Origin of the sequence: Streptomyces sp. NPDC058773 (assembly GCF_042746015.1) — a bacterium.
Taxonomy (GTDB): domain Bacteria; phylum Actinomycetota; class Actinomycetes; order Streptomycetales; family Streptomycetaceae; genus Streptomyces.
In genome coordinates this window covers 169687-225880 of record NZ_JBHYPE010000009.1, presented here as the reverse complement: position 1 = coordinate 225880, position 56194 = coordinate 169687, and the positions used below count along the sequence as shown (strand labels likewise).

The window sequence follows — 56194 nt, the reverse complement described above, 5'->3', positions numbered from 1 at the left end:
GGGCCGGCCAGGGACGGGAGATCCGGCCCAACGACTTCCTGCCGCGCCGGCTGCTGAGCGAATACCTCACCTGGGCCGCGGGAGAGATCGCCGACGCGGCACCCGACAGCGTCACACTGCGCCAGCACCCCACGACGGCCGTCGACATCCGCCCCGGTGAGTCGGGCACCGAGACGGTCGTCCTCGCCGACGGCACCCGGATCGACGCCGACGCGGTGTTCGTCACCGTCGGCCACCACTCCCTCTACCGTCCGGCCGAACCCGCTCCCGACCCCCGGCTCGTCACCCGCCCCTATCCGCTGCCCGAGGCGCTCGACGGCATCGGAGCGGGCGAGCGGGTGGCCGTCCTCGGCATGGGGCTGACGGCCATGGACGTCATCGCCACACTGACCCTCGGACGCGGCGGCCGGCACACCACCGGCGTGCAGGGCATGAGCTATCGGCCCAGCGGGCGGGAGCCGTTGATCGTGCTCACCAACCGCTCCGGTATGCCCTCCCGCAGCCGCCCGCGTCTCCACCCGGGACGGATGCGCTGCGCCCCGCTGGCGCTGACCACGGAGCGCCTCGACGCACTCCGCGCACAACGGCCGGACCGGCGGCTCGACTTCGCCTCCGATGTGCTGCCGCTCATCGAGGCCGAGATGGAACTCGCCTACTACCGCGTCCTGCTGGGCCGGGAGTTGGACGACGCCACGGACGCGGGGCCGGAGATGGCCGGGCGCTGCGCCCGGACCGGCCACGCGGCCCTGCTCGACGAGCTGCGCGCCCGGTTCGGCCCCAGCCCGGTGCCCGGCATCCTCGCCGCGAGCCTCTCCGACCGGAAGTGGGCGGAGTACGCGGCCTACGAGGACTGGTTCACCACCGAGGTCGCCGACGACCTGACCGAGGCGCGCGCGGGCCTCGGGGCCAGCCCGCTCAAGGAAGCCCTGGAGGTGCTGCGCGACCACCGTGACGTACTGCGCGCGGTCATCGATCCGCCCGGCGTCGACGACGTGTCGCTGGCCGCCTTCTTCGGGGAGTTCACCTCGGCGGTGAACCGCCTGGTGATCGGCCCGCAGCTGGACCGGTCGGCGGAGCTGCTCTCCCTGATCGACGCGGGGGTCGTCCGGCTCGGCCCCGGGCCGCAGCCGAAGATCGTCGCCCCCGCCGGACAGGGACCCTGGCGGCTGGAATCCACCTGCCTGGCCGAGCCGTTGCGGATGGAGGTCGACCACGTCGTACAGGCGCATGTGGCCGAGCCCGCGGCGGACCGGGCGCCCGGGACGCTGCTCGGCACCCTCGTCGCCGCCGGCCGCGTCCGCACCCTCGCGCACCGCGGCGTAGCGGTGCACGGGCTGGACGTCACCCGGCAGGGCCAGGGGATCGACCGTACGGGCACCCCGCAGCCCCGGCTGTTCTTCCTCGGACCGCACACCGAGGGGTCCAGCTACTACAACCACTATGTGCCCTCACCCGGCGCGCCCTCCCGTGCGCTGCTGGACGCGGAACTTGCCCTGAGCACCGCTCTGCCGTCACTGATTACGAGGAAGCGATGAACAACAGCGAGACCTTCACCCCCTGGACGCAGGAGTACCGGCCCGAGACGCGCGCCGCGCAGGGCGACGGCTGGCGCTGCCCGACCACCGGCGCCGTACCGCCCCCGGTCAGCCTGGGCGCGACCTTCGCACGCGACGACCAGTACCGCGCGCCGGCCGGCCTGGCGTATCTGCGCGACCAGGGCACCCCGGGGTACGAGCAGGTCGAGCAGGTGGTGGCGGGCCTCGAAGGCGGCTCGGACGCCCTGGTCTTCTCGTCCGGCATGGCCGCCGCCACCGCCGTCTTCCAGGTGCTGCCGGCCGGTGCCCGGGTGGTGGTCCCGCAGACCATGTACTTCGGACTCACCAAGTGGCTGCTGGAGTTCGGCCCGCAGCGCGGCCTGGAGGTCGTCCAGGCGCCCATGAACGACCTGGACGCGGTGGCGGCCGCGGTGAGCGCCGCGCCGACCGCGCTGGTGTGGGCGGAGTCCCCGGCCAACCCCACCTGGACGGTGACCGATATCGCCGCCGTCGGCGAGATCGCGCACCGGGCCGGTGCCCTGTTCGGCGTCGACAACACCGTCCCCACTCCGGTGCACTCCCGGCCGTTCGCCCTCGGTGCGGACCTGATCATGCATTCGGGCACCAAGTACCTCAACGGCCACACCGATGTCGTGGCCGGACTCCTCGTCAAGGCGTCCGGGACCAGCGAGGGCCGGGACGCGATCTGGGAGCGGCTGCGGCTGCACCGACGGCTCACCGGCCCGATACTCGGCCCCATGGAGACCTACCTCCTGATGCGGGGCATACGGACGCTCTTCCCCCGTATGCGGCAGATCTCGGAGACCGCGATGGCGGTGGCCGAGCACTTCGCCGAGCACCCCCGCATCCGGCGGGTGGCCTACCCGGGGCTCGCCTCCGACCCCGGGCACGCCGTCGCCGCGCGGCAGATGACGGGGGGCTTCAGCGGCATGCTCTCCCTGCACGTCGACGGCGAGTGGCAGCAGTCCCTGCGGACCGCGAACCACTGCGAACTCTTCATCCGTGCCACGTCGTTGGGCGGTGTGGAGAGTCTGATCGAACACCGCTACACCTTCGAAGGGCCGGGTAGTACTTCGCCGAAGGACATGCTGCGGCTGTCCATAGGTCTGGAGAGCCCCGCAGACCTTGTCGCCGACCTCGAACAGGCCCTGGAAAAGGCCGTGAAGGAAGACCGTTGAGTTCCAAGACACCCACCCCCCACCCCGATGCCGCACCGCCGGACTCCGCCTCACCGGAGCCGGCGGGCGCGGCGGACGGGTCCCCGCCGGCGCAGCCCGGCACCCGGCCCGGCCTGTTCCGCGACGCCTCGCTGTCCGCGGTGCTGGCGGGCTTCGTCGCCGTCGTCGTGTCCTACTCGGGACCGCTCGTCATCGTGCTCGCGGCGGCGTCCGCCGGGCATCTGAACACCGCCCAGACCAGTTCCTGGGTCTGGGCCATCTCCATCGGCAGCGGGCTCACCTGTATCGGGCTGAGCCTGCGCACCAAGATGCCGGTGATCACCGCATGGTCGACACCGGGCGCGGCCCTGCTGGTCACCAGCCTGGGGGCGTACTCCTACCCGGAGGCCATCGGCGCGTTCATCGTCACCGGTCTGGTGATCACCTTGGTCGGGCTGACCGGAGTGTTCGGCTGGCTGATGCGGCAGGTGCCCACCGCCGTGGTCTCCGCGATGCTCGCCGGCATCCTCTTCTCCTTCGGCACCGGGGTGTTCACCTCACTCAAGACCGCCCCGCTCATCGCCGGTTCCGTGCTGCTCGCCTACCTCCTGGCGAAGCGGTGGCTGCCCCGGTACGCGGTCCTGGTCGCCCTGGCGGCGGGCGTCGCGGCCAGTGCGGTCAGCTCGAAGCTGGACATCCATCTGGACCGGATCGAGCTGGCCAAGCCGGTGCTGACGACCCCGGAGTTCTCGGTCGCCTCCCTCATCGGCATCGCGGTGCCGATGATCCTGGCGACGCTCGCCTCGCAGAACGCACCGGGCATGGCCGTGCTCACCGCCTCCGGCTACCAGCCCAAGGACCGCCTCCTCATCGGCTCCACGGGCCTGGTGTCCACGGCCCTGGCCCCGTTCGGCTCGCACGCCATCAACCTCGCCGCGATCACCGCCGCCATCTGCACCGGCCCCGAGGCGCACCGCGACCCGCGGCGGCGCTATGTCGCCGGTGTCTCCTGCGGCGCGTTCTACCTCCTCATCGGGGCCTTCGGCTCCACTCTGGTGGTGCTCTTCGCGGGCCTGCCCAAGGAGCTGGTGGCGGCGGTCGCCGGCGTCGCCCTGCTCGGAGCGCTGGCCGGGGGGCTGACCGGCGCGGTGAAGGAGGAGAAGGACCGCGAGGCGGCCCTGATCACCTTCCTCGCCACCGCCTCCGGGCTCACCCTCTTCGGCATCGGCTCGGCCTTCTGGGGTCTGCTCTTCGGCGTCATCGCCCACCTCGTTCTGACCCGCCGGCGCGCCGCGTCCGCGGAACCCGCCAAGTGACCGCCGCCGGCCCCGGGCCGGCGGCCACCCCCTGACCGAGGCCCGCAGGGGCCGCCGGGCATCTTCGTGTGTCCGGGGGCCGGTGCGGGCCGGCCGGGCGTTCGCCTGTGGACGCGTCCTACCCCCCGGCCCCCGCCCCGTCCTGCTTCAGCTGCGTCACCTTCCGGGGCAGCGGCCCGGTGCCGTCGGCCGGCGGGGCAGCGGCGCCCGGCGAGGTGGTCGTTCCCTTCTTCAGGCTGTCGAGAATGGCCAGCCCCTGGCCGACGATGCCGGAGACGATCTCGTTCACGCCGTCGGCGCCGTTGAGGACGGTCAGCCGGGTGCCGGAGAGGCCCTCCGCCGCGGACTCGGCGAGGGCGGGGAGGTTCTCCACGGTGCGGTTGGCGGCGATCAGTTCCTGGTTGCCGTCCCGCAGGGAGCCCGCGAGGGCCGTGTTGGCATCGGCGCGCGCCTGGGCGACGGTCCGTTCGGTGTACGCGCGGGCGTCCGCCTCGTACCGGACCTGGTCCCGCCGCGCCTCCGCGAGGGTGCGCACCCGGTAGGCCTCGGCGTCCGCGGGGCGGCGTACCTCGGCCTCCAGCCGCTGGGCGGCGAGCGAGGCCTGCCGCTGGGCCAGCGCGGTCTGCTCCTCGATGACCTCCTGTGAGGCCCTGGCCTGGGAGAGCGGGCCGGCCTGCGCAGCGCGGGCGTTGTACTGCTCGGTCTCGGCGAGGAACCCGGCCCGTTTGATGGCGGTGTCCCGCTCGTACTCGGCCTTCAACGCCGCCGCCTGCTGCTCGCGTTCGGTCGCCTCCTGGTCGGCCTTGGCCTGCGCGATCCGGGCCGTGCTGGCCACCGCGGCGGCGTGCGGTGCGGCGAGATTGGTGATGTAGCCGGAGGTGTCGGCGATCTCCTGGATCTGCAGGGCGTCGACGACGATGCCGAGCTTCTCCATCTCGGAGTGGCTGCCGTCCTTGACCTCCTGGGCGACCCGGTCCCGCTCCCGGATGATCTGCTCGACGGTCAGTCCGCCGACGATCGAGCGCAGATGACCGGCGAAGATCCGGCCCACCAGCTCCTCCATGGTGGCCTGCTCGGACAGGAACCGGCGGGCGGCGTTGGCGATGGACGTCTGGTCGTCCCCGACCTTGAAGACGGCGACCGCCCGGACGCCGAGCCGGATGCCCTGCTGGGTGACGCAGTCCTCGGAGATCTCGGCCTCCCGCAGCGACAGCGACAGCACGCTCGCCTTCTGCTTGACGGGCATGACCCAGCAGCCATGGCCGGTGACGATACGGAATTGGGCGTCCTCGGCCCGGCGTTTCGAGCCGGAGATCAACAGCGCCTCGTTCGGCGCGGGAACATGCCAGAACAACATCGGAAGGCTCCTGGTCCGTTCCGACCGGCCTCGGCCGGCTGCGGGGACGGCCGCGGGACAACGGAGTGCGCCCGCGACCGGCCACGGTCTGCGGGTCCGCCGGTCACGCGGGCAGCGGCGCGACGATCACCGACCGCGCCGAGGTGTGGTCCACCACGATGACCTGCGTGTGCCGGGCGATGGGCTCGCGGGACCAGGCGGCGAAGGCCTCGGTGCCGCCGCGAACCGGCAGCAGCACCTCACCCGGGCCGTCGCTCGGGATGGCGACGGTCACCCGCCCGATCACCCCGATCGGGCCGAAGTCCGTGTCATCCCTCGCGCTCACTCGGGCTCCGTCGCTGGTCAAAGCCGCTGTCGGCGCAGCCGCCGGACAGCGGGAAATCCTCGACAACTCAACGGTACTCCGGCCGGGGTGCCGCTCGCGCCGCCGGTGCGGGCGGCCGCCGCGGCCCCCTTCAGGCGTCGAGCCGGGCCGGGCGGGCCGCCGGGACGACGGGCTTCCGCGGCGGCAGCACGTCGGGCGCACGGTGCGGCCGCAGAGCCGTGAGGGCGATTTCGGTCTCCTCCATCAGCGCACGGTAGGAGACCAGCCGCTGCCACTCGGGATCGGCGACGCCGGGCACCGTGGCGGCGCGCTCGGTCCACTGCTTCACCAGACCGGCGAACACCGGTGTCTGCCTGATGACGTCCGCGGTGATCCACCGCGGCATCTGCCCGGGGCGGGGGAGGGACGTCTGTCCGTGACCTGCGACGGTGCCGGAAGAGGGGACGCTCATGGCCGTAGAAACGATTCTTCGACGCTGGGGTCACTGCGTATTTTCGCAGCGGGCCCCACGTCCGCCCGGCAGACAGGGACGGATCTCCCTCGAATATCACCTCATGCAGTGATCTATGGCCGGGAAGCAGTCCAATCCGGACGAAGGAACGTTGTCGCAGTCATGGAACCGAGGGAGTTGTGGGAGCGCCACGCGGTACTCGCACAGGCGTTTTGCAGCAGCGATGACGAGGTGCGCCATACACAGGGACTCCTCGACGAGGCCGAGGCCCGCCGTTCGCGCACCCTGGCCGCCTTCGCCGTGACCGTGGGCAGCGACGCGGTGGTGGCGGACCTGCTCGGCCTGGACGAACGCGAAGTGCGGCTGGCCCGGCGCACGGTGGGCAAGGAGGACGCCCGCGCGGTCGCCAAGAGCCTGCTCGCCCAGCCCAGGGCCGAGCAGCCCCCCGCTCAGCAGCCCCCCGCTCAGCAACAGCCCGCGCAGCAGGCCCCGGAGGAGCAGCCCGCCGTACCGCAGCCCGCCGCGCCGCAGTCCGCGCAGGGGACCGCCGCGCAGTCCGCCGCCGCGCCCCCCTCGCCGACGGCCCCGGCCGCCGCTCCCCAGCCCTCCGAACCGGCCTGGGCCCCGGCCCTGGACGCGGTCCTGATGAGCAGCTGGCACAACGGCGTCGACCTCACCGCCCTGGCCCATGAACTCGGTCTCGACGTCCGGCTCTTGGTCTCCCGCGCCCAACAACTGGCCACCGAGAGCCGCACCGTCCACGCCCGCGCCTCGGACCGCACCGGACGGCATCGCCGACTCGTCAACGTCCCGCCCACGCCACTGTCGGAGACACCCCATCTGGCCTGGCGCGAGCGACCGCAGCAGGCCCCACGGGAGCCGTACGAGCAGGAACCCTGGAGGCAGCAGCCGTACCACAACTACCCCAACCAGCAGGAGTATCAGGAGTATCAGGACTACCGGGGCCACGACGAGCCTCCCCAGTACCAGCCGCCCGCCCAGCCCCTGTGGGACGCCAATGCCATCACCGCCGCCCAGCACGACTGGGACGGCATCCTCAGCCAGTGGCAGGCCGGCACCGCGCCCCAACCACCGCTCTCCGCACCGAACCAGGGCGGGGGCGGCGGGTGACCACCCCTGGGCCGCGCAGTCGCGGTCGATTACAGTGGGCGGCGGGCCGTGACTGGCGCTTGGGTGGAGCACCACCGGGGAGCGGCCCGGCCCTCCACGGTCCGTGCCGCGCGCCTGGGCGATCTCCCACGACGCTCAGGAGCAGCCCATGGCCCAGGACGCCCGCCTCATGGACGGCAGCGCACTCGCCCGCGGCATCGTCGAACAGGCCGCCCGGCGCGCGGCCGACCTCACCGAACGGACCGGCACGGCCCCGTGTCTGGCGACCGTACTCGTGGGCGACGACCCCGCCTCGGTGACGTATGTCCGGATGAAGCGCAACCGCTGCGCGAAGGCCGGCATCGTCTCCCGGCACGTCGCGCTGCCCGCGGCCACGACGACCGCGGAGCTGGTCGACACGCTCACCGCGCTGTCCGATGACGCCGGGGTGCACGGCATCCTGTTGCAGCACCCGGCCGGTCCGCACATCGACGAGCGCGCCGCGTTCGAGGCGATCGCTCCCGAGAAGGACGTCGACGGCGTCACCGGCCACTCCTTCGCCGCGATGAGCTTCGGCCTGGACGGCTTCGCCTCCTGCACGCCCGGCGGCATCCTCCGGCTGCTGGATCACTACGACGTCGACCTGGCGGGCAAGCACGCCGTCGTGGTCGGCCGCAGCGCGATCCTCGGCAAGCCGGTCGGAATGCTGCTGCTCGGCCGCAACGCCACCGTCACCTACTGCCACTCCCGGACCACCGGTCTGGCGTCGGTCACCAGGGAGGCCGATGTCCTGATCGCCGCCGTCGGCCGGCCCCGGTTCCTGGGCGGTGCGCACATCAAACCCGGGGCCGTGGTCGTCGACGCCGGGTCCAACCCGGGCCATGTCGGGGACGTGGACTTCGATGCGGCACGTACCCGCGCCGCGCTGATCACCCCGGTCCCCGGCGGCGTCGGCCCGATGACCATCGCCACCCTGCTCACCCAGACCGTGGACGCCGCGACCGCCCAGCTGAACGCGGGCTGAGCACCGCCCGCCGGGCACCGGACGGTCCGCTCGTACCGGTTCGTCCCGTGGGCCACCGGGGCGCGGCCCTCTCCTGCATGCCGCGCCCCGGTGTCGCGCGTCCGGCAATCCGCTTTCGCCGAGCGTCAGTTCAGCGTCCGCAGCATCGAGGCGTCGAACGGCACAAGTGCGTCGGTACGGCCCTCGAAGATCTTGGCGGCCCACTCCGGGTCACCGAGCAGCGCCCGCCCGATGGCGACGAGGTCGAACTCGTCCCGCTCCAGGCGGTCCAGCAGGCCGTCGATGCCGGTGACACCGGCCTGTCCGCCCTTGAACGTGGCGAGGAACTCGTTGTCGAGGCCGACCGAGCCCACCGTGAGGGTCGGCCGGCCGGTGAGCTTCTTGACCCATCCGGCGAGATTGAGGTCCGAGCCCTCGAATTCGGGCAGCCAGTAACGGCGCGTCGAACAGTGGAACGCGGTGACACCGGCGTCCGTCAGCGGCGCCACGACCGCTTCGAGTTCCTCCGCGCTCTCGGCCAGGCGGGCCCGGTAGTGGTGCATCTTCCACTGGGACATCCGGAAGAGCACCGGGAAGTCCGGAGCGACCGCCTCCCGGCAGGCCGCCACGATCTCGGCGGCGAAGCGCGTACGGGCGGCGGGGCTGCCGCCGTAGCCGTCGGTCCGCCGGTTGGTGCCCGACCACAGGAACTGGTCGATCAAGTAGCCGTGCGCGCCGTGCAGTTCGACCCCGTCGAAGCCCAGCCGCTCGGCGGTGGCCGCCGCCTCGGCGAACGCCGCGATGACGTCGTCGAGGTCCTGCTGGGTCATGGCACGCCCGGACCCGGTGCCGTCGAGCGCGATGCCGGACGGGCCGGACGGCGGGGCGTCGGGGAACGGCGGCGCGCCCGCCTGACGGGCCATGCCGACGTGCCACAGCTGCGGCATGACCGTCCCGCCCGCCGCATGCACGGCCGCCACCACCCGGCTCCAGCCGTCGAGCGCGTCCTCGCCGTGGAAACGGGGGACGGCGTCGCTGGTTCCGGCGGCGGGGTGCCGCACGTAGGTCCCCTCCGTGATGATCAGGCCGACGCCGCCGGCGGCACGGCGCGCGTAGTAGTCCGCGACATCGGCGCCCGGTACACCACCCGGCGAGAACTCGCGGGTCATCGGCGCCATGGCGATCCGGTTCGGCACGGTGAGGCCGCCGAGGGCGAAGGGACGGGAGAGCGTCCGGGCGGCTCGGGTGGCGGAGGCGTGAACAGTCACGTGTGGGTCTCCTAGGGAGGGAACGCGGTCGCGGAACGCCACCGGCAAAGGCGGGCGTCCCGCTGTACCGAACACCCCACGGCGGCGCCGTCATCCACGCAGGGCACTGCTCGCACTGTCTGTTGCGCCACACCTGACGTCTTCCGGGCGGAGGTCAGGCGGTGGCCGGCTGGGCGGCGCGGGTGAGTTCGCGACGCAGGCGCATGAAGGGGCGGGGGCGGTTGAGGGCCAGGACGGCGGTGGTGCGCCCGTCGCGTTCGTAGCAGGCGAGGAAGCTGCGGTCGTCGGGCGAGCCCTCGACGATGCGCGGGGTGTCGGTGGGCAGCCGCCGGCCGGCGAACTGGAGTCGCACCCCGTACTGGTCGGACCAGAAATACGGCAGGCTCCGGTGGGTGGTGACGGTGCGTCCGGCGAGCAGGTTCCGGGCGGCGACCGCGGCCTGCTCGGTGGCGCTGGTCCAGTGCTCGGCGCGGATGCCGTCCCACCTGGCGACATCGCCGGCCGCGACGATGTGCGGCAGGCCGGTGACCCCGCCCGCGTCGCAGCACACCCCGTCGTTCAGCGGCAGTCCGGAGTCCGCGAGCCAGTCGGTGCGGGGGCGTACCCCGATGCCGATGACGACGACATCGGCGGGGAGCTGCCGGCCGTCGGTCAGCTCCACCCCGGTGACGCGGTTCCCGGTGCCGCCGTCGTGCAGGCGGGCCACGCCGGTTCCGGTGCGCAGGGCGACGCCGTGGTCCGCGTGGAGGGCGGCGCAGATCTCGGCCATCGCTTCGCCGAGTTGGGGGACGAGGGGCAGCGGAGCGGCTTCGACCACGGTGACGTCATGGCCGAGGCGGGCGCAGGACGAGGCGACCTCGGCGCCGATGAAGCCGCCGCCGATCACCACGACCCGGACCGGGCCCCGGGTCAGCTCCGCGCGCAGCGCCTGGGCGTCCTCGACGGTGCGCAGGGTGTGTGTGCCGGCGGGGACCGGGCCCGGGAGCCGGCGCGGGGTGGCGCCGGTGGCGATGACCAGGCCGTCGGTGGTCAGCGACCGTCCGCCGTCGAGGAGCACCGTCCGCCCATGGGGGTCGAGAGCGGTGGCTCGGGTGCCGAGCAGCCATTCGGCGTCGAGCTCGGCGCTCTCCTCGGCGTCGGTCAGGGCCAGTTGACCCGGTCCGGCGGTGGCGCCGGTGAGGAAGTCCTTCGACAGCGGCGGCCGGTCGTAGGGGCGGTGGTGTTCCGCCCCGACGATCACCAGCCGGCCGTCGAACCCCTGGGCGCGCAGGGCGCGAGCCGCGTACAGCCCCGCCAGCGAGGCCCCGATGACAGCGACCGACTTCATGCGGCGGTGCCCTCCTCCGCGGCGTGGTGGACGTAGATCATGCCGTCCTCGACGGTCACGGGGTGGGTGCGCACGGCCCGGCGGGCGGGCAGGCAGGTCGCCGCTCCGGTGCGGAGGTCGAACGACGCGGCGTGCAGCGGGCATTCGACCAGGCACCCCTCCAGCCAGCCGTCCGCGAGCGAGGCGTCCTGGTGGGTGCAGGTGTCGTCGATGGCGTACACCTGCCCGTCGGCGTTGAAGACGGCGATCGGCGGTGCGGTGTCGATGCGTACGGACTCACCGGTGGGCAGATCGGCGAGAGGGCAGACAGGAATCATGGGACCCCCTGTTACTGTTCGGTATCATCGAGTTTCACGATGCGCACGATGAGGCGCTATGCGCAACAGAATCCAGCCGGGGAGCGGACGCGTCAAGCGGTCCCCGGAAATGCCGGCCCTTCAATTCCCGCGCCCCGGCCGGGGTGTCAGGTGGGGAGATCCAATGGCGGACATCGTGGCGGGGCGGGCGGCGGACCGGCCGCCGAAGCAGCCGGGCGGCGTGCAGTCGGTGGACCGGGCCGTGACCGTGCTGGAGATCCTGGCCCGGCGCGGTGCGGCCGGGGTGGCCGAGCTCGCCGAGGAGCTGGGCGTCCACAAGTCGACCGCGTTCCGGCTGCTCGGTGTGCTGGAGAATCGCGGGCTGGTCGGGCAGGACCAGGAGCGCGGCACGTACCATCTCGGCGCCGGGGTGCTGCGGCTGGCAGGGGCGGCGGCCGTACGGCTGGACATCTCCCAGGAAGGCGCGGCGGTCTGCCGGCGGCTGGCCGACGAGCTGGGGGAGACGGTCAACATCGCGGTGCTGCAGGGCGATGCCGCCGTCAACATCATGCAGGTGCGCGGCCGGGCGTCGGTCACCGCGCAGAACTGGCTCGGCCGGCGCACGCCGCTGCATGCCACCTCCAGCGGCAAGGCGCTGCTCGCGTTCCAGCCCGCAGCGGTCCAGGAAGCCGTACTGGCCAGGAAGTTGCCGCGGCTCACCGAGCGGACGGTCACCTCGGCGAACGCGCTGCGCCGTGACCTGGCCGAGGTGGTCGAGCGCGGGTTCGCGGTGGCGTCCGAGGAGCTGGAGCTCGGGCTGCGGGCGGTCGCGGCGCCGGTGCGGGGGCCCGACGGTGCGGTGATCGGGGCGATCAGTGTGTCGGTGCCCGCCTACCGGCTGGCCGAGGAGCGGCTGCCGGAGGTCGTCGACGGCACGGTTGCCGCGGCCGGGGAGCTGTCGCGGCGGATGGGGTACGGCTGTTGAGGCGGTGACGGGCGGGTGCGGAGGCGGGGCCGGAGGGGGTGTTCCGGCCCCGCCCCGGTGTCCGGCCGGGTGTCTGTCTCCCCGTCCGGCCGGTGCGTCCGCGGCCATGTCCTGCAGCTTCTTGGGGCCGGCACGAAGAGCCGGCCCGAACCTCTTGACGGTGCCGATCCGGCGTCTCCACGATGTCTCTCATCGCGCAACCAGTCGTGCAGTGCGCAACACTGTGAGGGGTAGGGCATGCCACACGAAGTCCATGCCGTCGTCGCGGCGAAACAGGGCGCACCCGTGGAGCTGCGGACGATTCTGGTGCCGGACCCCGGCCCGGGAGAAGTGCTCGTCGCCGTCCAGGCCTGCGGGGTCTGCCACACCGACCTGCACTATCGGGAAGGGGCGATCAGCGATGACTTCCCTTTCCTCCTCGGCCATGAGGCGGCCGGTGTCATCGAGGCGGTCGGCCCCGGCGTCACCGGACTCGCCCCGGGCGACTACGTCGTACTCGCCTGGCGGGCGCCTTGTGGCCAGTGCCGGTCCTGCCGCCGCGGCCGGCCCTGGTACTGCTTCGACTCCCGCAACGCCGTGCAGCCGATGACCTTGTCGGACAGCACCGAGCTGACGACGGCCCTGGGCATCGGCGCGTTCGCCGAGAAGACGCTGGTCGCAGCAGAGCAGGCGGTCAAGGTCGATCCCAACGCCCGCCCCGAGGCGGCCGGTTTGATCGGCTGTGGCGTGATGGCCGGGTACGGCGCGGCGGTGCACACCGGCGGGGTGGGCAGCGGGGACACCGTCGCGGTCATCGGTTGCGGCGGGGTCGGCAACGCGGCCGTCGCCGGGGCCTCGATCGCCGGTGCGCGCCGGGTCATCGCGGTCGACATCGACGACCGGAAGCTGGACGGCGCGACCCGCTTCGGTGCCACCGACACCGTCAACTCCCGTGGTACGGACCCCGTCGAGGCGGTCCGCGGACTGACCGGCGGTCATGGCGCGGATGTGGTGATCGACGCGGTGGGCCGCCCCGAGACCTACCGGCAGGCCTTCTACATGCGGGACCTGGCGGGGACCCTCGTCCAGGTCGGCGTCCCCGAGCCGGACATGCGCATCGAGCTGCCGCTCCTCGACCTCTTCTCCCGCGGCGGCGCCCTGAAGTCCTCCTGGTACGGCGACTGCCTGCCCAGCCGCGACTTCCCCGTCCTGATCGACCGCTACCTCAGCGGACGGCTCGACCTCGGCGGATTCGTCACCGAGACGATCGCCCTGGACGAGGTGGAGTCCGCGTTCGACAAGATGCGTGACGGCCGGGTGCTGCGCTCCGTCGTGGTCCTGTAACGGCGTCACAGACGCCCCGGTGCACCATCCCGACCAGCAGGAGGAGGGACATGTCCCGTACGCCCGCCCACAGTTCCCGCGTGGTTGTCATCGGTGCCGGCATCGTCGGCTGCTCCCTCGCCGATGAGCTGACCGCCCGCGGCTGGACCGAGGTCACCGTCCTCGAACAGGGCCCGCTGCCGGCTCCCGGCGGCTCCACCTCGCACGCCCCCGGCCTGGTCTTCCAGACCGGACCCTCCAAGACCCTGACCGCATTCGCCGCCTACACCGTCCAGAAGTTCCGCTCCCTCGATGTCGCCGGGCTGCCCTGCTTCCACCAGGTCGGCGGACTGGAGATCGCCACCACCGAGGCCCGCTGGGCCGATCTGCACCGCAAGGCCGGGCTCGCGGCGTCCTGGGGCGTCCGCGGCGAACTGATCGGACCGCAGCAGTGCAAGGAGCTGTGGCCGATGCTGGACGAGACCGTGCTGTACGGCGGCTTCCACACCCCCGACGACGGCCTGGCCCGCGCCGTGCTCGCCTGCCGTGCCCAGATCGCGCGGGCCGAGCGGCGCGGCGCCCGCTTCCTGGAGCGGCACACCGTCACCGGGATCGAGCGGGAGGACGGCCGCGTCACCGGCGTCACCACCGACCGCGGCACCTTCCCCGCCGACCACGTCGTCTCGGCCGCCGGCTTCTGGGGCCCGGTGATCGGCGCGATGGCCGGGGTGGATGTGCCCCTGCTCCCGCTCGCCCACCAGTACGCCAAGACCGCACCGCTCCCCGAACTCGCGGGCGTCAACGACCCGCGGGACGAGGCGAGCAAGCCGATCCTGCGCTTCCAGGACCGTGACCTCTACTTCCGCGAGCACACCGACCGGATCGGCATCGGTTCCTACGCCCACCGTCCGATGCCCGTCGACCCCTTCGCGGTAGCCGCCTTCGACGAGGCTCCCGTCATGCCGTCCTCACTGCCCTTCACCGCCGAGGACTTCGCGCCGAGCTGGCAGGACAGCGTCGGACTGCTGCCCGCACTGGGCTCGTCCCGGGTGGCCGACGGCTTCAACGGCGTCTTCTCCTTCACCCCCGACGGCATGCCGGTGCTCGGCGAATCCCGCGCCCTGCGCGGCTTCTGGCTCGCCGAGGCGGTCTGGGTCACCCACTCCGCGGGCGTCGCCAGGGCCGTCGCCGAGTGGATGACGGACGGACGGCCGGCCGCCGACATCCATGAGTGCGACCTCCACCGCTTCGAGGACGCCCAGCGCTCGCCCGCCTATATCGCCGACCGCGGAGCCCAGAACTTCATCGAGGTCTATGACGTCATCCACCCGCTCCAGCCCATGGAAGCGCCACGGCCGCTGCGCACCAGCCCCTTCTACCCGCGGCAGCAGGAGCTCGGCGCGTACTTCCTGGAGGGCGGCGGCTGGGAGCGCCCACACTGGTACGAGGCCAACGCCCCGCTCGCCGAAGGCCTCGAACTCCCGGCGCGGGACGCCTGGTCGGCCCGTCACTGGTCGCCGGTCGCCGCCGCGGAGGCCAGGGCCACCCGCGAGAAGGTCGCCCTCTACGACATGACCCCGCTGCGCAGACTGGAGGTCACCGGCCCCGGAGCCCTCGCCTTCCTCCAGCGGATGACCAGCAACAACCTGGCGAAGAAGCCGGGCGCCGTCACCTACACCCTGCTCCTCGACGAGACCGGCGGCATCCGCTCCGACCTCACCGTCGCCCGGCTCGCCCCGGACCGCTTCCAGGTCGGAGCCAACAGCGGAGCCGACCTCGACTGGCTGCTGCGGCACGCCCCCGACGAGGGGGTCCAGGTCCGCGACCTCACCTCCGGCACCTGCTGCATCGGCGTCTGGGGCCCGCTCGCCCGCGCCCTGGTCCAGCCGCTGACCCGCGACGACTTCTCGCACCAGGCCTTCGGCTACTTCCGGGCGAAGCAGACCTACCTCGGCCATGTGCCGGTCACGGCGATGCGCCTGTCGTACGTAGGTGAGCTGGGCTGGGAGCTGTACACCACCGCCGACCTGGGGCTGCGGCTGTGGGACACGCTCTGGGAGGCCGGCCGGGAGCACGGGGTGATCGCCGCCGGGCGCAGCGCTTTCAACAGCCTCCGCCTGGAGAAGGGGTACCGCGCCTGGGGCCATGACATGACCACCGAGCACGACCCGTACGAGGCCGGGGTCGGCTTCGCGGTCCGCCCCGCCAAGGGCGACTTCCTCGGCCGGGCGGCGCTGGCGGGCCGCAGCGAGGAGACCGTGTCCCGCCGGCTCACCTGCCTCACCCTCGACGACCCGGCGGCCGTCGTCCTCGGCAAGGAACCGGTCTTCGCCCACACTCCCGACTCCGCCCGAGCGGGAGGTGCCCCCTTCGGCGCCCCGGCCGGTTACGTCACCTCCGCCGCCTACGGCTACACCCTCGGCCGCGGTATCGCCTACGCCTGGCTGCCGGCCGGCGTGGCGGTCCCCGGCACCCCCGTCCACATCGAGTACTTCGGCGAGAAGATCCCCGCCACCGTCGCCACGGAGCCGCTCTTCGACCCGCAGATGGAGCGCATCCGCAGATAGCACCCGGCTCGTCCGCGGGCCCGGCGACCTGCTCGACTCCGTACGCAGAAGGAGCAACCGCATGGCTCCCACCTACGACGTCATCGTCCTCGGCCTCGGCGGCCTGGGCAGCGCCGCCGCCCACCACCTCGCCGCCCGGGGCGCCCGGGCCCTCGGCCTGGAGAAGTCCGGCCCGGTGCACAACCGCGGCTCCAGCCACGGCGGTTCGCGCATCACCCGGCAGTCCTGCTTCGAGGACCCCGCCTACGTGCCGCTGCTGCTGCGCTCCTACGAGATGTTCGGGAAGCTGGAGCGGGACACCGGCCGGGAGACCGCCACCCTCTGCGGCGGGGTGATGCCCGGCCGTCCCGACAGCCGCACCGTCCACGGCATTCTGGAAGCCGCCCGCCAGGGGGACCTCCCGCACCAGATGACCGGTGAAACCACGCACCCCATCGAGCTGTTCGCCCCGTCCCGCCGCTTCGCCGGGGGCAGCCCCGGCCGGCCCACCGCCACGGCCGTGTGAGGAGAGCATCCATGACGACCACGCCCACCGAGTCCTCCCCGACCGCACCCAGCGCGACCGCGACCGCCCCGAGCCTGATCGCCACCCTCGCCGGCCACCACTACACCGACCCGGAGATCTTCGGCCAGGAACAGGAGAAGATCTTCGAGCGGCTGTGGTTCTGCGCGGTCCGCAGCGCCGACCTGGACAAGCCCGGTGCCTTCCGCACGGTCCGGGTCGGCGGGGAGAGCGTATTGATCACCCGCAACCGCTCCGGCGCACTGCGCGCCTTCCTCAACGTCTGCCGGCACCGCGGCGCGCAGCTGTGCACCGAGGAGTCCGGAGAGGTCCGCCGCAACCTCCAGTGCCCCTACCACGCCTGGACCTACGACCTCGACGGCCGCCTGGTGGCCGCCCCCAACCTCCAGAAGATGCCGGACGTCGACCGCACCGAACGCGGTCTGGTCACCGTGCCGCTGCGCGAGTGGCTCGGCTACGCCTGGGTGTGCCTGGCCGACGAGCCGCCGTCCTTCGAGGACACCGTGATCGGCGCGGCCGTCGAACGGCTGGGTGACACCGCCTCCCTCGACCGCTACCGCACCGAGGGCCTCGCCCTCGGCAAGCGGCGCACCTATGACGTGCGCGCCAACTGGAAGCTCATCATCGAGAACTTCATGGAGTGCTACCACTGCGCCACCATCCATCCCGAACTCACCGATGTCCTACCGGAGTTCGCCGACGGCTTCGCCGCCCAGTACTACGTCGGGCACGGTGCGGCCTTCGCCGACGAGGCCACCGGCTTCACCGTGGACGGCACCGAGGGCTTCGGCCGGCTCCCCGGCATCGAGGACACCCAGGACCGCCGCTACTACGCGATCACGGTCCGCCCGCAGGTCTTCGTCAACCTCGTCCCGGACCATGTCATCGTCCACCGGATGTTCCCGACGGCCCCCGACCACACCGTCGTCGAATGCGACTGGCTGTACCTCCCCGAGGTCATCGACTCCGGCGCCGATGTCTCCAAGTCCGTCGAACTCTTCCACCGCGTCAACACCCAGGACTTCGCAGCCTGCGAGCGCACCCAGCCGGCCATGCACTCCCGCGCCTACCGCACCGGCGGCGTACTGGTCCCCAGCGAGCACCACATCGGGGCCTTCCACCGGTGGGTCGCCGAGTGTCTGAGCGGCGGGGAGGGCTGACCGGTGGCGCACCGTCCCGACCGCCGGGCGCCGGCTCGGTGGCCCGGCGAGGCGCCCGCCTCACCCCGCCTCACCGCTCCTCGTGCCGACGCCGCCGGCGCGAGGACGGCTCCAGCCCTCCCGGCGGTGGGGCGAGGCCGGACGGGGGGATGTCGGAGGCCTCGAAGGCGGGTCCGGGGGCGAGGACGTCGTCGCCGTACAGGTCCTGGACCCAGTTGTCGTGGTAGACGGTGTCGAGGTAGCGCTCGCCGAGGTCAGGGGAGATGGCCACCGCCGTCCGGCCCCGGACCTCGTGGCGGGACAGCCAGTCCGTCGCGCCACTGACCACGGTGCCGGTCGAGCCGCCGAACACGAAGCCGCGTTTGGCCAGCCGGTGGCAGGTGCGGATGGTGTCCGCCTCGGCGACCCGGACGACATCGTCCACGTAGGACTCGTCGAGCAGCGGCGGCCGGACGCTCATGCCCAGGCCAGGGATCATCCGGTGCCCCGGCGTACCGCCGAAGGTCACCGAGCCGACGCTGTCCACGGCGACGATCCGCACCGGCCGGTGCCACTCCCGGAAGTAGCGGGCGCAGCCCATCAGGGTGCCGGTGGTGCCGGCGCCGACGAACAGCAGGTCCAGCCGCGGGAAGGCGCGGGCGATGGCCGGTGCCGTCCGGCGGTAGTGCGCCTGCCAGTTGCTCGGATTGGTGTACTGGCTGACCCACAGATACCGGTCGTCGGAGGCGCACAGACTGCGGATGTACGCCAGCCGGGCGCCGAGGAAACCGCCGTTGGACTCCTGGTCGGCGACCACATGCACCTCGCTGCCCAGGGCCTCCATCATCAGCCGGGTCGCCAGGTTGCAGCGGGAGTCCGTCACACACAGAAAGCGGTAGCCCTTGCTCGCCGCGATCATGCTGAGTGCCACGCCGAGGTTGCCGGACGAGGACTCGACCAGGATCGTCTCCGGACGCAGGTCTCCGGCCCGTTCGGCGGACTCCACCATCTCGGTCGCGGCCTTCAGCTTGATCGAGCCGGCGAAGTTGAAGCCCTCGCACTTGAGGAAGAGCGGATACCCGATGATCGCCCGGAGGTCGACATAGAGGTCTTCCTCGTTGAACGCGTAGGGCGCGGTGATGACTGGCACGATGCTCTCCTCATGCGCGGCGGCGAGGCCCTGGGCGGCCGGGGTCCCGGCTGCTCATCCGTATCGCCGCAGTTCGTGGAAGAAGCCGTCGACGACCTCCAGCTCCCCGGACCGGACCACCTCGTCGTAGACGTACTTGCCGACCGCGAGATCGAGCACCCCGAGGCCGAACGGGGAGAACACCGCGGTCCGCCCGGCCGGTACCGTGACCCGCCCGGCCAGCACATCGTCCAGCGTGCCGTGCAGGAACTCCCGGTTGCCGGTGAGCTGTTCGGTCAGATGCGGGGAGGTGGCGGCCCGCAGACAGTGCTCGACGTCGTCGACGATATTGGTCGACGTCAGCAGGATCTGCGGGGCGAGGTCACGCAGCGACACATGCAGCACCACGGGGTGGTGCGCGAACCAGCAGGTCTCGTGGACATGCGGCTCCGGGGCGACGGTGGCGAAGACCACCAGGTCGCTGGCGCGGATCAGCTCCTCCGCGCTGTCGTGCACGGTGACCCGCCCGGTGGTACGGCTCTGCTCCAGGTAGCGGCGGAAGCCGGCCGCGCTCTCGGCGGACAGGTCGTGCACGCCGATCTCGTCGAACGACCAGCCGGTCCCTTCCAGGAAGGTGTGGATGTAGCGGGCGATCAGGCCCGTGCCGAAGAATCCGACCCGGGTCGGGCGGGGGCGCCCGCGGCTGAGCCGGCCGGCCGCCGACGCCGCAGACGCGGCGGTCCTGGTCGCGCTGATGATCGAGCTCTCCAGGCAGGCGAACGGGTAGCCGGTGTCGTAGTCGTTGAGGATCAGCACGGCCGAGGCGCGCGGGAGTCCGGCCTCCACGTTCGGCGGGAAGCTGGAGATCCACTTCAGTCCGTCCACCCGCGCCGTGCCGCCGATGGAGGCGGGCAGCGCGATGATCCGGGAAGTCGGGCGGTCGGGGAAGCGCAGGAAGGACGACGGCGGGTTCACCGACTGGCCTGCGCCGTGCAGCCGGTAGGTGGCCTCCACCACGTCCACGATCTCCTTCTCCCGCCCCCGCAGCGCCTTGTGCACCTGGGCACCGGAGATCACCGCGAACGACGGCGCGGGGGACGGCCCGGGGGAGGCGGGCCGGGACGGGGTGGGGCGGACGGTGGTCATGACAGCGTCACCTCGACGGTCGGCGCGCAGTCGGCCAGGCGCACCGGGTCGCCCAGGGCCACCACGACGTCCCTCGGCCCCTCGAAGGGCTCCCGGCTGTGCGCGGTACGGATGTTGTCGACGAGCAGCAGGTCACCGGCCTCCCACGGCCGGCGTGCGGTGTGCGCCTCGTAGACCTCGTTGAGCAGGTCCACCACGTCCTCGGTGACCGGGTCGCCGTTTCCGTAGCGGGTGTTGAACGGCAGCCCCTCGGGGCCGTACTCGTCGAGCAGGTAGTCCCGCACCTCGGGCGCCATCGTCCAGGCGTTGAGGAACGCGATCTGGTTGAACCAGCAGCGCCGGCCGCTGACCGGGTGGTGGACCACGGCGCTGCGGCGCTGTGCGGTGCGCAGCCCGCCGTCCGGCTGCCAGGCGAACCGGATGGCGTGGGCGCGGCAGTAGCGCTCGACGGCGTCCCGGTCCTCGGTGCCGAACGCCTGGCCCAGCGTGGCCCCGATCTCGGGGTGGTAGCTGCGGGTCAGCAGCCAGCCCTCCCGCTCGAACCGCTCGGTCAGGTCCGGTGGCAGCGCGTCCAGCACGGCCGTCGAATCGGCCACCGCGGTGGCCCCGCCACTGGTGGGCGTGCTCAGACAGGCGAACAGCATCAGCCCGGGGAACTCCAGGGTGTAACTCAGCTCGTGATGCATGCACATCGGCTGGGTCGGCGGCCACTTCGAGGAGGAGTAGACGCCCTCGGAGTAGGCCTGCCGCGCGGCGAAGGCCTCCCGCTCGGTCAGCGGAGCGGCGTCCAGGGCGCGGAGCACCGCGGCGGTCTCCGCCGGGTCGCTGATGCCCAGGCCCCGGACCAGGACCGCACCGTGCTCGGCGACGACGGCGCGCAGCGCGTCCCGCCGTTCGGCCGTCCACCGCGCCGCGCCGGCGGTGGCCTCGGCCCGCAGCATGGGCGGCGTGCCGGGTTCCCGTTCCAGTTCGGGCAGGGAGATCGGGAGTGACGACACCATGGGGGTTCTCCTCTCATCGGCGGCTCGGGCCGCGGCCGGCTGCCGGGGCGGCCCGGACCCGTCGTCGACCTGTCGGGCGAGATCGGCGAGGACCGGATGCCGGGTGAGGTCCCGGACGGAGACCACCCGGTCCAGGGCGATGGCGAGGGCCACGGCCGACAGCGAAGTGCCGCCGCAGTCGAAGAAGTTGTCCTGCCGGCCGATCCGGTCCTGCGGTATCCCGAGCACCTCGGCCCAGGCCGCGGCCAGCCGCCGTTCCGTCGGGGTCCGGGGTGCGCGGAAGTCCTCCTCGATGTTGTCGAGCCCGCCGGCGATCGCCTCCAGCGCCTTCTTGTCGATCTTGCCGTTGGCGGTCAGCGGAAGGCTCTCCCGCCAGAGGAAGACCGACGGGACCATGTATTCCGGCAGCAACTCGCCCAGCCGGCCCCGCAGGACATCGGCCTCCAGCGCATGCCGCCCGGAGTAGACGGCCACCAGACGCTTGCCGTCTCCCGCCCGCTGGGTGACCACCACCGTGCCGTCGCCGACCCCGGGCACCCGGAGCAGCGCGTTCTCGATCTCCCCCGTCTCGATGCGGAAGCCACGGATCTTGACCTGGCTGTCCTTGCGGCCGAGGAACTCCAGCTTCCCGTCCGGAGTCCAGCGGCCGTGGTCGCCGGCCCGGAAGAGCCGCTGCCCGGGACGGTGCGGGTCCGGCAGAAAGGCCGGCCGGGTCCGCTCGGGATCGTTGACGTACCCGCGGCCGACGCAGATCCCGGAGAAGACGATCTCCCCGGGGGCGCCGAGCGGCACCGGTGACAGATGCTCGTCGACGACGTACACCCGCACATTGCTCACCGGGCGCCCGAGCGGGACCCGTTCGGTGTCCGGCACCGCGTCCATGACCTCGTGGTTGGTGTCGTCCGACGTCTCGGTCAGACCGTAGGCGTTGACCAGCCGGACACCGGGCCGGGCCGTGAACCAGCGCTGGACCAGCTCCTTCTTCAGCGCCTCACCGGTGACCGACACACAGCGCAGGTCCGGCAGTTCCCGCGGCCGCTGCGCCAGTGAGGACAGCACGACCTCCAGGTACGACGGGACCATCTGGAGCACCGTGGCCCGCCCGTCGGCCACCGTGTCGATGTAGCGCCCCACGTCCAGGACGGCCGCCTGGTCGACCAGCAGGGTACGGCCGCCGACCAGCAGCGCCGCGAGCAGTTGCCAGAGGGAGATGTCGAAGCACTGGGGCGCGGTCTGGGCGACCACCTGCCCCTCGTCGATCCCCAGGTCGTCGATCTTCGCGTAGAGGTGGTTGAGCATGCCGAGGTGCTCGCACATCGCGCCCTTGGGCTCACCGGTGGAGCCCGACGTGAAGTAGATGTAGGCCAGCTGGTCCGCGTCGACCCGGACCGCGGGGTCGTGGTCGTGGTGGCTGGTGCGGCAGACGGTGTCGATGAACAGGGTCCGGACGCCGGGCACCGAGGCCAGGGCCCGGTCGAGTCCGGTGGTGCCGGCGGGTTCGGTCAGTACCTGCCGGCATGCGGCGCGCGAGAGCATCAGCGCAATACGGCCGGGCGGGAAATGCGGCTCCACGGGCAGGTAGGCACCGCCCGCCTTGAAGACCGCGATGACCGCCGCCAGCCACTCCAGGTTGCGTTCGGTGACCACCGCGACGACGTCCTCCCGGCCCAGCCCGCCGGCCAGCAGCGCATGGGCCAACCGGTTGGCGCGGACGTCGAGTTCGCGGTACGTCCACCGCCGGTTCCCGTGCACGGCGGCAACGGCGTCGGGGTGCGCTCGCACCTGCTGGGCGAACAGCTCGTGGAACCGGCGGTCCGGCAGCGGCCGGTCCGGTCCGGCCAGCCCTTCGAGCTGCAGATGCAGTTCCTCGGGGGAGAGCAGGGACTGCCGCCGGTGCTCGGCCTCCGGATCGGCGGTGAGCAGCGTCAGCGCCGTCCGGTAATAGCCGCCGATCCGGGCGGCGCAATCCCCGTCCAGCACATCGGTCCGGTACCGCAGTCGCAGCACGTCCCGGTCGTCCTGGCGGGCGAGGGCCACCCGCAGCACGGTGCCGCCGGCCGGACCGCCGTCCGCGCCGGGCAGCGCGAACTCCGTCTCGGGGGACGGCCCGCCGGCCGGGAACCGCCGGCGCCCCAGCAGCTCCGCCTCCGCCCGGTGGGTGTCCAGCAGCAGCTGCCGCCAGGAGCCGGCCGCGGTCGTCAGCCGGCACGGCAGCGGGGTGCCGCCCCGCTCGGTGAGGTAACCGGTGATGATCTCCTGGTCGCCGGAGAGCGCCGCGAGCACCTTGGCGTGCGCGGCCAGCAGCACCGAACTCAGCGGCATCCGCAGCGTGCCGGCCACCCGGCGCAGCGCCGCCGGAAGAGGGCCGGGGAGAGCCGTCTCGTACGCGGCCGTGCCCGGCACCGGGTCGCGGGTCCACCGCGGGATCCGGGTGAAGGCGCCGTCCGTCAACTCACCGCGCAGACGCGCGGTGTCAGCCGTCATGGATGGGGTCATCGGCTACTACCTCCAGCCCTGCCGGTGTCGCCGTCGCAGATCTGCCGGGCCGGGTTGCCGCCCCACTGCGCATGCGCCGGGACGACCTCGCCCTTCATGAGGAAGGAGTCGGGCGCGAGCAGCGCACCGTCACCCAGGGCCACGCCGTAGTGGACGAAGGCGCCGACGCCGAGCGTGCAGCCCGCGGCCAGCGTGCTGCGGTCCGACTTGAACGCGCCGTCCTCCTGCGAGTGGCACTGGACGACGCTCCCCGCGTTGAGGGTGCAGCCGTCCCCGACGGCGGCCAGGGTCCGCTCGGTCAGATAGCAGCCGTCGTCGAAGACCTTGCGGCCGATCCGCACGCCGAGCATCCGCCAGATCAGGTTCTTGAACGGCGTGCCGTTGAAGAGCATCAGATACGTCTCCGAGGGCACCTTCCAGTACCGCTCCCGCCGCCAGAAACGCCGGTCGTAGATCGAGCAGAACAGCGGGACCAGCGGATGGAACGCCGTCGTGACCCGCTCGACCAGCACGAAGTAGAGGACGCCGGACACCAGGACCAGGAGGTTGCCCAGCGCGAGCGACACGGCGCCGAGGGAGTCGTAGAGTTCGGCGGCCAGCGCCGCGATCAGGGTGACCCCGAAGAAGTAGCACCACCGCACCAGGAGATAGAGCGCCATGGTGGCGGCGTTGTGCCGGTTCTTGGCGACGAGGAGGCTGCCCAGCCGCTCGCTGTGCTTCAGCTCGTCGAAGCTGCTGTCCCGCAGGACCGACCGGGGAATCTCGAAGCTGGGCGAGCCGAGGAGCCCGACACCCTCCCGGACCTCGCCGTCGACCGGCACCATCACCTTCGTCGCGAGCAGGCAGTTGTCGCCGGTCCTGCCCCGCGAGGGGTAGGCGATCCGGTTCCCTAGGTAGTTGCGCGGTCCGATGGTGGTCCGCAGGACCCGGAAGGACGTACTGGAGAAGTCGGCGTTCATGACGGACAGTCCGTCGGCGACCATCGTCCCGCTCCCGACGGAACTCAGGAACGGCGTCTCGTGCTTGACCTCGGTCCCGAAGTTCGACCCGGTCTGTTCCACCCGGGACGACAGGTCGTAACCGAGGCACCGCAGGTAGTGCACGATGGCGGAGCTGTCGCCGAACAGCCGCATCAGGAACTTCCGGTTGGTGGTCAGGGCGATCAGCCGGTGCACCCCGTAATGGAAGCCGTACAGCGGATAGACCTTGTCCGCCCGGATGGTCCGGCTCAGCAGTCGCGGGACCGTGGCCTGGAAGAGGAGGCCGAGGGGCACGGCGGCGAAGAAGAGCAGGGACGCCAGCAGGGCGTCCGTGTAGAACGTCCAGTCGCCCAGGGCCGTGGGCCCGGGGTCCAGCACCGAGGTGAGCTGCGGCGCCTCGGCCAGCAGCAGGGCCACACCGCCGACGGCCAGCGGCACGTACAGCAGCAGCACGGCCGCCAGCTGCAGACAGCTGTGCAGCGTCCGCCGCACGGCGCCGCACGCGGCCGGACCCACGAAGCGGAAGTCCACATCGGCCGGCTGCGCCGGTGATCCGTGCCAGGACGCGCCGTCGGGCACCCGCTGTCCGCGGTGCAGCGACGAGGCATGGCCCAGCTGCGCCCCGTCGCCCAGTGCGGTGTCGATGTCGAGCACGGTGGCCTCGCTGATGACCACGCCCGCCCCGAGGGCCACCGCACCGGTCTGGATCAGTCCGGCCTGTGCCCGGTAGCAGTTGAGGAGCGAGTCCTTGCGGATGACGGTGCCGTCACCGACGGCCAGCAGATCGGTGCAGACCGGCACATTGCGCGAGAAGACCGTGACACCCCGCCCGATGTGCGCGCCCAGCGCCCGGAGGTAGAGCGGGTAGAGCGGCGAACCGACGAACAGGACCAGCGGGTTCGCGCGGACCAGCGTCTTGACGACCCAGAAGCGGACGTACCGCAGGCTCCAGACGGGGAACTGCCCGGGCTTCCAGCGGCCGATGAGGACCCACTTCACCACGATCGGTGCGGCACACAGCAGCACCAGGCCGGCCGCGCCGCACAGCACCGACCGCAGATACCGGTCGACGAGACCGGACCCGGCGGAGATCCACCCGTAGCCCCACGCCGTGACGAACGCGACGAGACAGGTGTACCCGAGGAATGTCAGGAGCTGTAGCGCTCCGCAGAGGACGTACGCAGGGGTGCTCGCAACCGCTGGAGCCGGGGCCGCGGCCGGCTGCTGGGCCCGGTCGGCCCGGAGGGACGGCGCGGGGTCGGCCAGTGCCGTGGCCAGCGCCTGAATCGTCGGATACCGATAGATGTCCCTCATCGAGACCGACGGCAGGTCGGCGCGCTTCCTGACCCGCGCACAGAAATGTGCCATCACCAGGGAATCGGCGCCCAGGTCATCGAAGAAGTGCTGGTCGGCCGGTGGTGGCCCGGTGCCCATGACCTCGGCCAGCGTGGCGGCGAAGGCACCTTCGAGTCCGGTGGCAGGGTCGACCGCACCGGCGGCCGGATCGTCCACCCCGGCCGTCGGCGCGTACGCGTCGGACCGGCCGGCTGAGGGCTCCTCCGGATACCGGGACAACTCTTCGAGCGGCTTTCCGACCATTGCGACCTCCCTGGAGAAGCGCCGACGACCGTCGTCCGTCAACCCGGTCCCGCAGGCGCTCCGGTTCGCGTCGCACGGGCAGTACCTAATGTGTATTCGAGGCCCATGGCGTTATGGATTGCTAAATATTGACTTTTCCCCTTATCAAGGATCGCTCCTCCCCGTGGCCCGCAGTCAACACCGGGGCTGACCTGCTCCGGAGCGGCGGGGCGCCCGGCCCCGAGCGGGCGCACTCAGCCGAACGGGCCCCGACCGGCTGCGACCGCCGTGATGGGGCGTCAGCCTGAGAGGGCAGGGCCGACGCGTCCCGGCGCACTCGTTCCCGGGGACACGGTCCGCACCAGACTGACGAGGGGACGGTTCGACACGTTGTGAGCATCTCGCACACCGCATCCGAGGGGCCCCGGCCGCCGGTGCGGTCTGCCGTGGACCGCCAGGTGGACGCTCTGCTCGTGCTGGTTGCTCAGGGTGACGAGACCGCGTTCGCCGGCGTGTACGACGCCCTGGTGGTGCCCGTCATGGGCCTGGCCTTCCGGATTCTGCGGGACGAGGCGCAGGCTGAGGAGGTGACTCAGGACGTGATGCTCGAGGTGTGGCGGAAGGCCGACCGGTTCCGTCCCGAGCGCGGTGCCGCGAAGTCGTGGGTCCTGACGCTGGCCCACCGGCGGGCGGTGGAGCGGGTGCGGGCGGCACGGGCCGGCGCGGAGCGCGAGCGGAAGGCCGCGCAGCTGGCCCACCAGACCCCGTTCGACGAGGTGGTGGAGGCCATCGAGGAGCGGGAGGAACGGGCCGAGGTCTACCGCTGTCTGGCCGGCCTCGGCAACACCCAGCGCCTGCCGCTGGTCCTCGCCTACTACCAGGGACTCACCTACGCGGAGGTCGCCGAGGTGCTGTCCACCCCCACGGGCACGGTGAAAACGAGGATGCGCACCGGACTGCAGAGACTGCGCGTCTGTCTGGGAGGTCGCTGATGTCTGCCGTCGAGGATCCGCACGAGGCGGTCGGGGCGTATGTGCTGCACGCCCTGCCGCCCGAGGAGGCGGCCGCCTTCTCGCGGCATCTGGCCGGCTGTGACGCCTGCACCCGGGAGGTCGCCGAGCTGGAGGCCACCGTCGTGTGTCTGGCCGATGCGGAGGCGGTGCGGCCGCCCGAGGCACTGCGCCGGCGGGTGCTGGAGGAGATCGCGGCCACCGCCCAGGAACAGCTGCTCCGCCGCGAGCCGTCGAGGCGCCGGGAACCACGCCGGGGACCGCGTACGGACCCGGGCCAGGACCCGCCTGCGGACCCGCGTACGGACCCGAGCCCGGAACGCCGTCTGGACCTGGAGGTCTGACCGTCCGGGCGGGCCGTGGACGGCGCCCCGCCCGCGGCCGAGCCCCCTGCCTCCGGCCCGGCCACTGTGGTCCGACCACACGCCCTGTGTGACATAGTTTTTGCACGGGAGCATCAGGGCCGAGCCGGGGAGTTGGGGATGACCGCCGAATGGCGACCTGTGCGGCAGTCGCGCACGCATGAGCTCGTCTTGGAGCGCATCGAGGAGCGGGTGCTCGCCGGTGAGCTCAAGGCCGGGGACCGCCTGCCGCCCGAGCGCGAGCTGGCCCCGGTCCTCGGCGTCAGCCGGTCCGCGCTGCGCGAGGCGCTGCGGGTGCTGGAGACGATCGGGGTGCTGGTCGCCCAGGCCGGACGCGGGCCGGACGCCGGGGCGCGGATCGTACGGAACCCGGACGATGCGCTGGGCCGGCTGCTGCGGCTGCACTTCGCCCTCGGCAGCTACCGGCTGCACGATGTGCTGGAGGCCCGGGTGGTCCTGGAGCGCTCCAGCTTCGAGGCGGCCGCGGAGCATGCCCCGGCGGAGGACCTCGACGAGGCGGAAGCGCTCCTCGTACGGATGCGGGAGCCCGGCGTGGGGCCCGCCGACTTCAACGACCTGGACACCCGCTTCCATGTCGCCATCGCCCGCAGCTCCGGCAATCAGCTGACCTCCACCCTCACCTCGGCCGTGCGGGAGTCGGTGCGTCCGCTGATCCTGCGGGCGCTGGAGACGGCGGAGGACTGGCCGGCCACGGCGGAGGCGCTGAACGCCGAGCACACCGAGCTGCTGCGACTGGTGCGGGCGGGCAAGGGCGCACCGGCCGCCGACCTGGCCGAGGCCCATATCCGCGGCTTCCACGGCAGGCTGGTCGACGAGAACGCGCCGGAGGAGCAGGAGTAGGGAGGAGGGGCCCCGCCGGAGGGGCCCCGCCGCCCCCTCCCGTACCCCTACGGCAGCATCCAGGACAGCGCCGGAAGCGACTGCAGCAGGACCAGCACGCACAGCACCGCCAGCATCGCGACGCTGTATCCGGCGACCTTCCGCAGCAGGGTCCGCTCGCTGCCCGGCAGTTCCACCGCGGTCGCCGCGATGGTGAGGTTCTGCGGGCTGATGAGCTTGCCCACCACGCCGCCGGTGGTGTTGGCGGCGACCAGCAGGGTCGGGTCGAGGCCCGCGGTCTTGCCGGCGGTCTGCTGGAGCGTGGCGAACAGCGCGTTCGACGAGGTGTCCGAGCCGGTGACGGCGGTGCCGAGCCAGCCGAGGACGGGGGAGAGCAGGGCGAAGAGGCCGCCGGTGGCGGCGAGCCAGGTGCCGATGGCGAGGGTCTGCCCCGACTGGTTCATCACGTAGCTCAGCGCCATCACGGTGGCGACCGTGGCGATGGCGGTGCGCATGGTCGTCAGGGTGCGGCCGGCGCAGGTCAGGCCGGTGCGCGCGGTCATCGGGAAGCGGTCGGCGTCCTTCGCCCGGCTGTAGACGAGCATCACGAGCAGGCCGGAGAGGATCAGCAGGGTGCCGGGGTTCCCCAGGACGTCCAGCTTGTAGACCGCGCTGCCGGCGGGGGAGCCGTCGGGGGCGAGGAGGTGGCCGTACAGCCCCGGCCAGTCGATCTGGACGGTGAGGGAGCCGAGCAGCGCGGGCATGTCGAGCCCGCCGAGGTCGAGCTTGGCGAGCGCGAAGACCGCGATCACCAGGAGGTACGGCAGCACGGCGAGGACGGTGCGGCGACGGGTCAGGGGTTCGGCCGCCACCCGGGAACGCTGGTCGTCCGGTGTCGTCGGGTGCCAGAAGCGCAGCATGATCACCGCGGCGCCGAAGCCGGCGAGCGCGGCGACGACATCGGTCAGCTCGTAGGCGAAGTGCGCCGAGCACCAGAACTGGGCCAGGGCGAAGACGGCCCCGGTGACCAGGGCGACGGGCCACAGCTGCCGCAGCCCGCGCCGCCCGTCCACGATGAAGAGCAGCAGCTGCGGCACGAAGAGGGCGAGCAGCGGGCTCTGCCGCCCGATGACCGCGGCGAGCGACTCCGCGGGGATGCCGGTGAGGGTGCCCGCGGTGGTGATGGGAATGGCCATGGCGCCGAAGGCGACCGGCGCGGTGTTGGCCACCAGGACGGTCACCGCGGCGGTGATCCGGGGCAGCCCGAGCGCCATCAGCATGGCGGCGGTGATCGCGACGGGCGCGCCGAAGCCCGCGAGCGCCTCCAGGAGCCCGCCGAAGCAGAACGCGATGAGCATGGCCTGGACCCGCAGGTCGCCGCGGCCGACCGAGTTGAAGCAGCGGCGCAGATCGTCGAAACGCCTGCTGACCACGGTGAGTTCGTAGAACCAGATCGCCGAGACGACGATCAGCATCACCGGGACGAGCCCGAAGGCCGCGCCCTGGGCGGCGGACAGCGCGCCGAGCCCCGGCGGCATCCCGTAGCCGAGGACCGCGACCAGGAGTGCGGCCAGCAGGGCACCGAGGGCGGAGTGCAGCGCGGACCGCCGGGCAGCCATCAGCAGGACGAAGAAGGCGGCCAGGGGTATCAGGCCGAGTAGCGCGGTAAGGGTGAGGCTGTCCCCGACGGCGGCCACGTCGGGGGTGTAGGCCGCCAGGGCAGCGGGCGGAGTGGTGGCCACGGAGTGCTCCTCATCGAGTTCTGCGCGCCGCCCGGCCGGGCTGAACGTCCCGTTCCCGGCCGTCGCGGCGACGTGTGGCTGACGCAACGGCCCTCAGTAGCCCACCGAAGATGTTGCATGTCAATAAGGTCGGACCAAACCGCGTCCTTACTTTTCTCCTTCGGTTCGAAGCGAGTATGGTCGGACCATAAGTTGCAGGGAGGCCCTATGCGCATCGCACTCTTCGCCACCTGTCTGGGAGACACGCTCTTCCCGGAGGCGGTGAAATCCACCGCGGTCCTGCTGGCCCGTCTGGGCCATGACGTGGTGTTTCCGCCGCAGCAGACCTGCTGCGGCCAGATGCATGTCAACACCGGCTACCAGCGCGAACCGGTGCCGCTGGTCCGGAACTTCGCCGAGCAGTTCGGCGACCCGTCCATCGACGCAGTGGTGGTGCCCTCGGGCTCCTGCACGGGCTCGGTACGCCATCAGCACGAGATCGTCGCCGAACGCTACGGGGACCCGGCCCTGCGCGCCGGTGTGGCCACCGTGAAGACGAAGACGTACGAGCTGTCCGAGTTCCTCGTCGACGTCCTCGGCAGGACCGAGGTCGGCGCGTACTTCCCGCACCGGGTGACCTACCACCCCACCTGTCACTCCCTGCGGATGCTGCGGGTCGGCGAGAAGCCGCTGCGGCTGCTGCGCGCCGTCGAGGGCATCGACCTGGTGGAGCTGCCCGAGGCCGAGGCCTGCTGCGGCTTCGGCGGCACTTTCGCGGTCAAGAACGCCGAGACCTCCACCGCGATGCTGCGGGACAAGATGGACCGGGTCACCGGCACCGGGGCCGAGGTGTGCACGGCGGGTGACTCCTCCTGCCTGATGCATATCGCCGGCGGTCTCTCACGCATCCGGGCCGGCACCCGGACCCTGCACCTGGCCCAGATCCTCGCGTCCACCCGCACCGCGCCGCACGTCCTCACGGAGGCCACCCGATGAGCAGTCCGACCGGCCCCGCCGCGCGCGAAACCTTCCTCGGGATGCCCGCCGTTCCCCCGCGCGCCCCGTACGGCACGGGCCATCTGCGCGGTGAGCAGGCCTTCCCCCGGGCCGCCCATGACGAGCTGGACAACGCCCAGTTGCGCCGCAACCTGGGCAAGGCCACCCACTCCATCCGCGCCAAGCGCCTCGCCGTCACCGGTGAACTGCCCGACTGGGAGCAGCTGCGGGACGCCGGCTCGGCGATCAAGACGGACACCATGAACCGGCTGCCCGAACTGCTGGAGCAGCTGGAGCGGAAGGTCACCGAGCGCGGCGGCACCGTGCACTGGGCCCGGGACGCCGTCGAGGCCAACGAGATCGTCACCCACCTGGTGCAGGAGACCGGCAGCGACGAGGTCCTCAAGGTCAAGTCGATGGCCACACAGGAGATCGGCCTCAACGAGCACCTGGAGAGCCAGGGGGTCGCGGCGCTCGAAACCGACCTGGCAGAGCTGATCGTGCAGCTCGCCGACGACCGGCCGTCGCACATCCTGGTGCCCGCGATCCACCGCAACCGCGACGAGATCCGGGAGATCTTCCTCCGCCGTATCCCGGGCGTCGACCCCGCCCTGGACGCCGACCCCGCCCGGCTCGCGGCCGCGGCGCGTGCGTTCCTGCGCGAGAAGTTCATGACGGCCCAAGTGGCCGTCTCCGGCGCCAACTTCGGGATCGCCGAGACCGGCACCCTGGCCGTGGTGGAGTCCGAGGGCAACGGCCGGATGTGTCTGACGATGCCCCGCACGCTGATCACCGTCATGGGCATCGAAAAGGTCCTGCCCCGCTTCCAGGAACTGGAGGTCTTCCTCCAGCTGCTGCCGCGCTCCTCGACCGGCGAGCGGATGAACCCGTACACCTCGCTGTGGACGGGCGTGACGCCGGGCGACGGCCCGCAGGAGTTCCATCTCGTGCTGCTCGACAACGGGCGGACCGCGGCGCTCGCGGACCGGATCGGGCGCGCCGCGCTGCACTGCATCCGCTGCTCCGCCTGCCTCAACGTCTGCCCGGTGTACGAGCGGACGGGCGGCCACGCCTACGGATCGGCTTACCCCGGCCCGATCGGTGCGGTGCTCACCCCGCAGCTGGCCGGGATGCACGGCGCCAGGAACGATCCCAACAGCTCGCTGCCGTACGCCTCCAGTCTGTGCGGCGCCTGCTTCGACGCCTGCCCGGTGAAGATCGACATTCCGTCGCTCCTGGTCGAGCTGCGCCACCAGCACACCGAACAGTCCGGCACCACCGCGGAGAAACTCGCCATGAAGGCGGCCGCCAAGATCATGAAGCAGCCCGGACTGTTCACGGCCGCCCAGAAGGCGGCCGGGCTCGGCCGGGTGCTGGCGGGACGGGACGGCACGCTGTCCCGCCTGCCACCCCCGTTCAGCGGCTGGAGCGACAGCCGGGACACCCCCGCCCCGCCCAAGCAGTCCTTCCGCTCCTGGTTCGCCTCCGCCGAGGGCGCGGCCACGATGCGGGCCGCGGCCGACGAAGGCGCCCGGCACACCGACGACGATCCGCAGGAGGCCTCATGACCGCGACCGCACGGGAGACGGTGCTCCGCCGCGTCCGGGACGCCCTGACCCTTTCCGACGGGGCCGGGGTGACCGTCCCGCGCGGTTACCGCACCGGCCGCACCCTCCCCGACGACGAGCGGCTCGCCCTCTTCACCGACCGGCTCGTCGACTACCGCGCGCGGGTGCGCACCTGCACCACCGCCGCCACCGCGGAGGTGCTCGCCGAGGTCCTGCGGGCGCACGGCGCCCGACGGATCGGGGTGCCTCCGGGGCTCGATCCGGACTGGCTGGCCGGGTACGACGGGGAGACGGTGACGGATTCCGCGGACGTGCCGGCGTCCCGGCTCGACGCCCTGGACGGGGTGGTGACCGCCTCCGCCGTCAGCTGCGCCGAGACCGGCACGATCTTCCTGGACGGCGCCGCCGCGGACCAGGGACGGCGGGCGCTGACCCTCGTCCCCGACCTGCATGTCTGCGTGGTCGATCTGTCGTCGGTACGGACCGGTGTGCCGGAGGCGCTCGCGGAGTTGTCGCCGGAGCATCCGCTCACGCTGATCAGCGGCCCCTCGGCCACCTCCGACATCGAGCTGGAGCGGGTGGAGGGCGTGCACGGCCCGCGCACGCTGGCGGTGGTGATCCGCACCGACGGCTGAGCGGCCGCGGCGGGCCCCGGGCCACCAAGGGGCCCGGCCGCCGACCAGCACCACATGGCCGGGGTGCTGGCCTACATGCTGCGGTTGTCCAGCACCGCCACGGCCCGCCGTACGCGGGCGGTCTCCTCGTCGTCCACGTCCCCGATGAGCAGGTCCGCGGTGTCGCCCAGCCGGCCGCGGACGGTCCCGTCCGGACCGATCAGGGCGCTGTGCCCGACGCCGGTGGGCATCTTGGTGGGGGCCTCCGGATCGGCCTGAGGATCGGGGGCGGCCTGGTCGACGGCGGCCATCCAGACCGTCGCGTCCAGGGCCCGCGCCCGGACCAGCAGGTCCCACTGCGCGCGCTTGCCCGGCCCGGCGGCCCAGGAGGCGGGCAGTACGGAGACCGTCGCCCCGGCGTCGGCGTGCGCCCGGAACAGCTCGGGGAACCGCAGGTCGTAGCACGTCGCCAGACCCACCCGGACGCCGTCGACATCGATGGTCACCACGCGGTTGCCGGGGGCGACCGTGTCGGACTCCCGGAACCCGAAGGCGTCATACAGATGGATCTTGTCGTAGGACTCCTCGACCCCGGGCCCGGTGGCCAGCAGGGTGTTGGCCACCCGCCCGTCCGGCGTCGGGGTGAACATGCCCACCACCACCGTCACCCCGGTCTCCCGGGCCACCGCCCGCACCCCCTCCGCCCAGGGCCCGTCCAGCGGCTCGGCCACCTGACCGAGCGAGGTCCCGAACCGCACCATGGCCGCCTCCGGAAGGACCGCCAGCCGGGCCTCCTCACGCGCCGCCCGGCGGACCTGGTCCTGGACCTTCGCGAGGTTCTCCTTCGGATCGGTCGATGCCGTCATCTGGCACAGCGCGATACGCATGCGGATCTCTTCTCTCTCGTGCCGGTCGGTCTCTTCATGGTCTGCTGTCGGCGCGGCCCCGGCCCTTCGTACCGGCCGGGTGCGTCCCTGACCATCCTGCCTCCCGGCACCCGTCGTACGGCGGCCGCCTGCCGCGGCGGCGCACGCCAACGGGCCGGGCCGGCGTCCCGGAGAGGAACGCCCGCCCGGCCCGTACGGGACCGGACCCTTGCTGTGCCGCGGCCCGCCGGGGCTCAGACCGCGGTCCGGCCCGCCCCCGTACCGGCGATTTCCTCCGGGCGGAGCAGCGCCGCGAGCCGGTCGGCCGGGAGCAGGCCCTGTTCCAGGACGAGTTCGGCGACACCGCGCCCGGTGGCCAGGGCCTCCTTGGCGATCGCGGTGGCGGCGGTGTAGCCGATGTGCGGATTGAGGGCGGTGACCAGGCCGATGGAGTTCTGCACACTGGCCCGGAGGGTCTCGGTGTTGGCGGTGATGCCCGCCACGCAGCGCTCGGCGAGGGTGCGGCAGGCGGCCCCGAGGTGGGTGATGCTCTCCGAGAGGGAGTGCAGGATCACCGGCTCGAAGGCGTTGAGCTGGAGCTGGCCCGCCTCGGCCGCCATGGTGATGGTGACGTCGTTGCCGATGACCTCGAAGGCGACCTGGTTGACGACCTCGGGGATCACCGGGTTGACCTTGCCGGGCATGATGCTCGAACCGGCCTGCACCGGCGGCAGGTTGATCTCCGCGAGCCCGGCGCGCGGACCGGAGGACAGCAGGCGCAGGTCGTTGCAGCTCTTGGAGAGCTTCACGGCGATGCGCTTGAGGACACCCGACAGATGGACGAACGCGCCGCAGTCCTGGGTGGCCTCGACGAGGTTGGCGGCGGTGACCAGCGGCAGACCGGTGAGGTCGGCCAGGTGGGTGCGGGCCGCCTCGGCGTAGCCCGCGGGGGCGTTGAGGCCGGTGCCGATGGCGGTGGCACCGAGGTTGATCTCGTGGATCAGCAGGACCGCCTCCGCCAGCCGGCTCTGGTCCTCCTCCAGCATCACCGCGTACGCCGAGAACTCCTGGCCCAGGGTCATCGGTACCGCGTCCTGGAGCTGGGTGCGTCCCATCTTGAGGATGTCGCGGAACTCCTCGGCCTTGGCCGCGAACGCCTCGCGCAGGACGGTCATCGCGTCGAGCAGTTCCCGTACGGCGATGATCGTGGCGACGTTGACGGCCGTCGGGTAGACGTCGTTCGTCGACTGGCTCAGGTTGACGTGCTCGTTGGGGTGCAGATGGCCGTAGTCGCCCTTGTCGTGGCCCAGGATCTCCAGCGCCCGGTTGGCGATCACCTCGTTGGCGTTCATGTTCGTCGAGGTCCCGGCGCCGCCCTGGATGACGTCCACGACGAACTGGTCGTGCAGCTGCCCGCCGGCCCGGATCTCCCGGCAGGCGGCGGAGATCGCGTCGGCCCGCTCCGCGTCGAGCAGTCCGAGGTCCTCATTGGCCCGCGCGGCGGCTTCCTTGACGGCGGCGAGCGCATTGATCAGGTGCGGGTAGGCGGCGATCGGCGTACCGGTGATGGGGAAGTTCTCCACGGCGCGCAGGGTGTGCACGCCCCAGTACGCGTCGGCGGGTATCTCCCGGTCGCCGAGCAGATCGTGTTCGCGGCGGTGGCCGGCGGCAGTCATGGTGCAGAGGGTCCTTTGCGAGGTGGAGCGGAGGAGGGGCGGGCACGGGTGCCCAGGAGTGATGTGACGTCAGATTGCTTACGGGGCAAGGGAGTCCGCTGCCCGTAGGGCGCCGACCGGGGCGCCGCCCCCGATGACGGGTGCGGTGGCGAACGGGGTGAGGACGGCGGGGTCGACACCGCAGCGGGCCAGGGCCGCCGCCGTCACCGGCATCCGGGCGCGGTCGGCGCCGTCGGCGATCTTCACGCCGACCGCCCGCCCGTCCGGCAGCGCCGCGATCTGCACGCCCTCGAAGCCGTCCTTGGCGAGCAGACCAGGCACCGCCCGGACCAGCCGGGCGACATCCCGCCCGCCGCCGGACACCATCTCCGGGTGCTCGCGCATGGCGTGCGCGACGCGCCCCTCGTCGGTGCCGGGGGCGGCCGTCGCCAGGTGGGCGGCGGCCCGGGTCAGCCCGTGGAGGGAGACGGCGAACAGCGGGGCGCCGCAGCCGTCGACGGTGACCCGGGCGATGCCCTGCCCGGTGAGGTCCGCGACCGTCGCGGCGAGCTCCTGCTGCAGCGGATGGCCGGGGTCGAGATAGGTGTCCAGGTCCCAGCCCCGGGTGCGGGCCGTCAGCAGCATGGCGGCGTGCTTGCCCGAGCAGTTCTGCGCGAGCCGGGTCGGGCCCAGGCCGCGCCGGAGCCACTCGTCCCGTACGGCGGGGTCGTACGGCAGGTCGGGGACGTTGCGCAGCTGGTCCTCGGCCAGGCCGCCGGCGGCCAGGATGCCCCGGGCCCCGGCCAGATGCCGGTCCTCGCCGGAGTGGCTGGCCGCGACCAGGGCCAGCGACGGGTCGTCCAGCGGCGGCAGGCCCGCGCGCAGCAGGCCCACCGCCTGGACCGGCTTGAGGGCCGAGCGCGGGTAGAACGCGGCCTCGATGTCGCCCGCCTGGAATTCCACGCTCCCGTCGGCCGCCAGCACCACGACCGAGCCGTGGTGGACGCCCTCGACGATTCCGCCGCGCACCACATGGGCGACGGGGACATGGGCCGGTTCGCGGACCGCGGGCGGGGCGCCCGCGGTGCGGTGCGGCGGCAGGGTGGTGCGCTGACTCATGATCAGTTCTCGGTGCTTTCGGTGCTGTTGGGGTGGTCCGTGGGGTGGGGGTGTGCGGTGGGGGTGGTCTCGTCGGTGGCGGGGGCGACCGGCTGCGCGGCCCCGGCCGGTGCCGCGGCGGCGTCGCGGAGGGTGCCGCCCCGGCCGCGTACCAGGAACCAGCCGCCGACCAGGGCGGCCACGATCACCGGCAGTGTCAGCACGGTGGTGCGGCCGGCGCCGCCGTCGGCCCACATCAGCACCAGGACGAACGCCAGGAAGACCAGCGTCACGCTCTCGGTCCACGGCGAGCCGGGGAGCCGGTAGCCGGGGCGGACGAGCTCCCCGGCGCGCGCCTTACGCCAGAACATCAGATGGCAGATCATGATGATCGCCCAGGTGCTGAGGATGCCGATCGCCGCGAAGTTCAGCACGATCTCGAACGCCTCGCTCGGCACGACATAGTTGAGGCCGACGCCCAGGACGCAGACCCCCGAGGTGAGCAGAATGCCGCCGTAGGGGACCTGGCTGCCGCTCATCACACCGGTGAACCGCGGCGCGGAGCCGGACATCGCCATCGAGCGCAGAATGCGGCCGGTGGAGTAGAGGCCGGAGTTGAGGCTGGACATCGCGGCGGTGAGCACGACGAGGTTCATCACGCCGCCCGCGGCCGGTATCCCGATCTTGGACAGCACCGTGACGAAGGGGCTCTCCCCGGCCGAGTACGCGTTCCAGGGCAGCAGCATCGCCAGCAGCACCACCGAGCCGACGTAGAAGACGCCCACCCGCCACATGATGGAGTTGATCGCCTTCGGCATGACCTTCTCCGGCTCGGCGGTCTCGCCCGCCGTGACACCGACCAGCTCGACCGACGCGTAGGCGAAGACCACGCCCTGGATGACCAGCAGCATTGCCAGCGTCCCGGTCGGGAAGACGCCGCCGTGTTCGGTGATCAGCGCGGGGCCGGGGGAGTGGCCGGCGACCGGGTGCTGGGTGACGAGCAGGAATATGCCGATCAGCATGAAGACGACCAGCGCACCGACCTTGACGATCGCGAACCAGAACTCCATCTCGCCGAAGATCTTCACGGAGATCAGGTTCACGGTCACCACCACCGCGAGCGCGATCAGCGCGATCACCCACTGCGGGACCTCGGAGAACATCCCCCAGTAGTGCGTATAGGTCGCCACCGCCGTGATGTCGGCGATTCCGGTGGTCGCCCAGTTCAGGAAGTACATCCAGCCCGCGACGAAGGCGCCCTTCTCGCCGAGGAACTCCCGGGCGTAGGAGACGAACGCGCCCGAGGACGGCCGGTGCAGCACCAGCTCGCCGAGCGCGCGGACCACGAGGAAGGCGAACACCCCGCAGAGCGCGTACGCCACGGCCAGCGACGGCCCGGCGTCGGCGAGCCGGCCGCCCGCGCCGAGGAACAGCCCGGTGCCGATGGCCCCGCCGATCGCGATCATGTTGATGTGCCGGGAGGTGAGGGTCTTCCGGTAGCCGGCGTCACCGGCGTCCACATGCCCGCCCGACGGCCGCTGCGCGGCGTCCTGTGCTGTGCCCTGTTGTTGCTGCCGTTCCGCCTGCCGGAGGGATTGCTCGCTCACGCGTGATCCTCGTCTTCCGTGGAGGGGTCCGTGCGGTGTTGCGGCCGCACGATGGTGGTCAGCGTCGTCTCGACGCGGGCGAGGTGGTGCGCCATGGCTTCCACCGCGTCGTTTTCGGAGCGGTCGACGAGTGCCTCGACGATCGCCCGGTGTTCCCTGTTCGACTGCTCGCGCCGTCCGCCGAGCTCATTGAGGAAGGCGGACTGGCGGGCCAGCGCGTCGCGGATCTCCTCGATGACCCGGCGGAAGACCGGATTGCCGGCCGCCTGCGCGATGGCGAGATGGAACAGGCTGTCCATCGCCACCCAGGCCGTGGTGTCGGTCTCCTCCTCCATCCGCTCCAGCAGGTGGTGCAGATGATCGAGGTCCTCCGTCGTGTGGCGCACCGCCGCGTAACCGGCCACCGGGATCTCCACATGACGGCGCACCTCCAGCAGGTCGCTCGCCGCGTAGTCGCCGAAGGTCGGGTCCGCCACGGCACCGTCCGAGATGACGAAGGTGCCCTTGCCGGTACGCGAGACCGTCAGCCCCATCGTCTGGAGCGCCCGCAGCGCCTCCCGGAGCACGGGCCGGCTCACCTCCAGCCGTCGGCAGAGCTCCGCCTCGGAGGGGAGCTTGTCCCCGACCGCGTACTCGCCCCGCTCGATGGCGCCGCGCAGATGGTTCAGGACCGCTTCCATCGCGCTGATCCGGCGGGGCATCTCGCCAGCTGTCTGGCTGTCTGACAGGTTCACCCCGGAATCGTTGATTCCAGGCGGGGGAGCTGTCAAGGGGTGCGACGCAGATCATTTCCGCGGGCCGGGCCCGGAGTGCCGCCGCGCCGCCCCCCGTTTTGGTTTGGTTCCGTGCCGGGATCGCTACTGCGGGTGCGGCGGCGCCCCCTCCCGCGGCCCGTTCGCGCGGAAGTCCAGCATGTAGAAGACCTTGTCGTAGCGGCGTCCGCCCATCGCCACGAAGTCCGGCAGCCGGCCGTATTCACGGAAGCCGAGCGACCGGTAGAGGGTCAGCGCCCTGGTGTTGTCGGCACGGGCGTCCAGGGTGAGGACCTCGATCCCCGCCCCGCGGGCGTCCTCGACCAGGGCACCGGTCAGCGACCGGCCGAGGCCCCGGCCGTGCGCCTCGGCGGCCACCGCGATCTTCTCCAGATCCGCGTGCTGCCGGTTGGTGGGACGGGCGTAGCGCAGCCAGTACCCCAGCCCGGTCAGCCGGCGGCCCGTGTACGCGGCCCGCAGCGCGCCGTCCCCGGTGTGCGCGGCCCGCAGCACCCGGTCGACCAGCTCCGCCACCTCGCCCCGTCCCGGCGGGTCGACCCAGCCGAGCGGCGCACCGGCGCTGACCAGGTCCGCCAGGATCCGGTGGGCCGCCTCGGCGAAGTCCGCGGCCCTCTCCGGATCGGCGGCCAGCTGGAGGGCGTCCAGGATGACGGGCTCGGGGCCCGTCCCGTTCGTCGTCGTGGGATTCATGATCGGCAGCCTAGGCGGCGGTGGGTGCCGCTGCCATGAGCGGCGGCGGGAGCAACGTCGCCCAGAGACCATGGAGTTGGGGGGCCTGGCGGAGCGGCCGGGCACGGGGTGGTCAGGGGGCGGCCGCCCACCGGTAGCGGTGTTCGGGCCGTCCGGTGTCCCCGTACTTGAGGGTGAGGATGATGTGGCCGCTGCGTTCGAGGTGCTTCAGATAGCGCTGGGCCGTGGAGCGGCTGACACCGGCGCGTTCGGCGACCTCATGGGCGGACAGCGGGTGCCCGGCCGCGCCCAGGACCCGGCGGATCAGGTCGACGGTGGCGGCGGAGTGGCCCTTGGGGAGCTCCTTGTGGGGGGCGTCGGCGGTCCGGAAGGCGCCGAAGATCCGGTCCACCTGCTCCTGGCCGGCCTCGCCGCGGCCGCCCAGCCCCTCGACGGTCCGGCGCAGTGCCGCATAGCCGTCGAGCTTGGCGCGCAGCCCGGAGAAGCCGAACGGTTTGACGAGGTACTGGAGCGCCCCGGAGCGCATCGCGTCCTGGACCGTGCCGACGTCGCGGGCCGCCGTCACCATGATCACGTCGGTGCGGTGGCCGAGCTGCCGCAGTCGCCGGACCAGGGTCAGGCCGGTCTCGTCGGGCAGATAGTGGTCGAGCAGCACCAGGTCGACATGGGTGCGCTCCAGTGCGGCCAGCGCCTGGGCGGCGGTGTGGGCGCGGCCGGTGACCCGGAAGCCGGACACCTGGGACACATACGCGGCATTGATCTCGGCGACGTGGAAGTCGTCGTCCACGACCAGGACATCGATCATTGTGACGCTCCGCTTCCCAGGGGTCTTCGCTTCCGTGAGTCCGTCCGGTCCGTCCGCTCTGTCCGGTCCCTCTGCTCCGGGCACTCCGGCTGCCGTGGCACGCCGTGCGTCGCGCCCTCGGCGGCCGTGAGCCGGTGCACGGGAGCGCCGTCCTCCGTGGCGAGGGCCTCGGGCAGTACGACCGTGAAGACCGCGCCGCCGCCCGCGCGGGCGGTCACCCTGGCCATCCCGCCGTAGCGCTCGGCGAGCCGGCGCACCAGGGCCAGGCCGATGCCCCGGCCGCGGTGGAAGGCCACCGGGCCCGCGGACGGGCCTTCCCCGGGGAGCGGCCGGGCGGCCTTGGTGGACCAGCCCTCGGCGAAGATCCGCTCCCGCAGTTCCGGCGGCACCCCCGGTCCCGTGTCCGAGACCCGCAGTACCGCCGTGCCGCCCTCGGCCCGCAGCTCCACCTCGACGAATGGCTCGGCGCGGCGGCGCTCCGCGGCCGCGTCCAGCGCGTTGTCGAGCAGATTGCCCAGCACCGTCACCAGGTCACGCGGGTCGACCACCGCGTCGGGCAGCAGCGTCGAGGGCGACACCCGCAGGGACACCCCGCGTTCGGCGGCGATCGCCGCCTTGCCGACGAGCAGCGCGGACAGCAGCGGATCGGGCACCCGCTCCGCGATCTGCTCCGCGGACGCCCGCTGCGCGCTGGCCACTTCGGTGACGAACTCCACCGCCTTCCCGTACCGGCCCAGCTCCAGCAGCCCGCGCAGTGTGTGCAACTGGTTGGCGTGCTCGTGGTCCTGGGCCCGCAGTGCGTCCAACAGTCCCTGAGTACTGTCCAGTTCACGGCCCAGCAGCTCCAGCTCGGTGCGGTCGCGCAGCGTCACCACCGCCCCGCCGTCCTGGGTCGGCATCCGGTTGGCGACCAGCACCCGGCCGCCGCTGACGGCCAGCAGATCCGCGCCTTCCACCCGCCCGGCCAGTACGTCCGTCGTCCGGCCCGGTGGCAGCACCTCGTCCAGCGGCCGTCCCGCCGCCCGTGCGTCCAGGCCCAGCAGCCGTCCGGCCTCGTCGTTGACCAGCCGGATCCGGCCGCGCCGGTCGAAGGCGACCACGCCCTCGCGGATGCCGTGCAGCATCGCCTCCCGCTCGTCGAGCAGCGCGGAGATGTCCGCGAACGCCACGCCGTGCGTACGGCGGCGCAGCCGGCGGGCGAGCACGACCGCGGCCAGCACCCCGACGGCCAGCGCGGCGCCCGCGTACCGCAGCAGGTCGGGGATGGTGCCGAGCAGCCGTCCCTGGACGCTGTCGTACGCGATGCCGACCGACACCGCGCCGACGATCCGGCCGCGGGAGTCGCGCAGCGGCACCTTGGCGCGGGCCGAACGCCCCAGCGTGCCGGTGTCGATCTGCCGCACCTGCCGCCCGGCGAGGGTCCGGCTGGGGTCGGTGGAGACGTGCCGGCCGATCTCCGCGGGGTGGGTGTGCGACCAGCGCACTCCGTGGGTGTCCATCACCACGACGTACAGCGCCCCGGTCGCGGTGCGGATGCGTTCCGCGGCGGCCTGCACCGGCCCGTGGGCGTCCGGTGCGGTGGCGACCAGCTCCCGGGCGAGGTCCGGGTCGGCGGCGGTGGTCTGGGCGATGGACAGCGCCCGGCGCATCGCCTGATCGTCCAGTTCGGCGCTGAGCGGGGCGAGGAACAGACTCGTGGCGAGCACCATGACCCCGGTGGTCAGGACCACTTGCGCGGTCAGCACCTGCGCAAAGACCCTTCGGGGCCATCGGATCCGCATGCGCTCTCCCTCTGTCTCCGGCCCTCCGCACCCTTGCGGAACCGAATCTTCCTTTTCTTGTGGGGTGTCCGCACGGTAAGCCGTGCGTGAGCACCTGTGTACCCCCTGGTAGACACCTAGTGGTTCTAGCGTGAGCAAAATGAGCACAACAGGGATTGCGCGCAGAAAGGCGGCTTGCGCCCACAAGGCCCCCGGTGGCCCGTGGCGCTCCTAACCTCCCGGGCCATGAGCAGCCACACCAGCCCCGCGATCGAGCTGCGGGGTACGAGCAAGGCGTTCCGCACCCCCTCGGGGGCGCTGCACACCGCCGTCCGGGATCTGGACCTGGTCGTCGCACGAGGCGAGTTCGTCGCCGTCGTCGGCCCCACCGGGTGCGGTAAATCCACCACCCTCACGCTGGTCAGCGGCCTGGAGGAGCCGACGGAGGGCGAGGTGCTGGTCGCCGGCGAGCCGGTCCGCGGCATCGGGGACAAGACCGGGTTCGTCTTCCAGCAGGACGCGGTCTTCCCCTGGCGCACCGTGCTGTCGAACGTGATGGCCGGCCCCCGCTTCCGGGGCGTACCGAAGGCCGAGGCCCGGCGGCGGGCGCGGGACTGGCTGGCCCGGGTCGGGCTGGCCGCCTTCGAGGACCGCTATCCGCACCAGCTCTCCGGCGGCCAGCGCAAACGCGTCGCCCTCGCCGCGACCTTCGTCAACGACCCCGAACTCCTGCTCATGGACGAGCCGTTCTCCGCCCTCGACGTGCAGACCCGGGCGCTGATGTCGGACGAACTCCTGGAGCTGTGGTCGGGGACCGGCGCCTCCGTCGTCTTCGTCACCCACGACCTGGAGGAGTCCATCGCCCTCGCCGACAAGGTCGTGGTCATGACCGCCGGTCCGGCGACCGTCAAGGAGGTCTTCGAGATCGATCTGCCGCGCCCGCGCAAGGTCGAATCGGTGCGGCTGGAGCCGCGGTTCATCGAGATCTACCGGGAGATCTGGTCCTCGCTCGGCGAAGAGGTCCGGATCACCCGCGAGAGGGGGGCACGCCATGTCGCCTGAGACCGCCACCCCGGTCAAGTCCCCGGCCGGTACGGGCCGTACGGACCGTTCCCGGGCCAGGGCACGGGCCGCGCGCCGCCACAAGGTCCTGGTCCACGGCACCCGGGTGCTGCTGCTCGTCGGGCTGCTCGGACTGTGGGAGGGGCTGGCCCGGTCCGCCGTCATCGATCCGTTCAACTTCTCGATGCCCTCGAAGATCTGGGATCAGATGAGCCAGTGGGCGCTGCACGGCACGCCGCAGGGCCCGCTGTGGGAGCAGATCTGGTACACGCTCTACGAAGCGCTGCTCGGCTGGGTGATCGGCGTCTTCGGCGGGGTGGTGCTGGGGATCGCGCTCGGCCGCATCCGCTTCCTCGCCGAGGTGCTCGGCCCGTACATCAAGGTGCTCAACGCCCTGCCGCGGATCGTGCTCGCCCCGATCTTCCTCATCTGGTTCGGCCTCGGACCGGCGTCCAAGGTCGCCTCCGCCGTCGTCCTCGTCTTCTTCCCGGTCTTCTTCAACGCCTTCCAGGGCGCCCGGGAGGTCGACCGCAACCTGGTCGCCAACTCCCGCATCCTCGGCGCGAGCAACCGCCAGGTCACCCTGCAGGTGGTGATCCCCTCCGCCACCTCGTGGATCTTCACCAGCCTGCACGTCAGCTTCGGCTTCGCGCTGATCGGCGCGATCGTCGGCGAGTACATCGGCGCGACCAAGGGCCTCGGTCTGCTGGTCGCGGCGTCCCAGGGCACCTTCAACGCGGCCGGGGTGTACGCGGCCATGGTGATCCTCGCGGTGGTCGCGCTGCTCGCCGAGGGGCTGCTGGCCTTCCTCGAACGGCGGCTCTTCCGCTGGAAGCCCGCCGACACCACGGGCGCCCGCTGAGCCCGGCTCCACCGACCCCCTTCCCGCCTCACAAGGACGTGACCATGCGCACCGTACGGAAGTTCCCGGCCGCCCTGACCGCCGCCGCCCTCGCCCTGACCACCCTCACCGCCTGTGGCGGCGGCACGTCCGGGGCCGCGGGCACGGAGGGCGACAACGGCAAGATCAAGATCATGGTGGGCGGCCTCGACAAGGTCATCTATCTGCCCGCGAGACTCACCCAGCAACTCGGCTACTTCGAGGACGAGGGCCTCCACGTCACCCTGCTCACCGAACCCGCCGGGGTGCAGGCCACCACCTCGCTGGTCTCCGGCGACGTCCAGGGCGTCGTCGGCTTCTACGACCACACCCTCGACCTCCAGGTCAAGGGCAAGCAGGTGGAGTCCGTCGTACAGCTCGCGCACGCCCCCGGCGAGGTCGAGGTGGTCTCGAACAAGGCTGCCGGTCAGCTCACCTCACCCAAGGACTTCAAGGGCAAGAAGCTGGGCGTCACCGGCCTCGGCTCCTCCACCGACTTCCTGACCAAATACCTCGCGGTCAAAAACGGAGTGCAGACGAACGAGTTCACCCCGGTCGCGGTCGGCGCCGGCCAGACCTTCCTCTCCGCCCTCCAGCAGGGCTCGATCCAGGGCGGGATGACGACGGACCCGACGGTCGCGCAGATCGTGGACAAGAACCTCGGCAAGGTCCTCATCGACATGCGCACCCCCCAGGGCTCGCAGAAGGCGCTCGGCGGCCCCTACCCCTCGTCGAGCCTCTACATGAACACCGACTGGGTGAACAGCCACAAGGAGACCGTGCACAAGCTGGCCAACGCCTTCGTGAAGACCCTCAGGTGGATGTCCGCACACACCCCCGAGCAGATCGCCGCCAAGATGCCGGCCGACTACGCGCAGGGCGGCAAGGAGCTCTACGCGCAGGCGATCAAGGACACCCTGCCGATGTTCACCGAGGACGGGGTGATGCCCGCCGAGGGGCCCGCGACCGTCGAGCGGGTGCTGAAGGCCTTCAACCCCAACCTCAAGAACGCCACGGTGGATCTGAAGAAGACCTACACCACCGAGTTCGTCAAGAAGTCGGGCTGACCGGGGGTTCGCCGGCGACCCGCGGTGGCTCAGACGAAGTTGATGTCCGCCCGGCCCAGCAGCGGATCGTCCACCAGCTGCCACAGCGGCACGGCGAAGTTGCCGAAGCCGTAGCGGCCGCCGAAATGCAGGCCCAGGACCCGGTGGTCGGTGAGGTCGATGACGGGGGAGCCGCTGTTGCCGCCGAGCGTGGAACAGTCGTGCTTGATGACGTTCCGGTCCGGCACCAGCTCCGTGGTGGTGCCGGGCTGGAGCCGCTTGACGTTGTAGATGTCCATGAAGATCCGGCGCATCGACTCCGGCTCGTTGCGCCGGCCGTCGTACGCCGGATAGCCGACGCAGTACACCGGGCGTCCGGGCAGGTCGGCGGGCGCGTCCGCGGCCACGGCCAGCGGAGCGGGCAGCGCACCGCCACCGGCCGGCGGGGCGACCCGCAGCAGCGCCAGGTCCACGTCCTCGTGGATGCCCAGCACCTCGACCACGTCATAGGCGGGGCCACCGCCGCCCGCGTCGCCGCCGTACTCCTCACCCATGTCGAGCCGGGCGCCGATGCCCTGCTGAAAGGTCCAGCCGGTGCGGTCGCCACGGGCGAACTCCGCCGCCACATGACGGTTCGTCATCACCACGTCCGGGCCGACCAGGAACGCCGTGCCCAGCCAGTCCAGGCTCAGATGCCCGGACAGCTCCACCCGTCCCACCCGCGCCAGCGACGCCCGGATCGCCGCCCGATGACCGTCCAGCACCGCCCAGTCCCCCTGCTGCGGGGCGAAATCATGGTTCTGGACGAGGATGGCGGGGCGGCCCTCCAGCAGCACGATGGCTTCCATACCGAAGGACTCGTCGTCGTCGATCTCGTCCGCCCGCCCCTCGGCGAGCTTCTCCAGACCGCTGACGCCCGCCGACAGCACCCGCGCCCGCTCCTGCTGGGCGAACTGCGCGATCTGCCCGGCGGGCAGCTCCTCGGCGGGCAACTCCTCCAGGGATTCGGGAATCTCCCAGGACAGCCCGTCCTTCACCCGGGCCGCGACCTCCCGCAGATCCGAGAAGACCTGTTCCGGACCGGCCGCCACCGGCGATCTGCGCCGACTGTGCATTGCGCCTCCTCAGCCGCGCCGGGCGGCCTGTTGTGCCGACTCGATCTCGGCATGGACACCGGGACTGCTGCTGAGCAGATGGCGCATGATGCTGCGCATCTGGGTGCCGACGTTGACGAACGCCGTCGTCCGGCCCTGGAACAGCACGTTCTCCACCCGCCGGGTCCCGCGGTGGAGCGCCACCACCCGCCAGTCATCGGTGAGGACCGGCGACCCCGACGACCCGCCGCGGGTGTCGGTGAAGTAGCGGACATCGTTCTCGTCCGCCTCGTAGACGAGGTTGTTGCGCAGCGCGACCCGCTTCGGCTGGCCACCGGGGTGCTGGATGATGTTGACGGCCACGTAGTCGCCGCCGGTGACCGTCAGCGGTTCCGGCGCCAGCGGCAGCACCGGCCGCGCGGGATCGGCGGCCAGCCGCAGCACCGCGTAGTCGAGTTCCGCGTCCGCGGCGACGAGTTCGCTGACGGTGGCCTCCTCCGTCTCCACCTCGTCGGTGTCGAAATCGAACCGGGCGCGGGTGTGCCGGGCCTGGAGGCTCAGGTCCCCGGCGTCGGCCACCGGCCGTCCGGCCCCGGTCCCGGTCCGGGCGTTGACCACATGGTGGTTGGTGACCAGCAGATCCGGGGCGATCAGCCACCCGGTCCCGGAGTGCGGGAAGCCGTTCGGCTGCAGCGGGGCGCCCCCTTGGTACGGCGGCACCTTGAGCCGGGCCACCGCGCCGCCCGCCAGCGCGCCACCGTGGAGGAAGCCGATCGGCACGGTGTCGTCCCGGTGGACGATCTGCTCCTTCAGCTCCGTGGCGGGGGAGGGCAGCCCGGCCAGCACATCCGGTTCACCGCCCGCCTTCCGCGCCACCTCGTCCAGGGCCTTCTGGAACACCGTGAGCGGAGTGGCCTCGGTGGTCTCGGCGACGGCGTTGCGCAGCCAGATCTCCAGCGGCACCGAGCCGTCCACCAGCCGCTCCACCCGGTTCATCTCGTTGAGGTCGGAGTGCGCCTGCCGGCCGGGCGCCGGATGCAGCGGCAGCGTGCTGCGGTAGCGGGGCAGGACGCCGTCGAACAGCAGCGGCCGGACGGCGGGGTCGGCCAGCCCGGTCTCCACCGCGGCGTCCAGCACCCCGCGGATCTCGTCGGGCGTGAGATAGGCGGTCATCGCTCCTCAGACCCCGCGGGGCCGCTCCCTTCCTCCGGCGTAGGGCGCCCGGACTCCGGCCCGGACGCCGCCTGGCCCGCCGTACGGGCACCGGTGCCCGCGCCCATGGCCGCGGCCACCCCGGCGACGATCTCCCCGCTCCGGTCCGGGACGGCCAGCAGCCGCCGGGCCAGGGTGTCGAGGGTGCCGCGGTCCCGGGCCAGCCGCAGAATGCCGGCGATACCGGTCGGGGCGCCGCCGGCCGGCTGCCGGGACGGCCCCGCGGCCTCGTCCAGGATCTCCATCACCCGGCCCAGCAGCGCCGGTTGCCGGCCGGTCGCCCGGCGCATCGCGGCGCCCAGCGAGTCCAGCGTCTCGTCGTCGGCCGGCAGCCCCACCACTTCCAGAGCGTGGTCGAGCGCGCCCGGGGCCCGGTCGTAGATCTGCGAGGCGACCGCGCGGACCAGCACCGGCCGGTCGGCGAGCACGGCGTCGGGCAACCGCCGCAGCCGGTCGGCGAGTTGTGCGTCCGCCTCCGGATCGACGCCGTCGGCTCCCGCCGTCAGCCGGGCGCGGGCCAGCAGCGCGCCCATCGCTTCGAGGTCCTGCCCCAGACCGACCGCCACATCCTCCGCCACCCGCAGCGCACGGCCCGCGCTCTCCGGGTCGCCGGCCTCCTCCGACAGCCGCGCGGAGAGCAGCAGCAACTCCAGCCGGCGTTCCCCGCAACCGGCGCGCTCCGCCGCGTCGATGGCGTCCGCGGTGGCCCGGCGGGCCTCCTCCTGCCGCCCGAGCCGGCTGAGCGCCTCGGCGAACAGCGCGTGCAGGGGGCTGCACGGAGTCCAGGGCTGCCGTCTGCCGAGCCGTTCGAAGGCCGCCTGGGCGTAGCCCTGCGCCAGCAGATCCTCCACCTCGCGGGCCGCGATCCGCTCCCAGTCCTCCTGGTCGGCGCCGGCCGCGACCTGGTCGGGCGTGCCGCCGCCGAGCCGGGCCGTCAGCAGGCCCGCGGCCCTCGGCGTCATCTCCTGCTGCGCCCCGGCCAGGAACCGTTCGACGCCGGGCAGCCACCGCTCCTCCACCGAGCGCGGGTTCTCGTCGAGCCGCAGCCGGTGGTAGATCTCCTCGGCCCGCGCCTCCAGGCCGTCCCGCCCGGCGTAGTGCTCGACCGCGCGCCGTTCGATGTCGCGCATCACGGTGGTGCGGTCGCCGCCCGGCAGCCGCAGCATGATGGCGCGGACGTCGGCGCGGTAGCGGACGGCGTCCGGCCGGGCCGGTTCGACCAGGTCCAGCCGGCTGAACTCCGCGAACAGCGCACGGGCCGCCTCCGGCGTCGCCACCCGCAGTCCGCAGGGTTCGGCGAGCACCTCCTGAATGATCTCCGGGGTGATGACCCGGAGCACCAGCCCGGGGTGGGCGAGCCGGCGGATCTCCTCGTTGCCGATGTGGCTGAGGATGCGGTCGTAGAGGATGCCCTGGACCAGCAGTTGGTCGACCCGGCGGAAGACCTGGTGGCGGCGCTCGGGCAGGCTGCGGATCAGCTCACAGGTCCGCTCGGCCCCGGCCCCGGCGAGGGTGGCGGCGCGGGCGGCCAGCTTCAGGCTGAGCGGATGGCCGCCGACCCGGTCCGCCAGCGCGCGGGCCACCTCGGGGTCCGTGACCCCACAGGACGTCAGCACGCCGACCGCCGCCTCCGGGTCGAGTTCACCCAGTTCGATGTCGAGCGGATCGACGGTCTTCGCCGGATGCTCGACCGGCGCCCGCCCGGAGACGATGAGCCGCATCCGCGGATAGATGCTCTGGAACGAGAGGTAGATCGCCACCATCCGGCCCACCACCGGCGACCCGCGGTACTGCGCCTCCTCGAACGAGTCGACGACCAGCGCGAACGGCGGGTCCTCCGGGTTCTCTCCGTCCTTCCGGTCCGCCACCGCCCGCCGCAGGACATCGGCGAGCCGGCGGATCAGATCGGTCTCCCGCCCGGTGGCCATCGACTGGAACTCCTGCGAGGAGCGCCGCCCCAACACCGCCCGGGTGGTGGCGAGTTCATGCAGCTGGCTGACCCGCTCCTGCCCCTCCCGCTGGCTGCGGGCCGCCTCCTGGCACTCGTGCGCCAGCGCGTCCAGCTCGGCACGGTGGGCCGGGAACTGGATGCCGAGCTGCCGGGCCGCCTCGGCGATCAGCGTGAGCGGCTCCTGGATCGAGAGGGTGGGCCGCTCGAAGTCGATGTACGCGAAGGGGAAGCAGCCGGCCGGATCATGGATGGTGTCGAGCACGAACTTGGCGAGCAGAGTGGTCTTGCCCATCCCGCCGGGACCGTGCACGACCAGCGGTGGTACCGGCCCGGGATGCTGCATGCCGTCCGGCCGCGCGCCGGCCACCGCGGACCCGCCGGACGGGACGACGTACTCGCGCAGCTCCGCGAGTTCACGGGCGCGCCCCTGGAACGGCGACCGGACCAGCCGCTCCAGGGGTTCGAGGAGCCGGGCCCGCTCCAGGGCGAGCTGCAACTCCGCGGTGTCCGGCAGCCCGGTCGTGCCCGGCACCCGCGAGAGCCACAGCACCGCCTGGAGGGCGTCGGCCAGTTCGACGGCGGTCAGCCGGTCCGTCGCCGGGGGCCGGCCGGAGAGGTAGTCCAGACAGAAGCGCTCCGGACCGGCTTCCGCGGGCAGCTCGCCGACATGGCACTCCAGGGCCCGCCGGGCGGCCTCCGGCCCGGCCAGCCCGCGCAGCGCCTCCTCCCTGACCTCCGACTTGAGGGACCAGCCGGCCTGGTCCGGCATGCCCAGGGTCGTGCAGTCGTCGACCAGTTCCAGGACCGCGCCACCGGTGGCGGCCGCTTCACCGGGCAGCCGCAGCCGCTGGGGATCGAAACGGCTCAGCAGACAGGCCGCCTCCCGGTAGGCGCGGCGGGCCGCGGACACGTCCTGGGGATGCTCCTCGCAGGTGTGCAGCTCCGCGCGCAAGCGGGCGACGAACACCTCCCGCGCCGCCGCGGCGGCCGGAGACGGACGCTCAGAGGGACTGATAGACACGGATGGCCCCCTCCGCTGCCGTGCAGAGCCGACGCATATAGCCTTCGCGGTCGGCGCCGTTCGCCCCGCTGGCCTGCAGCACCTCGTGCACGGCCGCGTCCACGAGCGTGGCGATGGCGGACTCCCGGGACTGCCCGGTACCGAGGATCTCCGGCGGCGCCTCATGGAAGGCATGGTCGAAGAACGTGCGCAGATCCTCGGGTTCGGCGATCCGCGCGGTGTCCCAGGCCAGATTTCCCCGCAGGTCGTAGGGGAGTTGACGCATCGAGCGCCCGTAGCCGAGCAGCACCAGCCGGGGCGCCTGGTCGCCGCGGACGGCGGCGTGCTCGTAAATGGCCATCCCGAGCTGGCCGATGAAGTCCCACACATCGGAGCTGGGATCGAGCTTGTCGCACTCGTCGAGGACCAGCCAGAAGCGCTCCTCGACGGCGGTGGCCCGGCCGGCCACCCAGTGCGCGGCCTCGTCGATCGACGGCAGCAGGTCGTTGAGGTCCGTGGGGTTCAGCGGCGCGGCACCCTGCTGCGGATCGGCGACGAAGTCGGCCAGCCGCCGGACGACCTTGGCGGCGGTGGCGGTGTGCGACAGCGTCACCCGCACCGGACGGAACCCGCTGTGCTGGCCGATATGGCGGAGAAAGTTGTAGGTGTACGACCGGCCGCTGCCCGGCTCGCCGTCGACCAGCAGGATGAAGGTGTGCGGGTCCGCGACGAACCGGCGCAGCGTCTCCCGCAGGTCCTGCCGGTCGATGAAGGCCTCGGTGCCGTTCTTCAGCACGCAGGTGCGGAAGTTGTCCCGGGCGGCGTGCGCGCGGAAGTCCTCCCGCAGCCGGGCCAGGAATTCCTGGGCCTTCACGATGTCCGGCAGCACGGCCAGCCGGTCGATCGTGGTGACCGCCTCGACGAGCCGCAGCTGCCCCTCGATGTCCGCGCGGGAACGGTGCACGAGCGTACGGGCGTTGTCCGTGCTGAGGTGCGTCAGCCGCAGCCCGCCGATGAACTCCGGCGGGAAGCCGTACTGGGCGAGCTGGGCATGCGGATCGGTGGTGTCCAGCAGAAGGTCGCGCACCCACGTGGTGACCAGGTCCCACTCCGTCTCGGTCAACGGCATGCCGCACCTACCCGGTACCGTCGAAGATCCGCTGGACCGGCGTCCTGACCCCGGGCTGCGACAGATAGGCGCTGATGCCGTGGTGATTGCTGCTGTCGTTCGTGACCAGCAGATCGGTGACCCGTTCCTGTGGGGCGTACTCGGGCCGCAAGGTGTGGTCGAGAGCCACCAGATCGCGCAGGTCCGAGGCGTTGCGCCAGGCCGCCACCCCGGCCGGGACGGCCGGCGGCCGCGCCAGGTGGTCCTGCACCTCGGTGATCGCCAGCGGCGATCCGACGGTGACCAGCAGCTCCACCTCCCGCCCCTGCTCCATCAGCACCTCGTAGGCGATGATCGTGCCCAGGCTGTGCCCGATCACCACCAGCGGGCCGCCGTCCACGCCCGCCAGTGTCTCCTTGACCACCTCGCGCATCGCCGGCCCCGCCCCGCCGAAGAAATAGGCGTGCACGTCCTTGAAGGCGTGCTTGACCAGCAGCCGGAACACCGCCGTACGGCCGGACCGGGGCAGCGGCAGCGTCTCCAGCGGGAGTTCGGTACCGGGCTCCTCGGACTCCCCGGCCCCGGCCAGCGTGTCCGCGAGATAGGTCATGTTCCGCAGCCAGTCGACGAGCGCGCCCTCATCGGCCCCCGCCCGCCCCTCCAGCGCGATCTCACCGGCCTCCAGCCGCGCTTCTCCCAGCGTGCGCGCCACGAAGTCCTCCGGCGGCTCCGCCCCGGTCCGGTCCACGGCGGCCGGCAGCTCCTCGAACAGCTCCGTCCGGCCCTCCAGCGGATCCGGCCCGAAATCGGGGAGCGGCGCCGGATAGCGCAGCGGGGCCCAGTACGCCATCCGCGACGCCTCGGCCATGTCCCTGCCGAACAGTGCGGTGTCCCACTGGGACTTGAGCAGCTCGGACCGGACCTTGTTCCCGTTCCCGTGGACATAGACGACTCTGGGTTGCATCGCTCGCGCCTCCGGCCTCAGCTGCGCCACAGCACGATGTCGTCGTGCGAGGCCAGCCGCCGCCAGCGCTCGCCCGGGGCGCGTACGGCGGGCATCAGATCGACGGCGGGCAGCGGCCCCAGCTCCAGCGAGGTCAGCTCGGCGACATCCCGCACCGGCACCTGGTACGTCCGGAACGCACCGAGCGGCGGCGGCGCGCCCACCTGCGCACCGGCCAGCGCCCGTTCCGCGTCCCGGGTCAGATCGGGGCTCTGGTCGAGGACGTACGCCGTCGCCGCCAGTGCGCCGTCCTGGATGAACGCCGTCACCTTCCAGAAGCGCAGCGGTACTTGGACGCCCCGGTAGGGCGGGTCGGAGTCGTGCAGGACGGGCCCGGTGAGGACGACCAGCTTGCGGCCGGGCCCGGCGGCGTGGTCGAGCAGATAGTTCTCCAGCCCCTGCCACAGCTGCTTGCCCTGGTTGACGACATCCGCCTGCGGGACGGCGTTCGGGTAGTGAAAGGTGTCCTCGCCGGCCCGGCCCGCCTCCGCGGCGGCGCCCCACACGGCGTCGAGGCAATTCACCAGAGGGCCCGTGTCCAGGGAGTTGTCGCGGTAGACGTCGTCGCCCGTCTGGTGGGCCCGGTCCAGCCGCGGATCGAATTGCCAGCTGCTCTCCCGCGGCGCGTGCTCCGACAGCCGCCGGCCGTCGACGCAGACCGCGGTGGCCGCCGCCATCCGCCGGTCCGGGCGCAGCACCACCGTGAAGTGGGTGTAGGGCAGCACCACCGTCTCCACCTCGCGACGGCTGGGGGCCGGCAGCGGTACCGGCACTCCGAGGAACTGCTCGTCATAGCCCGCCCGGTCCGCCAGGGCCGACCGGGACGTGGTCCCTGCCGTCGCCCCGGAGGCCCGCGGGGAGTCTGATGGGCTCATGGGACAACCGCTTCCCGGTGACGCGGACCGCCGATCGGTGCCCACCGCGAAGCCACTCGAACAGCCGGGCGCCCCGAGTTCCCTGGCCACCGGCCGTCGGAACACGGCGAACGGGACGCAGCCGCGGGGGCGCGTCCCGTCCTCTTTCTCTGTGGGTACGTCCGTCAACGCGCGAGCCGTACGTCCGCCGTCGGGCGGGCACCGTGGCCTCGCTCAGTCGGCGGGGTAGATGTCTCCGCTGGCCATGCCGCTTTCCTGCTCGCTCTGCGACCGGAGCCTGCGGGCCTTCTCCTCAAGCCGCTTCCGCTCGTCCGGATCGCCGGACCGTTCGGCGGCCGCCTGCAGTTCCTGGGCCTTGTCCCGCATCTGCTGGATGCGTGCGCGTGATTCTCCTGATGCGCTCATGATCTGTCCTTGAACGGTGTGGGGAGAGCTGCATTTCCAGCTAATCAGGGTCGACGGCTCTTGGCACCCGAACATCACGCTCCGTAGGGCCGGGTGTCCGGGAGTGATTTCCCGCACCGTGAAAGGGGCGGAACAGGCGGCACGCCCGGGCGTTCCGGCGTGTCTCCACCGGATGGCCTTCCTGAATGGCGAGAACGGCCCGTAGGGACGTTGGCTGAACCACAGCACGCTAAAAGTCCGCCGAGTGTCAGCGCTTCTGGTGTTTGACGCTCCCCTCGTTCAGTGGAGTCCTCCATGACATCCGAACCAGCTCTTTGTGGGGGCGACGCCGAACTGTCCTCGACAGAACACGGCGAGCACTATCCGCCCATGACCCCTGAGCAGAACTCGGCCCACACACTTCTCTGGGAGGCGGTGACCCAACGGCCGCTGGAGGAAGTCGCCGCCCTTGTGGAACGGCTCAAGCGCAGCGGCGACGTTCCCAACCCCGGCGACGAAGCCCTCCGGATGGCGGTCGTCTCCCGTCCGGTGAGCGAGGTCGCCGCGCTCTTCGACCTGCTCAGAGCCACCCCGCACACCGCGGAATCGAGCCAGGACGCCCTGCGCGCGGTGGCCGTCGACAGATCCGTGGAGGAGGTCGCGCAGCTGATCGAGCTGTTCGACCGGACGAAGAGCGGCGGCGCCGGGTTCCACGGCCTCGCCGACCGTCTCCCGCCCCCCGGTGGCCCCGGCGGTCCCGGTGACCCCCTCGAACCGGAGCGCACCGCGTCCATGCACGTGCTCGACCCCGACGTCCGCCCCCTGGGCCGCGACGGGCAGCCGCTGTACAGCATGCAGGGCGACGCCCCGATGGCCAACCAGCAGCAGCCCAGCCGTCCCCCCTGGTCCCAGCGTCCCGCCGGCACCGTGCCGCAGGGCGGTCCGCGCTGGGGGGCGCCGGCCGATGGGGAGCCCCGCCAGCCGGGTTACGCGGTCGCCGGTGTGCTGCGGTCCGTACTGCGCTGGCCCGCCGCCGTCGCGCTGGCGCTGTGCGGGCTGAGCCATCTGCCGGTGAACTCCACGCATCTGCCGAACGCCCAGGCGACCGCCGGGCTCTCGGTGGCCATCGTCATCGTCTACCTGCTGCTGGCCGGCTGGCTGGCGATGCACGACACCGCCCTGGTCTGGACGGTGAGTGCCGCCGCGGCGATGATCATCATCGCCCTGCACGCACTGTCCCGGGCCGGGGTTTTCGCCCCGCTGGGCAGCGGCCTGGGTGACGCCGCCATGTGGCCCGAACTGCTCGCCGTGGCACTGGCGATCGTCAGCGCCGGGCTCGCGGGTGCGGCGCTGCTCTACCGCCCGCGCCGTATGGGCACGGCCGCCATGGGCGCGTAACCACCGCGGCACAGCGGCCGCCAAGGGCGCGGGCCGGGACCCTGAACCGGGTGTCCCGGCCCGCGCCCTTGCCGGGACCGGCAGGCGCGCACCGGGCCCCGGGCGTCCGGCTCAGTCCCGGGACGAATACCGGTGCAGCACCCAGGCGGGCAGCGCGAACCAGCAGACCATGAACCAGGCGACGAGCCCGGTGACGATCCAGGGAACGGCCGTGTCGTCCATGGCCACGCGCAGGATCAGCAGCAGCGCGGAGGCCACCGTCGCCAGCAGCAGCACGAGCCCGACCAGGGCCAGCCGCGAGGCCCACAGCACCGTCTCCGGCTTCAGCCGGTGACCGGCGAGCAGCCGGTGGAAGGTCACCGTCCCGACCAGCGCGCCGGTCGTGGCCGCGCCCAGCAGGACGGTCACCACATAGATGGTGCGGTCGGTCTGGCCGAGCGTGGTGAAGCGCGGGGTGAAGACGACGGTGAGCAGGAACCCGAAGAGGATCTGCACACCGGTCTGGATGACCCGCACCTCCTGCAGCAGCTCGTTCCACCGCCGGTCGGCACGCTCCTCCGGCGACTCATGGCGGCCCTCGGACGTCTCCCGCGGGCCCAGCGTGTTCACCCGGCCTCCTGCCTCCGCTTGCCGGTGCGGAACGCCAGCTCGTTGTCCTCCACCTCGACCCGCACCTCGTCCCCGGACGACAGCGCACCGTCGAGCAGCAGCCGCGACAGCATGTTGTCGATCTCGCGCTGGATGGTGCGCCGCAGCGGGCGCGCCCCGTATTCGGGCTGGTGGCCGCGGTGGGTGAGCCAGTCC

General features: G+C 72.3%; 47 protein-coding genes, 1 pseudogene and 1 riboswitch (2 of these 49 running past the window's edge). Of the genes and pseudogenes, 20 read left to right on the top strand and 28 right to left on the bottom strand.

What is annotated here, in order from left to right; genetic code table 11:
* The 3 genes in view from ACFW5B_RS11525 to ACFW5B_RS11515 are tightly spaced (each overlapping or abutting the next) and all read left to right on the top strand, a layout consistent with a single transcriptional unit that may run on beyond the window.
* On the top strand, positions 1-1535 hold the 3' portion of the coding sequence (locus tag ACFW5B_RS11525) for an FAD/NAD(P)-binding protein (RefSeq protein ID WP_386436863.1). 316 nt of this gene lie to the left of the window's left edge; only the last 1535 of its 1851 coding nucleotides appear in the window; its start codon lies off the left edge, out of view; it ends in the stop codon at positions 1533-1535.
* Positions 1532-2734 carry a trans-sulfuration enzyme family protein gene (locus ACFW5B_RS11520; protein WP_386436861.1) on the top strand — a complete coding sequence of 401 codons (1203 nt, stop codon included), beginning with the start codon at positions 1532-1534 and terminating at the stop codon, positions 2732-2734. Before ACFW5B_RS11525 ends, ACFW5B_RS11520 begins: the two co-directional genes overlap by 4 nt.
* Entirely contained in the window at positions 2731-4029 is a 1299-nt protein-coding gene (locus tag ACFW5B_RS11515) for a benzoate/H(+) symporter BenE family transporter (protein WP_386436858.1), read from the top strand. The genes ACFW5B_RS11520 and ACFW5B_RS11515 overlap by 4 nt, the downstream gene beginning before the upstream one ends.
* Before the next feature lie 118 nt (positions 4030-4147).
* On the opposite strand, the gene ACFW5B_RS11510 is transcribed toward ACFW5B_RS11515, so the two are convergent.
* The 3 genes from ACFW5B_RS11510 to ACFW5B_RS11500 all read right to left on the bottom strand — a co-directional run bounded on the left by ACFW5B_RS11510 (position 4148) and on the right by ACFW5B_RS11500 (position 6162).
* Positions 4148-5386, bottom strand: a complete 1239-nt coding sequence (locus tag ACFW5B_RS11510) for an SPFH domain-containing protein (RefSeq protein ID WP_386436855.1) — start codon at positions 5384-5386, stop codon at positions 4148-4150.
* A gap of 103 nt (positions 5387-5489) precedes the next feature.
* Entirely contained in the window at positions 5490-5711 is a 222-nt protein-coding gene (locus ACFW5B_RS11505) for a hypothetical protein (RefSeq protein WP_386436852.1), read from the bottom strand.
* A 130-nt stretch (positions 5712-5841) separates the two neighbouring features.
* Positions 5842-6162, bottom strand: coding sequence for a hypothetical protein (locus ACFW5B_RS11500; protein WP_386436849.1), 321 nt, complete (start codon positions 6160-6162; stop codon positions 5842-5844).
* Between the two features lie 162 nt (positions 6163-6324).
* On the opposite strand from ACFW5B_RS11500, the gene ACFW5B_RS11495 reads away from it, so the two are divergent.
* Together ACFW5B_RS11495 and ACFW5B_RS11490 are read left to right on the top strand one after the other, a co-directional pair.
* Positions 6325-7293: a hypothetical protein gene (locus ACFW5B_RS11495; protein WP_386436846.1), complete on the top strand. Its 969-nt coding sequence runs from the start codon at positions 6325-6327 to the stop codon at positions 7291-7293.
* Between the two features lie 38 nt (positions 7294-7331).
* A riboswitch (ZMP/ZTP riboswitch) is annotated at positions 7332-7420 on the top strand.
* Between the two features lie 21 nt (positions 7421-7441).
* Positions 7442-8296 carry a bifunctional 5,10-methylenetetrahydrofolate dehydrogenase/5,10-methenyltetrahydrofolate cyclohydrolase gene (locus tag ACFW5B_RS11490; RefSeq protein ID WP_386436844.1) on the top strand — a complete coding sequence of 285 codons (855 nt, stop codon included), beginning with the start codon at positions 7442-7444 and terminating at the stop codon, positions 8294-8296.
* A 125-nt stretch (positions 8297-8421) separates the two neighbouring features.
* On the opposite strand, the gene ACFW5B_RS11485 is transcribed toward ACFW5B_RS11490, so the two are convergent.
* The 3 genes from ACFW5B_RS11485 to ACFW5B_RS11475 all read right to left on the bottom strand — a co-directional run bounded on the left by ACFW5B_RS11485 (position 8422) and on the right by ACFW5B_RS11475 (position 11187).
* The gene (locus ACFW5B_RS11485; RefSeq protein WP_386436841.1) at positions 8422-9543 is read right to left on the bottom strand and encodes an NADH:flavin oxidoreductase; all 1122 of its coding nucleotides are present in this window, start codon (positions 9541-9543) and stop codon (positions 8422-8424) included.
* Positions 9544-9697: 154 nt separating this feature from the next.
* The gene (locus ACFW5B_RS11480) at positions 9698-10870 is read right to left on the bottom strand and encodes an NAD(P)/FAD-dependent oxidoreductase (RefSeq protein WP_386436839.1); all 1173 of its coding nucleotides are present in this window, start codon (positions 10868-10870) and stop codon (positions 9698-9700) included.
* Positions 10867-11187 carry a bifunctional 3-phenylpropionate/cinnamic acid dioxygenase ferredoxin subunit gene (locus ACFW5B_RS11475; protein WP_386436836.1) on the bottom strand — a complete coding sequence of 107 codons (321 nt, stop codon included), beginning with the start codon at positions 11185-11187 and terminating at the stop codon, positions 10867-10869. Before ACFW5B_RS11475 ends, ACFW5B_RS11480 begins: the two co-directional genes overlap by 4 nt.
* Before the next feature lie 163 nt (positions 11188-11350).
* Between ACFW5B_RS11475 and ACFW5B_RS11470 the strand changes: the two genes are divergently transcribed.
* From ACFW5B_RS11470 to ACFW5B_RS11450, 5 genes and pseudogenes are all read left to right on the top strand, one after another.
* On the top strand, positions 11351-12151 hold the full coding sequence (locus ACFW5B_RS11470) for an IclR family transcriptional regulator (RefSeq protein ID WP_386436833.1): 801 nt from the start codon (positions 11351-11353) through the stop codon (positions 12149-12151).
* 237 nt (positions 12152-12388) lie between these two features.
* Complete coding sequence (locus ACFW5B_RS11465) at positions 12389-13474, top strand: S-(hydroxymethyl)mycothiol dehydrogenase (protein WP_386436830.1); 1086 nt, start codon at positions 12389-12391, stop codon at positions 13472-13474.
* A 50-nt stretch (positions 13475-13524) separates the two neighbouring features.
* Complete coding sequence (locus tag ACFW5B_RS11460) at positions 13525-16020, top strand: FAD-dependent oxidoreductase (RefSeq protein ID WP_386436827.1); 2496 nt, start codon at positions 13525-13527, stop codon at positions 16018-16020.
* A gap of 61 nt (positions 16021-16081) precedes the next feature.
* Positions 16082-16432: pseudogene (locus tag ACFW5B_RS11455) on the top strand (FAD-dependent oxidoreductase); the annotation flags it as partial.
* A 104-nt stretch (positions 16433-16536) separates the two neighbouring features.
* Positions 16537-17703, top strand: coding sequence for an aromatic ring-hydroxylating dioxygenase subunit alpha (locus ACFW5B_RS11450; RefSeq protein WP_386436824.1), 1167 nt, complete (start codon positions 16537-16539; stop codon positions 17701-17703).
* A 70-nt stretch (positions 17704-17773) separates the two neighbouring features.
* Here ACFW5B_RS11450 and sbnA read toward each other — a convergent pair whose 3' ends face one another.
* Genes sbnA through ACFW5B_RS11430 form a run of 4 tightly spaced genes read right to left on the bottom strand, consistent with a single transcriptional unit; the run spans position 17774 to position 26033 of the window.
* Positions 17774-18832 (bottom strand): 2,3-diaminopropionate biosynthesis protein SbnA, encoded by a 1059-nt coding sequence (sbnA, locus tag ACFW5B_RS11445; protein ID WP_386436822.1) that lies wholly within the window; start codon positions 18830-18832, stop codon positions 17774-17776.
* Between the two features lie 54 nt (positions 18833-18886).
* Positions 18887-19957 carry a 2,3-diaminopropionate biosynthesis protein SbnB gene (gene sbnB / locus ACFW5B_RS11440; protein ID WP_386436819.1) on the bottom strand — a complete coding sequence of 357 codons (1071 nt, stop codon included), beginning with the start codon at positions 19955-19957 and terminating at the stop codon, positions 18887-18889.
* Entirely contained in the window at positions 19954-23442 is a 3489-nt protein-coding gene (locus ACFW5B_RS11435) for an amino acid adenylation domain-containing protein (protein WP_386436817.1), read from the bottom strand. Before ACFW5B_RS11435 ends, sbnB begins: the two co-directional genes overlap by 4 nt.
* 8 nt (positions 23443-23450) lie before the next feature.
* Positions 23451-26033: a Pls/PosA family non-ribosomal peptide synthetase gene (locus ACFW5B_RS11430; RefSeq protein WP_386436814.1), complete on the bottom strand. Its 2583-nt coding sequence runs from the start codon at positions 26031-26033 to the stop codon at positions 23451-23453.
* Between the two features lie 377 nt (positions 26034-26410).
* Between ACFW5B_RS11430 and sigK the strand changes: the two genes are divergently transcribed.
* The 3 genes from sigK (at position 26411) to ACFW5B_RS11415 (ending at position 28245) form a co-directional block, all read left to right on the top strand.
* Positions 26411-27004 (top strand): ECF RNA polymerase sigma factor SigK, encoded by a 594-nt coding sequence (sigK, locus tag ACFW5B_RS11425; RefSeq protein WP_386436896.1) that lies wholly within the window; start codon positions 26411-26413, stop codon positions 27002-27004.
* Positions 27004-27366 (top strand): zf-HC2 domain-containing protein, encoded by a 363-nt coding sequence (locus ACFW5B_RS11420; RefSeq protein WP_386436811.1) that lies wholly within the window; start codon positions 27004-27006, stop codon positions 27364-27366. Before sigK ends, ACFW5B_RS11420 begins: the two co-directional genes overlap by 1 nt.
* Before the next feature lie 138 nt (positions 27367-27504).
* Entirely contained in the window at positions 27505-28245 is a 741-nt protein-coding gene (locus ACFW5B_RS11415) for a FadR/GntR family transcriptional regulator (RefSeq protein ID WP_386436808.1), read from the top strand.
* A gap of 47 nt (positions 28246-28292) precedes the next feature.
* Here ACFW5B_RS11415 and ACFW5B_RS11410 read toward each other — a convergent pair whose 3' ends face one another.
* Positions 28293-29966, bottom strand: a complete 1674-nt coding sequence (locus ACFW5B_RS11410) for an L-lactate permease (protein WP_386436805.1) — start codon at positions 29964-29966, stop codon at positions 28293-28295.
* A 207-nt stretch (positions 29967-30173) separates the two neighbouring features.
* Here ACFW5B_RS11410 and ACFW5B_RS11405 point away from each other — a divergent pair, with 207 nt between their 5' ends.
* The 3 genes from ACFW5B_RS11405 to ACFW5B_RS11395 are packed head-to-tail and all read left to right on the top strand — an operon-like array spanning position 30174 to position 33144.
* The gene (locus tag ACFW5B_RS11405; RefSeq protein WP_386436802.1) at positions 30174-30941 is read left to right on the top strand and encodes a (Fe-S)-binding protein; all 768 of its coding nucleotides are present in this window, start codon (positions 30174-30176) and stop codon (positions 30939-30941) included.
* Complete coding sequence (locus ACFW5B_RS11400) at positions 30938-32509, top strand: LutB/LldF family L-lactate oxidation iron-sulfur protein (RefSeq protein WP_386436799.1); 1572 nt, start codon at positions 30938-30940, stop codon at positions 32507-32509. The genes ACFW5B_RS11405 and ACFW5B_RS11400 overlap by 4 nt, the downstream gene beginning before the upstream one ends.
* Entirely contained in the window at positions 32506-33144 is a 639-nt protein-coding gene (locus tag ACFW5B_RS11395; protein WP_386436796.1) for a lactate utilization protein C, read from the top strand. The genes ACFW5B_RS11400 and ACFW5B_RS11395 overlap by 4 nt, the downstream gene beginning before the upstream one ends.
* Positions 33145-33215: 71 nt before the next feature.
* Here the strand turns inward: ACFW5B_RS11395 and ACFW5B_RS11390 are convergent, their stop codons facing one another.
* From ACFW5B_RS11390 to ACFW5B_RS11355, 8 genes are all read right to left on the bottom strand, one after another.
* Positions 33216-34010: a carbon-nitrogen hydrolase family protein gene (locus ACFW5B_RS11390; protein WP_386436793.1), complete on the bottom strand. Its 795-nt coding sequence runs from the start codon at positions 34008-34010 to the stop codon at positions 33216-33218.
* Positions 34011-34243: 233 nt separating this feature from the next.
* Positions 34244-35665, bottom strand: coding sequence for an aspartate ammonia-lyase (gene aspA / locus ACFW5B_RS11385; protein WP_386436791.1), 1422 nt, complete (start codon positions 35663-35665; stop codon positions 34244-34246).
* Between the two features lie 78 nt (positions 35666-35743).
* Positions 35744-36763 (bottom strand): asparaginase, encoded by a 1020-nt coding sequence (locus ACFW5B_RS11380; protein ID WP_386436788.1) that lies wholly within the window; start codon positions 36761-36763, stop codon positions 35744-35746.
* A 2-nt stretch (positions 36764-36765) separates the two neighbouring features.
* Entirely contained in the window at positions 36766-38349 is a 1584-nt protein-coding gene (locus ACFW5B_RS11375) for an amino acid permease (RefSeq protein WP_386436785.1), read from the bottom strand.
* A complete protein-coding gene (locus ACFW5B_RS11370; protein WP_386436782.1) occupies positions 38346-39083 on the bottom strand; it encodes a FadR/GntR family transcriptional regulator in 738 nt (245 codons plus the stop codon). The genes ACFW5B_RS11375 and ACFW5B_RS11370 overlap by 4 nt, the downstream gene beginning before the upstream one ends.
* Positions 39084-39206: 123 nt before the next feature.
* Complete coding sequence (locus ACFW5B_RS11365) at positions 39207-39812, bottom strand: GNAT family N-acetyltransferase (protein WP_386436779.1); 606 nt, start codon at positions 39810-39812, stop codon at positions 39207-39209.
* A 112-nt stretch (positions 39813-39924) separates the two neighbouring features.
* Positions 39925-40617, bottom strand: a complete 693-nt coding sequence (locus ACFW5B_RS11360) for a response regulator (protein ID WP_386436777.1) — start codon at positions 40615-40617, stop codon at positions 39925-39927.
* A complete protein-coding gene (locus tag ACFW5B_RS11355; RefSeq protein WP_386436774.1) occupies positions 40614-42398 on the bottom strand; it encodes an ATP-binding protein in 1785 nt (594 codons plus the stop codon). The genes ACFW5B_RS11360 and ACFW5B_RS11355 overlap by 4 nt, the downstream gene beginning before the upstream one ends.
* 225 nt (positions 42399-42623) lie before the next feature.
* Between ACFW5B_RS11355 and ACFW5B_RS11350 the strand changes: the two genes are divergently transcribed.
* The 3 genes from ACFW5B_RS11350 to ACFW5B_RS11340 are packed head-to-tail and all read left to right on the top strand — an operon-like array spanning position 42624 to position 45386.
* Positions 42624-43439, top strand: coding sequence for an ABC transporter ATP-binding protein (locus ACFW5B_RS11350; protein WP_386436771.1), 816 nt, complete (start codon positions 42624-42626; stop codon positions 43437-43439).
* Positions 43429-44301, top strand: coding sequence for an ABC transporter permease (locus ACFW5B_RS11345; RefSeq protein WP_386436769.1), 873 nt, complete (start codon positions 43429-43431; stop codon positions 44299-44301). Before ACFW5B_RS11350 ends, ACFW5B_RS11345 begins: the two co-directional genes overlap by 11 nt.
* Positions 44302-44345: 44 nt before the next feature.
* A complete protein-coding gene (locus ACFW5B_RS11340; RefSeq protein WP_386436766.1) occupies positions 44346-45386 on the top strand; it encodes an ABC transporter substrate-binding protein in 1041 nt (346 codons plus the stop codon).
* Between the two features lie 29 nt (positions 45387-45415).
* On the opposite strand, the gene ACFW5B_RS11335 is transcribed toward ACFW5B_RS11340, so the two are convergent.
* From ACFW5B_RS11335 to ACFW5B_RS11305, 7 genes are all read right to left on the bottom strand, one after another.
* Positions 45416-46480, bottom strand: a complete 1065-nt coding sequence (locus ACFW5B_RS11335) for a trypsin-like serine peptidase (RefSeq protein ID WP_386436764.1) — start codon at positions 46478-46480, stop codon at positions 45416-45418.
* Positions 46481-46489: 9 nt separating this feature from the next.
* Complete coding sequence (locus tag ACFW5B_RS11330) at positions 46490-47632, bottom strand: trypsin-like peptidase domain-containing protein (protein WP_386436762.1); 1143 nt, start codon at positions 47630-47632, stop codon at positions 46490-46492.
* Positions 47629-50643, bottom strand: a complete 3015-nt coding sequence (locus ACFW5B_RS11325) for an ATP-binding protein (RefSeq protein ID WP_386436759.1) — start codon at positions 50641-50643, stop codon at positions 47629-47631. Before ACFW5B_RS11325 ends, ACFW5B_RS11330 begins: the two co-directional genes overlap by 4 nt.
* Complete coding sequence (locus tag ACFW5B_RS11320) at positions 50624-51751, bottom strand: hypothetical protein (RefSeq protein ID WP_386436757.1); 1128 nt, start codon at positions 51749-51751, stop codon at positions 50624-50626. Before ACFW5B_RS11320 ends, ACFW5B_RS11325 begins: the two co-directional genes overlap by 20 nt.
* Positions 51752-51758: 7 nt before the next feature.
* Positions 51759-52694 carry a hypothetical protein gene (locus ACFW5B_RS11315; protein ID WP_386436754.1) on the bottom strand — a complete coding sequence of 312 codons (936 nt, stop codon included), beginning with the start codon at positions 52692-52694 and terminating at the stop codon, positions 51759-51761.
* Between the two features lie 17 nt (positions 52695-52711).
* Entirely contained in the window at positions 52712-53608 is an 897-nt protein-coding gene (locus ACFW5B_RS11310) for a DNA/RNA non-specific endonuclease (RefSeq protein WP_386436751.1), read from the bottom strand.
* A 213-nt stretch (positions 53609-53821) separates the two neighbouring features.
* Positions 53822-54013 carry a DUF6381 family protein gene (locus tag ACFW5B_RS11305; protein WP_386436748.1) on the bottom strand — a complete coding sequence of 64 codons (192 nt, stop codon included), beginning with the start codon at positions 54011-54013 and terminating at the stop codon, positions 53822-53824.
* Positions 54014-54307: 294 nt separating this feature from the next.
* Here ACFW5B_RS11305 and ACFW5B_RS11300 point away from each other — a divergent pair, with 294 nt between their 5' ends.
* Positions 54308-55390, top strand: a complete 1083-nt coding sequence (locus ACFW5B_RS11300) for a hypothetical protein (protein WP_386436746.1) — start codon at positions 54308-54310, stop codon at positions 55388-55390.
* 111 nt (positions 55391-55501) lie between these two features.
* Here ACFW5B_RS11300 and ACFW5B_RS11295 read toward each other — a convergent pair whose 3' ends face one another.
* Both ACFW5B_RS11295 and ACFW5B_RS11290 read right to left on the bottom strand, forming a co-directional pair.
* Positions 55502-55999, bottom strand: a complete 498-nt coding sequence (locus ACFW5B_RS11295) for a DUF6328 family protein (protein WP_386436743.1) — start codon at positions 55997-55999, stop codon at positions 55502-55504.
* On the bottom strand, positions 55996-56194 hold the 3' portion of the coding sequence (locus ACFW5B_RS11290; protein WP_386436740.1) for an ATP-dependent Clp protease ATP-binding subunit. Its footprint extends 2366 nt past the window's final position; only the last 199 of its 2565 coding nucleotides appear in the window; the start codon falls outside the window, past its right edge; its stop codon occupies positions 55996-55998. Before ACFW5B_RS11290 ends, ACFW5B_RS11295 begins: the two co-directional genes overlap by 4 nt.

Excerpts from the sequence above, each read along its gene's own strand:
- ACFW5B_RS11300 (WP_386436746.1), top strand. The coding sequence starts at position 54,308 with ATGACATCCGAACCAGCTCTTTGTGGGGGCGACGCCGAACTGTCCTCG.
- aspA (WP_386436791.1), bottom strand. The coding sequence starts at position 35,665 with ATGACTGCCGCCGGCCACCGCCGCGAACACGATCTGCTCGGCGACCGG.
- sbnB (WP_386436819.1), bottom strand. The coding sequence starts at position 19,957 with ATGACCACCGTCCGCCCCACCCCGTCCCGGCCCGCCTCCCCCGGGCCG.
- ACFW5B_RS11460 (WP_386436827.1), top strand. The coding sequence starts at position 13,525 with ATGTCCCGTACGCCCGCCCACAGTTCCCGCGTGGTTGTCATCGGTGCC.
- ACFW5B_RS11430 (WP_386436814.1), bottom strand. The coding sequence starts at position 26,033 with ATGGTCGGAAAGCCGCTCGAAGAGTTGTCCCGGTATCCGGAGGAGCCC.
- ACFW5B_RS11435 (WP_386436817.1), bottom strand. The coding sequence starts at position 23,442 with ATGACGGCTGACACCGCGCGTCTGCGCGGTGAGTTGACGGACGGCGCC.
- ACFW5B_RS11395 (WP_386436796.1), top strand. The coding sequence starts at position 32,506 with ATGACCGCGACCGCACGGGAGACGGTGCTCCGCCGCGTCCGGGACGCC.
- ACFW5B_RS11345 (WP_386436769.1), top strand. The coding sequence starts at position 43,429 with ATGTCGCCTGAGACCGCCACCCCGGTCAAGTCCCCGGCCGGTACGGGC.
- ACFW5B_RS11510 (WP_386436855.1), bottom strand. The coding sequence starts at position 5,386 with ATGTTGTTCTGGCATGTTCCCGCGCCGAACGAGGCGCTGTTGATCTCC.
- ACFW5B_RS11335 (WP_386436764.1), bottom strand. The coding sequence starts at position 46,480 with ATGCACAGTCGGCGCAGATCGCCGGTGGCGGCCGGTCCGGAACAGGTC.
- ACFW5B_RS11400 (WP_386436799.1), top strand. The coding sequence starts at position 30,938 with ATGAGCAGTCCGACCGGCCCCGCCGCGCGCGAAACCTTCCTCGGGATG.
- ACFW5B_RS11390 (WP_386436793.1), bottom strand. The coding sequence starts at position 34,010 with ATGCGTATCGCGCTGTGCCAGATGACGGCATCGACCGATCCGAAGGAG.
- ACFW5B_RS11340 (WP_386436766.1), top strand. The coding sequence starts at position 44,346 with ATGCGCACCGTACGGAAGTTCCCGGCCGCCCTGACCGCCGCCGCCCTC.
- ACFW5B_RS11500 (WP_386436849.1), bottom strand. The coding sequence starts at position 6,162 with ATGAGCGTCCCCTCTTCCGGCACCGTCGCAGGTCACGGACAGACGTCC.
- ACFW5B_RS11490 (WP_386436844.1), top strand. The coding sequence starts at position 7,442 with ATGGCCCAGGACGCCCGCCTCATGGACGGCAGCGCACTCGCCCGCGGC.
- ACFW5B_RS11495 (WP_386436846.1), top strand. The coding sequence starts at position 6,325 with ATGGAACCGAGGGAGTTGTGGGAGCGCCACGCGGTACTCGCACAGGCG.
- ACFW5B_RS11305 (WP_386436748.1), bottom strand. The coding sequence starts at position 54,013 with ATGAGCGCATCAGGAGAATCACGCGCACGCATCCAGCAGATGCGGGAC.
- ACFW5B_RS11405 (WP_386436802.1), top strand. The coding sequence starts at position 30,174 with ATGCGCATCGCACTCTTCGCCACCTGTCTGGGAGACACGCTCTTCCCG.
- ACFW5B_RS11320 (WP_386436757.1), bottom strand. The coding sequence starts at position 51,751 with ATGCCGTTGACCGAGACGGAGTGGGACCTGGTCACCACGTGGGTGCGC.
- ACFW5B_RS11480 (WP_386436839.1), bottom strand. The coding sequence starts at position 10,870 with ATGAAGTCGGTCGCTGTCATCGGGGCCTCGCTGGCGGGGCTGTACGCG.
- ACFW5B_RS11310 (WP_386436751.1), bottom strand. The coding sequence starts at position 53,608 with ATGAGCCCATCAGACTCCCCGCGGGCCTCCGGGGCGACGGCAGGGACC.
- ACFW5B_RS11350 (WP_386436771.1), top strand. The coding sequence starts at position 42,624 with ATGAGCAGCCACACCAGCCCCGCGATCGAGCTGCGGGGTACGAGCAAG.
- ACFW5B_RS11360 (WP_386436777.1), bottom strand. The coding sequence starts at position 40,617 with ATGATCGATGTCCTGGTCGTGGACGACGACTTCCACGTCGCCGAGATC.
- ACFW5B_RS11330 (WP_386436762.1), bottom strand. The coding sequence starts at position 47,632 with ATGACCGCCTATCTCACGCCCGACGAGATCCGCGGGGTGCTGGACGCC.
- ACFW5B_RS11450 (WP_386436824.1), top strand. The coding sequence starts at position 16,537 with ATGACGACCACGCCCACCGAGTCCTCCCCGACCGCACCCAGCGCGACC.
- ACFW5B_RS11470 (WP_386436833.1), top strand. The coding sequence starts at position 11,351 with ATGGCGGACATCGTGGCGGGGCGGGCGGCGGACCGGCCGCCGAAGCAG.
- ACFW5B_RS11420 (WP_386436811.1), top strand. The coding sequence starts at position 27,004 with ATGTCTGCCGTCGAGGATCCGCACGAGGCGGTCGGGGCGTATGTGCTG.
- ACFW5B_RS11465 (WP_386436830.1), top strand. The coding sequence starts at position 12,389 with ATGCCACACGAAGTCCATGCCGTCGTCGCGGCGAAACAGGGCGCACCC.
- ACFW5B_RS11415 (WP_386436808.1), top strand. The coding sequence starts at position 27,505 with ATGACCGCCGAATGGCGACCTGTGCGGCAGTCGCGCACGCATGAGCTC.
- ACFW5B_RS11475 (WP_386436836.1), bottom strand. The coding sequence starts at position 11,187 with ATGATTCCTGTCTGCCCTCTCGCCGATCTGCCCACCGGTGAGTCCGTA.
- ACFW5B_RS11380 (WP_386436788.1), bottom strand. The coding sequence starts at position 36,763 with ATGAGTCAGCGCACCACCCTGCCGCCGCACCGCACCGCGGGCGCCCCG.
- ACFW5B_RS11355 (WP_386436774.1), bottom strand. The coding sequence starts at position 42,398 with ATGCGGATCCGATGGCCCCGAAGGGTCTTTGCGCAGGTGCTGACCGCG.
- ACFW5B_RS11520 (WP_386436861.1), top strand. The coding sequence starts at position 1,532 with ATGAACAACAGCGAGACCTTCACCCCCTGGACGCAGGAGTACCGGCCC.
- ACFW5B_RS11315 (WP_386436754.1), bottom strand. The coding sequence starts at position 52,694 with ATGCAACCCAGAGTCGTCTATGTCCACGGGAACGGGAACAAGGTCCGG.
- ACFW5B_RS11365 (WP_386436779.1), bottom strand. The coding sequence starts at position 39,812 with ATGAATCCCACGACGACGAACGGGACGGGCCCCGAGCCCGTCATCCTG.